Source organism: Paenibacillus sp. NPDC056579 (assembly GCF_042793215.1).
Classification (GTDB): Bacteria; Bacillota; Bacilli; order Paenibacillales; family NBRC-103111; genus Paenibacillus_S.
In genome coordinates, this window is record NZ_JBHTVD010000007.1 from 55,922 (window position 1) to 113,592 (window position 57,671).

Genomic DNA, 57,671 nt, shown 5'->3' on the forward strand with positions numbered 1-57,671 from the left:
CCCCCAATCCCACTCTTTTAGCATCACCGCCATAGGGATCCAGAAAAGCAAAAATAACAAAACACTCAAAAGCTCGCATGTCATAGCGATCGATTCGATTCCTTTCACCACAGCATAGGCGCAAACGATCAGGATCATGATATGAAACACCGGGACAGGCGTCCGCGGCATCAGATTAATATGCATGAAATCGCTCATGTTGCGGGTAACCCAGGATGCAATCTGGATAAATAACAGTATGTACAGCAAGGATACCAGGCCGCCGGCCCATTTCCCCAATACTTGAACGGCTATTTGGACAATGCTTAATCCGGGAAATTTGCTCGACAAGTAGAGCCAGAATCCAGCCAATACTACACCGTACAGAGTAGCCCATACGAATACAAGCCATCCGTATTGCTTGGCATCCGCTATGAGTCCCCCGGGCAATAAGATATACGAAGTTCCAATCACAAATATCATGGAGAGATTAAATAGTTGCCAAGCGCTCAATTTAGCGTGTTCCATCGGACAGACTCCTCTATTCCAGAAGATATGGTGTGCTCATGTTACCGGTCGTTTTCATTGTAGAGTGGACATGAAAGGTGACTTCGGTTTGGCGCCAATTTGCTTCTCTTCCCCCGTTATCCTGGATGCCAAGCAGGTCCCAGCCTTTATCTTTACCGAGCTGTTCCAGTTGTTTGGCTCTGCCTTCCAAGAAACGGTTAAACGCTTCTTCCATTTCATGGGAATTATGCAGAGTCAGCTTGCTTTGCTGCTGATTGTTTATAATCCGCAAGTCGGCACGGATGTTTATGGTGAGTTGGGATTTGTCCGCGTTCCAGGTGCGCTTTACATCGATGCGCTGCGCTTCGACATCGACAAAGCTTCCGTTGACGGTGATCGTATCCGTAAGCCGGTGGTAATTTTTATTCAAGATATAAAATAAAACTTTTGATTTCTCGTCGATCCGACCAACCATACGGGAATGAATAAACACGGCTCCTTCATGGAAGCTCATTCCGCCTTGGGTTGCATTGATTTTTTCCACTTCATTGGACGTCGAGGACGGTTTCGTTCCGTTGTAATGAATAATGGGGATGATGGTCGGCGTATGATGATTCATTTCCTTGTCCAGGTCCTTAAACCGGATGGGATAGACACTATTTTTAAAATTGCGCTCATAATGATTCGTTAACGAACGGATAAACCGTCCCGGAACTCTATCCAAAGTGGTGAAGCTGTTCATTATGATGTTCAGCGGGCTGTCCGATACATATACCGTGATATTCGCCCGGCGTTCGGGATTGAGCTCGATATAGTTGAGGAGGTCCATTATCCCTTGCCGTGCGTAACGCTCGGAAATGATGTAGCTTTGCAAATGGGCTGTAAAAAATATACGAGGCATAGACATGCCTGTTTTCACGGTGAACCTTCCATGGCTAAAATCTTTGAAGTTATAGGTGTATACGGCGGCTTTCGCCGAGGAGCCTGTCCGGGTGGACAGGCCCGTCGGGTTCATGACCTGGTAATACGCCAAGAGTTCGCCTGTTTTCGGATCTTTGTCGACTCCGGCCAAGCTTACGATCGCAAGGGAGTTGATGTCTTTCATATCCCAGCAGCCGGTACATAAGACCAGCAGCATTAGACTAAGGAGTACAGCTTTCATGTTGTTGCACCTTCTTATTTGTTATGAAGTCGCCTGTTCGAATATCGTTTCATCATATAACGAGGTACCCGAACCAAAGTATCCTGCCATCGGCTAAGATTCAACGGAGCGACTGGAGTAAGATATTTCACCCCGAACGAACGAAGGGAAGCAAGATGAACCAAGACAAGAAACACGCCGCACATTAAACCGAACAATCCCATTAATCCGGATAAAATCATAAAACCATACTGGACAATTCTCTGGGCTATGCCGAAGCCGTAAATTGGGGAGACAAAGTTGGAAATGGCCGTAAGGGAAACGACAATAACCATAGCGGCGGATACGAGACCCGCTTCAACGGCTGCCTCGCCCAATACAAGCGCTCCTACGATCGAGATGGACTGCCCTGCAATACGCGGCATACGAAGTCCCGCCTCCCGCAATATCTCGAAGGTAACGATCATAATGCCGGCTTCAATGAAAGCGGGAAAAGGCACCTCCTCGCGCTGGGCAGCCAAGCTGATCAACAGTGAATTAGGGAGCAGCTCCGGATGGTAGCTTACAACGGAAATATACAGCGACGGGACAAAGATGGATAAGATAAAGGCTAAGAGACGCAGCCATCGCGACAAGGTGGCGATATCCGCCCGCTGGTAATAATCCTCCGGTGAATTGAAAAATTGAAAAAAAGTAACGGGCCCGAGCAATGCAATCGGGGTGCCGTCCGTCAAAACGACAACCTGCCCCTCTAAAAGCTGGGCTACAACGGAATCCGGCCGCTCGGTTGCAATCAGCTGGGGAAATGGCGAAACCGCAGTATCCTGAATCCATTCTTCAATATAAGAGCTCTCCAGAATGCTGTCCGCATGGATGGCATTAAGACGCTTCCGGAACTCATCCACTACTTGAGGCGGAGCTATGTTAGCGACATAGGTCAGATACACCTTCGTTTTGGTCTCCGTTCCGATAATCAGCTCCTCAAATATCAAACGCTCGCTCTTTAATCTTTTGCGGATAAGAGCGACATTCCGCGAAACGTCCTCGACAAAGCCTTCCCGCGGACCGCGGATGGAAGCTTCTGTCGTTGGTTCGGACACGCTGCGATGCTCCCCGTTGGTCAACTCATAGCTGAGAATCGGCGTATCAAACGAAGAAAGGAGCAGGCAATGCCCTTCAAGCAGAAGGCGAACGCCGTCTGAAGCATCATCGAGCTCGCTTAACGGAGCATGAGGGATCATGGTCTTAAGCAAGCTCATAGGGTCTTCGGGTGATTCCTTATACTGGCTTAGCTGTACAATCGGCGTGATGATGAACTCATTGATTTGCTCCGCTGACACGACAGAGGCCAGATAAATGCAATATACACTCCGGGCCGGATTCAGCGGGAATTCCCGGCACACAAAGTCCGGCGATAGTCCGAGCCGTTCCCCGATTTCATCAATGACAGGTATGCCAGTGCCGTTGAAAGCCATAGCCGCCACCCCCTCTCCATCGAAAAGTTAATTCATATTATTTTCCATTCCGGAAATAGTATGTATTCGGCAGCGTTTTTTAAGGAAAATAAAAAAGACCGCTTGACAATTCTCTGCAAATGTATTATCTTAAATTTAAGATATTTAATATTAAGAAATGAGCAAGCATAAAAAAAGGATGTGAACGAAATGGGAAGCTCCAAGGAAGAGTCGTTGAATTTGTATATCGCCCTTTCCAGAGCGAGCCAATGGGTGAATGCGCATGCCGATAGAGACATTCGAAGACACGGCTTGAACCGGACCGAATTCGGCGTCCTAGAGCTGTTATACCACAAAGGTTCGCAGCCTATTCAACAAATCGGCGGCAAAGTGCTCATGAGCAGCGGCAACATCACTTACGTGGTCGATAAGCTAGAGCAGAAGCAGCTGGTTTGCCGTAAAGCATCGACGGAGGATAGAAGGCTCGTTTTTGCGGAGATTACGGATCATGGCAAGAAATTTATCGAGGACGTATTTCCGAAGCACGCTGAGGTGATTGAGCAAGCCGTCGGCGGTCTTACTCCCGAGGAGAAGAAAGCGGCGAGCGACCTGCTCAAGAAGCTGGGCAAATTCGCACAGGAAACCTTCAAGTAGCACTGGTGTGAGGAGGTCTCCTTTTGTCCAATATCTTAAATTTAAGATTCTCAAATTTCGATTATATTGCAAAGGGGTATTCGTATGAACGATCTGTCGACGCTTGTCAAAGCACGCCGCTCCGCTAATAAATTTATTCCCGGGGTGGAGATACTGGATAAGGAATTGGAGGAAATGTTCCAGCTCGTCAAATTCGCTCCTTCCGCCTTCAACCTGCAGCATACGCACTATGTAGTCGTCAAGGATCCGGCCGTTAAGCAAGCGATGTATGAGGCTTCGGGCAAGCAGTACAAGGTACAGAGCGCTTCCGCCGTCATCATCGTCCTGGGCCATAAGGATGCCTACAAGGATGTGGGCAAAATAAACGAAGGACTGATGAATCTGGGCATTATCAGCAAGCAGGAATTCGATGCGACCGTCGATTCGGTGCTTGGCTTCTATGAAGGACGCGGCGAAGCGTTCATGCAGGACGAAGCGATAAGAAACGCCAGCTTGTCGGCGATGCTGTTCATGCTGATTGCGAAGGAGAAGGGCTGGGATACATGCCCGATGATCGGATTCGATCCCGACGCTGTTCGCTCGGCGCTCCATGTGCCGGACCGTTACGTTCCCGCAATGATGATTGCCATAGGCAAAGAAGATACCGGCAGTCAACGGCCGCGCGGCTATCGCAAGCCGACCGGCGAGTTTGTAAGCTACAATTCGTTTTGATAATAACCTTTTACCATAAAACCAATTAAAAATAAGGGAGATGGATTAACATGTTACAACAAACAGCAGGCATTCACCATATTACAGCTTTTGTAAGAAACGCGCAGGAAACCGTTGATTTCTACAGCGGCATCCTTGGACTCCGGTTAGTGAAAAAAACGATCAACTTCGACGCTCCGGAAGTGTACCATCTGTATTTCGGTAACGAGATCGGCGGCCCGGGAACAATTATTACGTTCTTCCCGTTCGCAGGCTCGCGCAAAGGCCGCATTGGCGGCGGTCAGGTCGGCATTACCACTTACGTCGTACCTGTAGGCACACTGGATTTCTGGGAAGCGCGGTTGACCCAATTCGGCGTTTCGGTCATGAAAGCATCCCGTTTCGGGGAAGAGTATCTGCAATTTGCCGATAAAGACGGCTTGCGTCTGGAAATTGTCGAGCGTGAGGAAGGTCCGCAAAGCCAATGGACGTTCGGCGGCGTTCCTGCTGACAAAGCGATCAAAGGCTTCGGCGGCGCGGTTCTCTACAGCACGGCGCCGGAAAGCACGATGAAATTGCTGGTGCAGGTCATGGGGCTGCAAAAAGTAGGTCAAGAAGGCGCGTACGCGCGCTTCAGAGCAACGGGCGATCTCGGCAACCTGATCGACGTCCGGGTTGATCCGATGCCTTACGGTGCAGGCGGAGCGGGTACGGTGCACCATATCGCATGGCGCGCCAAAGACGATGCGGATCACGCGGAATGGAGACGCCATGTGGAGCAGAACGGCTTGCATCCGACGCCGATCGTCGACCGTCAATATTTCAACGCCATCTACTTCCGCGAGGAAGGCGGCATACTGTTCGAGATCGCAACGGATCCTCCAGGATTTGCGCGTGACGAAGAAGCGGAGCATTTGGGAGAGAAATTGATGCTTCCGGCTTGGTACGAAGAGAACCGTCAGGCCATCGAGCGCAACCTGGAGCCGATTGAAGTCAGAGTGTTGGAGGGGGACCAAGCATGAAACATATATTCCAGCAAGGTACGGATGTGAATGCGCCGGTATTGGTGCTCTTTCACGGAACCGGAGGCACGGAGCGCGATCTCCTGCCTCTGGCAAGGCAAATATCGCCATCATCGTCGCTGCTAAGCGTAAGGGGCAATGTACTGGAAAACGGGATGCCGCGGTTTTTCCGCCGCTTGGCGGAAGGAGTATTCGACGAGGAAGACTTGATCTTCCGCACGAAGGAGCTGAGCGACTTCCTTGATCAGGCGGCGGTAGAGTATGGCTTCGACCGCGGCAATCTGGTCGCTGTCGGCTATTCCAACGGCGCCAATATCGCCGGCAGTCTGTTGTTCCATTACAAGGATTCGCTGAAGGGTGCGATTCTCCATCATCCGATGGTGCCGCGGCGCGGGATCGGGCTGCCGGATTTGACCGGCGTCCCGTGCTTCATCGGCGCAGGGATGAACGATCCGATCTGCTCGCCGGAGGAGACCGAAGAGCTGAAGGCGCTGCTGGCCGGCGCCGGAGCCGACGTGACCGTGCACTGGGAGCGGTTCGGCCATCAATTAACCCGAAGCGAAGTCGAAGCGGCGGCCGATTGGTTCCGCGATACGTTCCAATAATAACCCCCGAAGCGGGCGGAAAGGAGGCGGACCGGTGATATCGATCGATCCGGCTGTAAACAGCGAGAGGGATAATTACAAGCTGCTGATAGGGAGCATTATCCCTAGACCTATCGCACTGGTAACAACCTTGTCGGCAAGCGGAGTATTGAATGCGGCGCCTTTCAGCTATTTTAATATCGTAGCCGCTAATCCTCCCATGGTGTCCATTTCGGTGCAGAGGAAGCAAGGTGTGCCGAAGGATACCGCCAGGAATGCAGCAGCAACGGGAAGCTTCGTCGTCCACATCGCCGACGAATCGTATATTGAAAAGCTCAATCAAACGGCAGCCGGCTTGGCGCCCGATGTGAGCGAGGTCGAGTTTGCCGGGCTTACTGCGGTGCCGAGCGAGCAAGTGAGTGTACCGGGGCTCGCCGAAGCCCGAATCCGGATGGAATGCGTGCTGGAGCACGCCCTGCCGATCGGTGGAGCGGAAGGCTCCCCGGCAGCCGACCTGCTGATCGGGCGAGTGGTCCGCTTCCATTTCGACGAGTCGTTGTATGACGGCGGACATATCGACCCGCAGGCGCTTCAGCCGGTCAGCCGGCTCGCCGGAAGCAATTATTCACGGCTCGGCGATATATTCGCTATGGCTCGGCCGGATTAATACAGGCTGACGTCGGATACAGTTGATCCGGCGTCAGCTTTTTTTTTGAAAAATCATATTGACAGAAGCTGCAAAATGGAATAATCTTTGATTGACTCAGTTAGTCAATGAACAACGACAACCAATCTTGGCAAATGACATGATTTCCTTCAACTAAGAAATCTAGCACAAGCTTTATACAATCGAATGGCTATATTTTTTTACTTTAAAATTGACTGATTAAGTCAATCAAAAAAATGGAGGCGATGGATCATGGTAATATCCAAAGAAGAAAGAAACGTGCGCAAAGAGGGAAAGGCCATTATTATGGGAGGCAGTATGGCGGGCTTGCTGACGGCCCGGGTGCTGTCGGACCTGTTTGAAGACGTTGTGATCGTAGACAGGGACGAATTTCCCGATGAGCCGGTGAACCGGGCGGGTACGCCTCACGCGAATCATCCGCACCGGCTGCTGCAGCGCGGGAAGGTCATATTCGAGGAGCTGTTTCCCGGCTATACCGACGAGTTGCATCGCAACGGCGCATTTGCACGTGAAGGCAAAACGGTGCACTTCACGAACCAATACGGCACTCTCGAAATGCCCGAAACGGAGAAAGATATGGGCTTCAGCCGTGCCTTATTCGAGTGGGTCATCAGGCAGCGTATCTCGGCGCTTGCTAACGTAAGATTCCTTCCGCGGCACGAAGTGTCGGGGCTGCAATCCTCTGCAGACGGTACGTCCGTTACCGGCGTTTATGTACGGGAGCGCGGAAAGACAGGGGAGGCGGAAGCGCTGGTTGCAGATTTGGTCGTCGATGCGAGCGGGCGTTCCTCCAAAGTCGTGCCTTGGCTTCAATCATTAGGCTACGAGGTGCCGGAGGCGGAGCGGCTGAAGGTATCTCTCGGCTACAGTACCCGTCACTACAAGCTTTCTGCTCAACATGCGGACCGCTGGAGTGTCATTCTCGTAGACGCTGTCCCTGCGAAGAAGATCGGAACAGGAGCGCTCGGGACTATCGAGAACCAGATCGCGGAAGTATCGCTCTATTGCGCCGGCGGTGAAGCTTACCCGACTACGGATGCTGACCGGTACGAGGAGGAGGCCGCCCGGCTGTTAAGTCCGGTGCTTGCCGATGTGCTGAAGGAGCTCGAGCCTGTCGGCAATCCGAGAGGATATCGCGTACCGGAATGCTTCCGTCAGCATTTCGAGCAGATGAGCAGCTGGCCGTCCGGTTTGTTCGTGCTCGGGGACGCGTTTTGCAACTTCGATCCGATCTACGGACAGGGAATGACGATCGCCGCTATCGAAGCGCAGCTGCTGGGCAAGTGCTTGCAGGAGCAGCGCTGTAAGCCGAAGCGGAACTTTGAGCTGGACGTATTTGCGCAAATACAAAAAGCGATAGAACCCGCATGGTGGATGAGTCTCGTTGCGGATTTGCGCTGGTCCGGCGTAGAGTACAGCGGTCCTGCATCGAAGAAAGGGATTGCTTTTGCGCAGCAATATTTTGATCTGTATTTGGGCAATGCGGTCGGATCGGGCAACGGGCAGCTGCTGGAGAAATATTACGATGTAACGGGGATGATGATTTCGCTGCGGGAGATTATGAATCCCGAGACGATCGTCCAGGTGCTTGCCCTTGATGAAACGGGCGAGGCACAGCGGCTCTCCGCAGAGTTTTTCGGCGAAGAAGGGAAGGCGATGGAGAAGGAGCTAGAGCGATTGATACCGCTGCTTGCGATGTGATCGGGACAGCTGCTCTTGCCGGGAAAGTTTCTCGTTTCATTGATGGATCCGACAAATTCATGTATTGTGATATCAAGAAATGTGGAAGCTAGACTATGCTATAGCGGGGGAATGAAGACCATTGGCGCCTTTAAACGAACAACAACTGCATCAAATCCGCGACGAGCGCAAGGAGCAGATTATGGCCGCGGCGCTCAAGGTTTTCGCACGGCGGGGAATTATAGGAACGAAGATGAGCATGATCGCCGCGGAAGCGGGTATCAGCCACGGCTTGCTGTACCATTATTTTCAATCGAAAGACGAACTGTTCACCACCCTCGTTCGGTACGCCGTAACCGAAGCGTTCACGGAAATGAACGGTTTGGCCCAATTGCCGGGATCGCCTATTCAGAAAATAAGGGCGTTAACCGAAGCGATGCTGAATGAAGAAGGCCAGCCTTACTTCATGCTGATGCATCAGGCGCGGACGTCGGACGGCGTACCTGACGAAGCCAAGGTGCTTATAGAGCAATTTTCGATGAGCAGGTCGGTTGAAGCTTTGCTCCCGGTATTCGTGGAAGGGCAGCAGGCGGGAGAAATTGCCGCAGGAGATCCCGAGGAGCTCATCAGCACTTATTTATCGGTTGTATCCGGACTGATGGTGGTTCTAACTACTCAGGCAGATGTTGGCTACAGGATGCCCGGGGTAGATGTGCTGCTGCGGCTTGTGGCGGCACGTTGACGGATGCTTAGGCAGCGGTCTGCAGGAGGTTACGATTTCTTGCGGAACGCGCCGGGCGTCATTCCTTCTTCACGTTTGAACACTTTAATAAAATAGCTCGTATGCTCGTACCCGACCTTGCGGGCGACTTCGCCGATATCCAGCTCCTGATGACGCATCAGGAGCTCTTTGGCTTTGCGCAGCCGAATTTTGGTGACGTATTCGAAAGGGCGCGTTCCCAGCGTCAGCTGAAACAACGTGCATGTATGCTGCGGTGTGACGGAAAGCCGGGAGGCCAAGTCCTCCAAGGTAATAGGGCTATGGTAGCGGTCCTCGATATACCGGAGGGCAGGAGCCAGCTGCTCGAAAAATTGCTGCCGGGAGCGGATGTCAATCTGAGCGCCATAGCGGTACAGGTCGAGGATAAGCTGGTAAGTCAGCGACGAGCATTCCAGGCTCTTCATCGGATCGGTTGCTTCGGCGACGGACATGAGACGATAGATGTGCTGCAGGATCGGGTCCGGATTGGCGAACGTCAAGATGCGGCTGCCGATAAAGCCGAGAGAGCGCAGCATCTCCCCCGCATAGCTCCCGTTAAAGGAAAGCCAATTTACCTCCCACGGCTCCATGGTTGCGCAGTAGGCATGAGGCTCATCGGGAAATAGCAGCATCCCTTGCCCTTGTCCGATATATTGCTTCGTTCCGTTCAATTCGAGCACCCCTTGGCCCCGTGTACATTGGATCCACTGGTAGTTAGGGTACCCCTCGGGCCGTTCGATGGGGTACTGATTTCGCCATTTGCCGATACAATCCAGATAGACCGGAAGCTTCTGCTCGAAGTCGGTAATCGTCATGTAGATGTTGCCGTGTCGAATCATGTTAAGTTTTCTCCTTTTCCGTTAATAATTTGAATATAGTTATATAAATTGAAAATCATTCTATTGATGGCCTTTAAAATGCTCGCCTATAATATTCATATAGTATAATATTCCAATTTCAGATTACAGGGTGACCGCCCGGAAATCAAGGAGATTCCGATGAAAATCACGTTTTTGGGAACCGCCGCAGCGGAGGGCATTCCGTTTCCGTTCTGCGATTGCGCCACCTGTCAGCAGGCAAGAAGAGAGAAGGGACGGAACATCCGGAGAAGGCAATCGCTGCTGATCAACGACGATTTGCTGATCGATATCGGTCCGGATTTGTACGCCGCTTGTGCGGACCTAGGTATTTCGTTGACAGGGCTGCGGCATTTGCTTGTTACGCACAGCCACAAGGACCATTTTTACGAGCTGAACCTGCAGCTGCGCCACAGGATGTTCCGCTTGTCGACCGATTTGCCGCCGTTGACGGTGGTGGCGGGCGCATCGGTGCTCAGCATGTGGGATCTGACCGGTGGCAAAGACCAGGCCGCCGAGCTCAATCGGATTCCCTTTGCAGCAGGACGGCAGCTGGAGCTTGCCCCATACCATGTCCGTTCGATTGAGGCTTCCCACATTCCCTCGATAGGAGACGCGATGAATTACATCATTGATGACGGCAAGGTCAAGCTGCTTTATGCCTCCGATACCGGCATGTACGGTGAGCAGGCTTGGCGGCAGCTGGCCGGGGTGAAGCTGGATGCAGTGGTGATGGAGGCGACGCTCGGGACTCGCCAGCAGGCCAAGACGCATTTGAGCTTCAGGGACTTTGGCTTGATGCTAGAACGGATGCGGGAGCTGGATATCATTACGGAAGAGACGAAGGTCATTGCCACTCACTTTTCTCATCAGTGCGTTGATCCGCATGAGGAAATCGAGGCTTATTTCCAGGGCACCGGGGTCGTCTGCGCTTACGACGGCTTGAGCCTGGAGCTGTAGAGGACGGATAACCTCCACAGCAGCGCAGGAAGGGAGGGGATAAAGGTTGCGAAGAACCAAGCTGCTGGCAACCGCATCCGCAGCGCTTCTGCTCACCGTCTGGCTGACATCGGGCTGCGGCAGCGTTCCGGCTACCACACCCGGCGGTACAGCATCAACACCTTCTGATCATGCGGAGGGACAGGATGCTTCCGGCCGGCTGGAGCCGATGATGACGCCGAAACGGTATGAAGGGCTGCTTACCGTGAGGTATTTGAACCTTAAGCACGAGAAGCCTGAAGGAGACTGTATCGTCATCCAGTCGCCGGACGGCAAAACAATGATTATCGACGCCGGCATCCCGGAGGTCGGCCCGCAGGTTGTAGACGCATTAACGAAGCTGGGGATTCAGAAGATTGACATTGCAGTCAATACCCATCCTCACACCGATCACATCGGAGGATTTGATAGCGTTTTCAAAAAGGTTCCCGTCGATCGGTTCTACATGGTTGACGCGAAGGCGTCGATATGGGCTTCCTATCGGAATGCAATGTCGCAAGTGCAGCTCAAGAACATCAAAACGGAATTTTTGCAAGAGGGTGATACCTTTGTGCTTGGTCCGCAGGTGCATGTTCAAATATTGAATCCGCGTAAGGGCGAGCTGCCGGGAGCAATCAAGACCTTTGAGCTGGATGAAGTGAACAACGCGTCCATGGTGCTCAAGCTGACTTACAAGGACACGAGCTTTCTGTTCACCGGAGACATCCACAGGGAGCGGGAGATGGAGCTGATCGAACGGTACGGCGATAAGCTGAAGGCGGATTTCATGGATGCCCCGCACCACGGCATTTCCACTTCCTCGTCGCAGTCCTGGCTGAGCGCGGTGTCGCCCCGTATAGCCGTCATCAGCTACGACCACTTTAACACCTTCAAACAGCTGCTGAATTATCAAAAAAACAACATCCAAACGTATGTAACGGGCTTTCATGGTCAAGTGCTGCTCACATCCGACGGAAAGAAGCTGAATGTCTTTACCGAAAAGGACTACCCGGATTTCAAGAAATGATCACGTTAGCATGGCCTTACCCCATTTTTTGAGCGAGGAGTTCATATCATGTATCCTATTCGAAAAGGAATGACCGTAAGTCTCTCGATCTTATTGACCGCAGCCCTTGCAGCAGGATGTTCATCAAGCCAAAGCACAGGGACAGAACCGACTGCAGAGACCAAGCCGCCGCAGCAGCAGGAAAAGTTCGAGCCCGTCACGCTGAAAATGTACCAGGCGCAAGCCTACTGGACGGAAGCCGATTTCAAGAAGCTGTTCCAGGAGCCGGTACAGAAGAAATACCCTCATATTACTTTGGAGTTTGTGCCGAATACATCTATTGAAAAGGCGCTCGCCGCCGGGGAAGATATTGATCTCATTTCCGTATGGAACGGGCTTATGCCTCAGTATGACGATATGGGCTTGTTCGAGGACATTACCCCTCTGGCCAAGAAAATGAATATGGATTTGGGACGATTCGATCAAGGTGCGCTCGACAGTGTCAAGGCGGCTACCAAGAGCGGGCTTCTGTACGGGCTCCCCAACTGGGTGCAAATTTACGTCACCTACTATAACAAGGACATCTTTGACCGGTTCGGCGTTCCTTATCCGAAGGACGGAATGACATGGGACGAAATCATTGAGCTGGCGAAAAAGGTGACGCGAGAAGACGGAGGAACCCAGTACCTTGGGCTCGATCCGGATTATTTGACCCGCATGCTGACACCTCTATCCTTGGGTATCGTAGACGGCCGGACCGATACGACCGATGTGAATAGCGAGCCGTATAAGCTCGTGTACGAAACCGGCAAGAAAATTTACGATATCCGGGGCAATACGCCGAAGGAAGGCATTATGAAAGGGAGCGTCACGGACCGGTTTGCGAAAGACAAAAACGTCGCGATGTTGACGACAATTAACTTGTTCGATAAATTGACGGCGGACCCGTCGCTCAATTGGGATGTCGCCCAGTATCCGAGCTACTCGAGCCGGCCGAATCTGTATGGAGCCTACGATATTAACGTGACGGCCATCAGCAAATCGAGCAAGCACAAGGATGACGCCATGCGCGCGATGGAGGTTATTTTCTCCGACGAAGTACAGCTAATGAGCTCGAGGGCCGGCAAGCTGCCTCTGATGAAGGACCCTAAGTTCAACGCCGAATTCCTGAAAGGAAACGAGGCTTTCAAGGACAAGAAGATCCAGAGTATTTTCAAAAGCAAACCGGCTCCCGCCTCGCCGCCATATTCCAATTTTTATACGAAATCGAGAGGCATTGTCGTAGACAAGTTCAAAGAATACGTCGAGGGCAAGAAAGACGTGAACACCGCCTTGCGCGAAGCGGAAGAGGCGATAACGCAATACATCAAGTCGGAGAAGCCTTGATTTACTAAGGCGGACTCATGCTATGAAAATAGACTATCATACGCATCACGAGCGCTGCGGACACGCAAAAGGCTCTCTAAGAGATATGATCGAGGCTGCCGTCGCTCTCGGTCTGGATCAGATCGGACTGGCGGACCACAGTCCGTTCTTCCACCGGGAAGAGGACCGGCCCGTACCGGATATGACGATGGCGAAGTCCGAATTTCCGCGCTATGTTGCGGAGATGGCCCAGCTTCGCGAGGAATATAAGGGACGCATCGACGTCCGTCTCGGGGTGGAGTCCGATTATATTCCGGGCTGGGCGGAGGCTTACGGGCGGATCTACGCGGATTATCCGCTCGATTATATCATCGGCTCCGTCCATTATGTAGACGGAATCCATGTGTTCAGCCGCAGAAGGTGGCAGCAGGGGAATACCGATCCGGAGGAGACGTATGCAGGATACCTCCGTCTCCTGCACGAGGCGGTCCGCAGCAGGCAATACGATATTATGGGTCATATCGACGCTGTCAAAGGAGTGTGCCCTCACCCGGTACGTGTCCTGTGGGAGGAGACTGTCGGCATCATTGCAGAGTCGGATGCAGCCGTCGAGATCAATACATCAGGGCTGCGCAAGCCTTGCCAAGCCTGGTTTCCGTCCTTGGAGCTGATCGAGCTGCTTATATGGCGGAACGTGCCTCTTACGTTCGGCTCGGACGCTCATGATCCGGAGCAGCTGGCGTACGACTGGGAGCATGTAGTTACGGCTTTGCGCGAGCTCGGGGTAAGGGAGCTTGCTGCGTTCCGGAGGCGCCGGCGAACGATGGTTCCTTTGCCTTCGAGGATGATATAGATCTGAGTAAAAGGCTGCCTGATGGCGCGGTTGTATTGTAGGGAATAGCGGATTCTCTGTCCGATAGACTGATATGCGTTACCAAGTCTATAGGCAGCCTGATATAAACCCGGCCGCTTAAGTGGAGTTCACGCCCCGTTTCGGCTATGATAGATACGAGACTGCTTGTTCGTCGGAGATACGTACACCGTCTCACCAGAGCTTTAGGCGAACGAATTCCATACACTAACGGAGGTCACTTAAGTGAGCAAACGCTATCGGATTACAAGAGAATTTCAACAAATTGAAGATTCCGCAAAACATATATCTTTGGAAGAATGCAAACAGTATTTCGCGTCCGAACCGGAATTTACCTACACATCCGTATTTACGGTGACGGGCTCCACCACCATGTCGATTGAGGGAGATTTCTTCATGTGGAGCTATGGCGATGCGAAGATTCCATTCCGTCATTATGAGGGAGACCTATACGTATCCGGCAGCAATGAAGCCGTAATCCCCAAGATGGTAGAGGTCGCGAGCGCTCTGGTCGCCGATATAGTAGAAGGATAACGTCTGCCTGCAGGCACCATCTGACAAAAAATCGTCTTCTGCCGCAAGGCAAAAGACGATTTTTTTTTGCTGCAGCCCCTAAGTGCTGCCTATTAGAAGGCACAAGCTCACTCTTATCTCAGGAAATACCACCAGTAAGCCATTTCCAAAGTTTCTCCCATCCCGCTTGGCACATACCCGTAATACATAGCGTCCGCCTCGCCGGAGGTTCCGAGTCCAGAGACTCCCAGTGCCACTACTGCTGTTACTGCCAATGCCATCGCTGCAAAACGAAATTTTTTCATTGTGTTCTCCACCTTTTCTTAGAAAATGTATTCCTTTGCTACCTCCATATCTTACCAATCCGGTTATCCTATGTTGTAGAGGAGGGCGCTCCTTCTTTTCCGTGAATTTTCGTCAGGAATAGTCGGGAAGAGAAAGGGAAATGCCAGGAATGCAATAAGGACTATTGAATGCTCAGCTGTTTTGACATACAATAAAGTAAATATTTGGTATGTGTTACTGGCGTAAACGTGGATCACCACGAGGGAGCACATGTTCATATCGCCGTACGCCTGGGCAAAGTATTTGGTTTGCGATCTCATGATCGTAATCAAATGCTTTTTTATTTTCCATTCATGAAGGGACAGGTGATATTGAAATGAAGATGGCTTACATTTTGTTCGACAAGATGACGGCGCTCGATTTGGTCGGTTTTTATGAAGCGGTAACTTGGCTCGGCATTTTAAAGGCACAAGAAAATGTGTCCTGGCATTTCTGTTCCAACAAAGAGCAAATCACGGATGATCGCGGGTTGACGATACAAATCAAGCATGTGTGCCCGGATTTATCCGACTATGATCTGATCTTTATACCTGGGGGCATGTCCACAAGGCAGCTCAGATTCGATACCGAATTCATTTCATGGATTCAGACGGCACGAGATGCGGAATACAAAGTGTTTGTATGCACGGGAGCTTTAATTTTGGGGGCGGCAGGCTTTTTGACCGGGAAACGAGCGACAACGAATCCATCCGCATACGACCTGCTGGAGCCCTACTGCTCTGAAGTGGTTCAGGAGCGCTTCGTACGGGATGGCAATGTGTTTACAGGCGGAGGCGTATCGGCTTCCATCGATCTCGGTCTCTATTTCGTAGAATCGCTTACCAATGAGAATGTAGTTCGTCAAGTTCAAGAAGCGATGCATTATCCCTACTATTCTCCGTTCACAAACAAACAAGGCAGCTGATGTGCCAATGTACTGGATATACAAGGACTAATTACGATTCGAGCAAAAACGGGGCGCACTCCAGCAGGGGGCGTCTTTTCTTGTACTATGCACCTGTTGTACCCCATTCGATTTCCAGTAAAAGTGAATATTAGACACATAAGAAGTAAACATTTTTCATAGCTAATTCCTAATGTTTACCAATATAATGAAGTCGGAACGGGAGCTTAGAGGCAAAAATGAGAAAAAAATCGCGACGGCATACTATCGGCCCATTAATGCAGCTATTTTATGAAAGCGCTCTAATTAAAAGTTGTTGCCCTTATAGCATCCGATTAGCTGCGATATCCGGACCTGATTCGGGAGGAGGCTCTTCACAGCGAAATGAAAAACGGCGATAAAGCCGGGGCTAAAGACAGATTCATACATTTTGTTCCCTCGGCTTTTTCATAAATCTATTACGAAAGAGAGATGGTATTAGTGTTAAAAAAGCATCGAACGGTGGTGGCAGCGATGATTGTGGCCTTTCAATTCTCGCAATTAAACGGACTTAGCTCCTATGCTTTGGCTGAGATGGGAGCAGTAACCGACTCGGGTGGCGCAGCATCCTCTGCAACTATCGGATCTCAGAACATTGCCGCAGCTGCTGCTGTCCAGCACCCGTATTTCCCGCCAAGCGCGACCGAGCTGCAAACGGCTATAGCCAACGCCGATAAGCTGCTTGCCCAGTATACGGACGAGCAGTGGCTTAGGCTGGTGCCGCAGCAATCCCCGCGCACCGTCTTGAACGATCCCTTCGACGGCAGCGACGGATGGGTATGGAGCCCGGCGAATCCGGACCAGATCCAGACGAAGAAAGGGCTGGTCTTTCCGAACAACAGCCAATACCCCTATCAGTATGAATCCGTGAAGGTAATGAGCGGGAAAACCGTCAGCGTTCCTTATGTGTTGTACAACGGCAAAAAGTATCTGATTCAGGCGCGCATCGACTACGAGAAAACCCAATTCATGTCCGACAATTTACCGGTGTTGGCAAACGCTTACTTGGCAACCGGGGACGAGAAATATGCCCGGAGAGCGGCGATAGCATTGGATGCGTGGGCGACGGCCGTTCCGGATTTTTACATGACCAAAAAGAATGGGGCTTCGTTCATCAGCGCGGACGATGTAGACGACTATTACAATACGGATATTCAAAGGGTCAGCGACCATAACGGTATTGCTCACGAAATGCATACCGGGGAAATCTACGCCTTTGACCGAATATTTAATAGCGCTGCATTGCAAGAGCTGTCTCAGAGCAAAGGCTACGATGTCCGGGAGCATATTACGAACGACTTCTTCCTCAATGTAGTCAATTGGCTGACGACTTATCAGTCTATGAAAGTTCATACTTCCACCAATCTGTCGGGCGCTGTTGAAGCAATCTCCAGAGTAGCCACGGTGCTTCACCGTCCGGAGCTGCTCGAGTGGCTGGGCAAATATATGGATATTACGGTAGGAGACAACTTCAAGCGGGACGGTATGTTTCCTGAATCGTTCTCTTATCATGCGGGCTATGCCAATTCCAACTATACGATTTCCCAGCTGATCAAAACGTATTTCCAAATTCATTCGCCGGAAACGGAAGCAGAGCAGAAGCTGAAGGAGAAGATCGACAGGCAGTCGGCTTTCCTCGCCAGTGCCAAGGAAGCGCAGAAGAAGGTAGCGTTCCCTGACGGGGATCTGCCTCCGTTCGACGATACGACCAAGGGCGGAGCTTCGAAACGTAACAGTACAACGTCCCAGCTGCTGCCGGCTTACGGCCATTTGATGCTAGGGGATGGTGACGGTCGTTTGCAGACGCAGTACAATCTCCATTTCAACGATTATGCGAACCATGTTCATCCGAATGTGCTCTCCTCCACGTTATTCGGCTTCGGGAAGGAGCTGCTCGGAGGCATCCGCTATTCCCGGAATGCGGCGCGCGATTTCACAAGTGAAACGCTTGCGACCAACAACGTGGTGGTGAATAAGAAAAATCAATTCCGCAGCACCAAGCAAGGCGCCGGAAACCCGGGCCACCTGTTTACGAACGGCAACCTTTCTCTTTACGAGCCAGGGATAGACGGCATTGCAGCATCGGAAGTATACAGCAATTGGGCATACCCGGGCACCACACAAAGATACCAGCGTTTGAACGTCATGAACACCATTGACGCCGAGCATCCATACGTGATCGACTTGTTCAAAGTAACCGGCGGCAGCACTCATGAATATTTCCTGCACGGCTCGACCCAGTTCGACGAAACGGCCGAAGCGAGCTTCCCGCTGCAAAAAATCGATAAGCCGTATCCGCTGCTGCCGGATAACGTAACATGGACGGACCCGGTCAAAGAAGGGGATTCCCGGAATTGGTACGGCATGTTCAGAGATATGAGCACGGGACAGTCTCCGGGCAATTGGGATGTGACTTTCCGTGACGCGGAGGATGGCGGACTTGGAACGCGTATCTTCATGGTAGACGACGGAAGCAACCAAGTGTATTTGGGCAAAAGCCCGCATTCGTTCCGCGACAAAGTATATGACAACATTTATGAATTTTGGCGTCCGTCGCTGATTGTGAAGCGAGAGGCTCCCGGTGAAAGTAACCTGGACAGCTTGTTTATCAGTGTCATGGAGCCGTTGAACGGTGATTCGGCGATTGCCAGCGTCAGCAGAGTTCCTCTGCAGCAGGCAAATCCGGAGCATGTGGCGCTTTCCGTCAAGTTCAAGAACGGCCGGGAAGATGTCGTGCTGGTGAATATGAACAACGAGGCGATTACCGGAAGTACGGCGGCGGATCAGCCTTTTGCTACCGCTGACGGGAAATACTCGCTGAACGGAAGAATCGGCGTTCATTATGATCGTCACGGCTTCACGAAGCCTTATTTGATTAACGGAAGCGGCTTCCAATCCGGCGGCGAATCGCTGACCATCGGCACATCTTCCTATACCGGAACGATTACGGGGGCGGTTCGTCGCGCCGATGGATCGGATGTGGACGCGCTCATTACCGACGCGAACTTGCCGGAAGGCAGCGCGTTGAAAGGAAAGTGGATGTCGCTGCAATTCGGCGCCTATAAAGTAATCCCCGACAGCAACGGCGCGTATCCGAACGGGGTCAGCGAACAGAACGGCTTCCGCGAAATGTTCCAAATCGAACGTGTCGAGAAGCGCAATGGACTCACCTACATCATTACTTCGGAGGACCATACCCTCTCCATCGGCGATAACACATCGGAGGCATTGCGGCCGCAGCGCACCTTTGAAGGAAAGCCGGCCATGCGGATCGATTTCAGCGCGACTACAAGTGCAGTGCCGCCTGTCTTCGTATCTCCCAAGCTGGAAGGGATTCAAGTAGACGGCAAAGCGGTTTCGGGATTTGACCCAGCCGTATACAGCTATAAAGCCTCCCTGCCGGAAGGGACGGCAACCATTCCTGTCGTCACTGCCACCGGCTCGAACTTGATTGAGGTTACCCAAGCACAGGAGCCTTTCGGTACAGCGTACATTACCGTGAAGGATCCTCAGGATCCGACACTGGAGAACCGGTACAGCGTTCGGTTCACCCCGATACCTGTCTATGGCGACATTCCGAATGGATTGGTTCCATTCCAGATCACGGGTGTTACGGCAAGCCCGGGCTACAATTCCGGCTTTCCGCCGCCGAACGCGATTGATGGCAATCTGGCTACTCGCTACGCCGCCAAAGGAGAGCATTGGATCCAATTCGATCTTGGAGAAAGCAAATGGGTCGACAGCTTCATTGGCGCTTTCTTGAACGGGGACAAAAACAAGTATTTCTTTGATCTGGAGCTGTCCGAGAACGGTACCGACTGGAAGAAGGTATACGCCGGAAGCAGCAACGGCAAAACCGCCGGTCTGGAGCTGTTCTCATTCGAAAAGACGAAAGCGCGTTACGTTAAATTCAACGGGCATGGCAATACAGCGGATACGTGGAACAACATAAATGAAGTATATATTGGCGGCTACGCTGCTGCCACGAAGCTGGACCTCTCGGTTTCGAATGCAGTCTACAGCTATAGCGACTCCGTTCAGCTGCGCACGATCCTGACGAGTGTGTATGGCCTTCCGCTGCCGGGGCAGACGATCCAATTCTCCTTGAACGATACCAGCATCGGCGAAGCCGTAACGGGTCCTTCAGGAGAAGCGGTACTGAATTATCGTGTGAACGCAGGCGTACCATCCGGGAATTCCGCGGAGTATGGCTTGAAGGCGCAATATGCAGGATCCTCCGACCAAATATGGCAGCCGAGCGCAGCCCAAAGTAAGCTGACCGTTCAGAAGGAGGAAGCGAGTCTCGTATTTGTCGGCTCCCTGAATTCGGATCGATCGAATGTCACGATTTCTGCACTTGTTAAACAGCAGGATGACGGGGAGCCCGGGGCGCTGAATGATCTGCCGGTAACCTTTGATCTGAAACGAATTTTGGCGGACGGAACCTATGAGCCTGTACGTTCTGCGACGGTTTCGACAAGCGTATACGGTCAAGCAGATCTTCCGGCGGCATTGCCAGCCGGTTTGTACGAAGTGAAAGCATCGCTAGGGTCCAACCCGTACTATAAGGACATTGCGGGAGCGGCAACGGCGATAATGACAGTGAATGCGGCGACTTACGGTTCGCTTCAAGTAAATGGTCATACGGATGTTCCCGATCCATCGGGTATTTTCGGAGACAGAACGAAGCAAATCCATATGGAAGGCAGCTGGGAACGCAGAGGAGACAATGTAAGCGGGACCTTGCGGATTCATGCCGAGCCGCAGGGGCTGCGCCTGACGATGAACGGTGCGGATTGGCTGGCAACAACGGCATCCGGCGGCTATGTTCAAGGCAAGGCAGTGGATGACAAGGGGGCAGCGTACACCGTACGCCTGATGCTGGAAACTTCCCGTGTGAAACGAGGTCACTCCTCCGATATCACCATCGTTATCTGGAGAGGGAACTCAGCAGCAGGAACGCCCGCTGCCGAGATCTATTCGGCAGACTTCAAGGGCAGCATAAATATTCGGTAATCTTTGATGTATCTCATGGCCGATTGCTCAGCTGCCTCTGTGCTAGCGGATGCGATCGGCCTTACCTTATATTAAGGGGGCATATTCAATGAAAACATGGTTAAGAAAAAAGATCGCGATCGTTCCATTCTTCTTGTCCGTCACTTTACTGGCGGCCTGCTCAGGAGGAGGAGGAACGCCACTTCAGGAGGGGACGGCAAACAAAGAAGCTGAAAAGAAAGAGCCCATTGAGCTTGTATTCGCTTCACATATCGGATTAGGCCAGGAACGATTCGACAAGGAAATCGGCAATCCGATTCGTGAGAAATTTCCTCATATTACCCCGAAATATATTGAAAGAGGGCAAGGAACGAACTTGCCCGATCTGGTCGCAGCGGGAACCGTCGTGGACATTACGTGGTATTCCACGACTTCTTTTTCCAATACCATCCAAGCTCTTGGCCTCGACTACGATATGACCGAGCTGGCCAAAAAGTATAACTACGATATGAACCGGTTTTATCCGCAGCTATTGGATACGCTCAAATACTTCACCGACGGGAAGGGCATCTACGGCATACCGAAGGAAATGAGCCAGTCCGTCATGTATTATAACAAAGATATATTCGATAAATTCGGCGTTCCGTATCCGAAGGACGGCATGACCTGGGACGACGCCTACGATCTGGCCAAGCTCATGACGCGGTCTATGGACGGCGTCGATTATCGGGGGCTTAGCTCCGCGCATACCATGATCGGTTTGAATCAAATGTCCCTTTCGCCGTTTGATCCCAAACAAGACAAGGCTAACGTCAATACCGACGGCTGGAAAACGATCATGTCCACGATGGAGAGAATCTATAAAATTCCCGGAAATAACAGACCAACGAATACGAGATCCGCTACGCCGGAGATTGAACAGTTCGAGAAACAGAAAAATGTCGCTATGACTACACTCGGCTGGGGACGCCAAATCAATTTTCCGCCGGATTTGAATTGGGATATCGTCAGTCTGCCTACCTTTAAAGAAAAACCGAAAACGGGCGTACAAGCTTTTCCAATTTATTGGAGCGTCACCTCCAACAGCAAATATAAGGATCAGGCCTTCGAGGTGATCATGTACCTAATGAGCGATGAAAGAATGATGGAAGCGTCGAAACGGGGAGAAGAGGTTCCGGTCAACAAGCCTGAGATAAAAAAAGCTTTCGGTACCGATGCTCCGGCCTTGAAAGGGAAAAACCTGCAGGCTTTGTTCGTCAACAACGTTGCGCCGATGGAGCCTATGAGAGCACCGGGATTAAACAGCGGTCTTCGTCAAGATGCTCTTAACCTTGTGAACGAGAGCTTCACGGACATGCTGCTTAATAATGTGGACGTGAATACCGCGCTGCGCACGGCCGAAGAAAAAATCAATCAAAAGTTCGAAGAAGCTAAAAAGAAATAATGATGTTAATGAAACTGAAACTGGGTTTAAGCTGAACATATAGAATCAAAACGAGGCTGTCGATTGAGGATCGGCGGCTTTGTTTTGTATTGGCAAGCTTCCATTTCCATTATTATGAAGTTTGCGAATGTCCGAATGGTCCCGATTTGCGATTTGGCTTCCTATGGTTTTACCGATACGTTCAAAGAAATTATCGAGAGCGGGTTTCCGGGAGCGGGGAGCTACATGGGGCATAAGCGAAATATCGGCCTGTAGTATGGAATTGTATTGGAGCTGTGTCTGTATATTGGGGCCTTCATATAGTATCTAGCAGCTTATGGAATAAAGGGATTTTGCTGCATGTTGACGAAAATAATAGGATCCTGCCGATCATTATGATCGGGAAAAATTAACTATTTTTATTTTAGATCATGTCGATTTCATCAATAGCTGTTCGTTGTCTATACAGAGGCCCAATCAGACGAACGAGTCTCACAATCCATTTTCAGGAGGGATCATGATGCGATTCATGATGATAGTCAAAGCTACGACAGATTCCGAGGCGGGCGTTATGCCCAGCCAAGAGCTGCTAGAAGCAATGATGCGATATAACGAGGAGCTGGCAAAAGCAGGCGTTCTGCTCGCTGCCGACGGGCTGCATGCAAGCTCGAACGCCATTCGGATATCGTATCCGGAGCCTGGCGGCAAACCGAAAATTACCGACGGCCCATTCACAGAGGCGAAAGAGATTATTGCAGGGTATACGCTCATCGAGGTCAAATCCCGTGAAGAAGCGATCGAATGGGCGATGCGGATGCCGGATCCTCACGGCAACGGTCAGGGACAAATCGAGCTTCGGCAAGTGATCGACGCCCATGAGTTGACCCAAAATCCGGAGACATTGACCGTTCTTCTGAATCAGCAGGAGAGGCTTAAACAGTCGTGATCCCTTCCGTAGCCCAGCGTATCGATGCCATCTGGCGTATCGAATCGGCCAAGCTGATCGCCGGTCTGGCGCGGATGGTCCGTGACGTCGGTCTGGCGGAGGACCTGGCCCAGGATGCGCTCGTTATCGCATTGGAGAAGTGGCCGGAATCGGGCATCCCGGACAATCCCGGAGCGTGGCTGATGACGACGGCGAAACGCCGCGCCATCGATCTGCTTCGCAGGAACAAGCTGCGCGACAAGAAGTATGAGGAGTTTGGCCGCGGCAGCGCACTGTACACCGAGGATGATCTGGAATCGGCGATGGACGGAACGATTCAAGACGATCTGCTTCGGCTCATCTTCACGACCTGCCATCCCATTCTTTCCCGGGAGGCGCGAGTGGCGCTGACATTGCGTCTGCTCGGAGGGCTTACGACCGATGAAATCGCGCATGCTTTTCTGGTATCTGAAGCAACCGTCGCCCAGCGGATCGTCCGGGCGAAGCGGACGCTTAGCTCAGCGCAGATTGCTTTTGAGGCTCCGGAAGGCGAACAGTTCAGGGAGCGGCTGTCAGAAGTGCTCGAGGTCATTTATCTTATGTTCAATGAGGGATATGCGGCGACTTCCGGCGCTAACTGGATACGACCTTTGCTATGCCAGGAAGCGCTCCGGCTTGGACGCATCCTGGCGGAAACAGCGCCGGACGAGCCGGAAATTCACGGCTTGGTTGCGCTGATGGAGATTCAATCGTCACGTTTCAGGACAAGGGTTAACGCTACAGGCGAACCGATTCTTTTGATGGATCAAAATCGCGCGCTATGGGATCAGCTCCTGATACGCCGGGGACTGGCTGCACTGGAGCGTGCGAAGAGTCTCGGACGTCCGCTCGGCCCCTATGCTCTTCAGGCGGCAATTACCGCCTGCCATGCTCAAGCCCGCAGCGCTTCGGAGACCGATTGGGCGCGAATCGCCGCTTTATATGAGGCCTTATCGCGAGTGATGCCGTCGCCTATCGTTGAGTTAAATCGCGCAGTAGCTATCTCGATGGCGTTCGGCCCTGCGTTCGGACTTCAGCTCGTAGACCAGCTGACAGCCGAGCCAACGCTTAAGGATTACCACCTGTTGCCAAGTGTGCGCGGCGATCTGCTGCTCAAATTGAATCGACTCGACGAAGCTCGCGAGGAGTTTGAACGCGCAGCGTCTCTGACGCGAAACGAGCGGGAAAGGGAGCTTTTGCTGAAGCGCGCTGAGGAATGCAGGCTAAGGGAATAGATTGAAAACGTCAATGAACTTCGGTTCGTTGGCGTTTTTTTGTTTTTAGATGATCGGCCTGTCGATTGTTCCGCATCCCATTCGTCGTTTAAGTAGAGAGAGGCAGTGGAGCGCGTGCCTGCTCTTATAAAAAACAAGGGAGGGAGCAACGATGCGTTTTATGCTGCTTGTGAAAGCCAGCAAGCACTCCGAAGCGGGAGTGAAGCCCGGACGGGAGCTGATCGATGCGATGGAGGTTTACCTAGAGTCGATGTCGCGAGCCGGGGTGCTGCTTGCCGCCGACACGCTGCTGCCGAGCTCAAGCGGGGTACGAATTTCGTATCCGAAGCCTGGCGGCGGAGGCAAGTTGAAGGTGACGATCGGACCTTTTGAGGTGGAGCAAGGACTTGTGACAGCCTTCACTTTGATAGAAGTGAAGACGATGGAGGAAGCGATGGAGTGGGCGATGCGGATGCCGGATCCGCACGGCTACGGGGAAGGCGAAATTGAGCTTCGCCCGCTTGTTGAGGCTAGGGATGGAGAGGTTGCAGCCGAACCGATTACACGTTTGATGGAAACCGAAAACCAAGATCAGACCGCGAGGCTAAATAATTTTAAAAATATTTTTGGAGACTTGTCTATTTTGTCATAGCCCATTCGTTGTGTTAATAAGAGGCCGGAATGAGAGGATATTACGAATCAAGTAACCGCTCGATGTTCCAGGCAAAAAAACAAATTTTGAGAGGATGTTGAACATGGGAGCACAGCTGAACCCTTATCTAATGTCGGAGGATGCAAGAACGCAGGCGGATTTTTACATAAAGGCACTGGGAGGAGAAGTCGTCTCTGTGATGACATTCGGTCAACTGCCTGGCACGCCTGAGGCGATCAAAGATAAAGTGATGCACATGATGCTGGTTGTAGCCGGTGCAAACACCCTGTTTCTGAGCGATTCTTCCGAGCCGGTATCCGGCAGCAGAAGCATTGCGCTTGCACTTACTTACGATAACGAGTCGGAAGCAAGGACAGCCTATACGAATCTCGGAGAGGGCGGAGCCTTCAAGTACCCGTTCGATCTCCAGCCATGGGGAGCTTATTACGGCGAAGTCGTAGACCAATTCGGCGTTACTTGGCAAGTCGTTACAAGAGTCTAGAGTCTAGCAACAACAGAGACGATGATTATCCGATACTATTCAACTAAAAAACGAAGAGGAGCATGAAACATGAATCAGAATCAGGATGTTATGGATTTTATAGCAGCGGTAAAAGAGCCTTGGCAGGCGGAGCAGTGCGTTCAGCTTCGCGAAATCGTACATCAGTCGATACCGGAAGTACAGGAGCGCCTTCAGTATAAGAAGCCGCACTTTTTGAGAAACGGCAAATACGCCGCCGTCATTTCAACGTCGAAAGATGCTGTCAGCTTTACAATATTTAATGCCGCCGAGCTTGAGCTTCCGGAAGGGATGTTCGACGGTCCCCCGGAACGAAAGACGATCAAGCTGCGCCAAGGACAGGCGGTCGATGCGGGTTTACTGTCTTCTTTGGTAAGTCAGGCAGCTGCGGCTCTTTAGGGCGACGTTTTATAACCCTCTGCATTTTAGTGCAGAGGGTTATTTGTGTTTGTAAGCATATTAATTGCTCAGATGGGTGTGAGAAAGAGGAGAAATTAGACCAAAATGCCTGCAAAGTACACCGACATTTACGACATGGTGCTCACTTGCCAATTTCACTCACAACAATGTTAATGTTATTGTATAAGTAGAATGTACCTATTACTTCTCTGATAGTTTGAATGACTTCTTTATTATTGTCATCATAAATCTCAATGTCTATGTTGGAACCGCCAACTCCTGAACCCCCACCTGTAACTTCTCCTCTGCCATTAATCGTATTTTCAATCGCATCCTCGATAGCTTAGTCTTTCTATCATTACATTATGTAATCCTGCCAGTTAGTTGAGCAAGTACGGTGAAGGACCGACGTAGAGTGGTTTTTTTTGATGACTCCTCTTGATATTTCAACTCAAGATGCTCCCACAGAACGTCTTGACAAAAATTCAACCTGTAAGTCACAATGGAAGAAAGTGATGATGTCTAGAGGAGTAGATGTTCCGATGTTAGCTAAGCAGCAAATGATCAAGCAGACATTAGAGTCTATGATGGAGAACGGACAGCTGCGCATAGGCGAGCGATTGCCGTCAGAATTGCAGATGGCGAAGGAGTTCGGCGTCAGCCGCGAAACGTTTCGTTCGGCCGTCCGCATGCTGGAGAAAGAGGGGAAATTGCTGGTCAAGCACGGCGTAGGGACCTTCGTCATTCAGCCGCTTCCGCAAATTCCAAGCTCGCTTGAGAAGCTGGCGAGTATTGGCACCATCATCCGAACAGCCCAATTGGACGAGGGAGAGAGCCGCGTATCGCTCATGACGGAGGGCTGCTCTCCGGAGGCCGCCCAGGCACTGGGCATCCGGCCGGGCGAGCCTGTTGTAATATTGGAGCGCGTGCGCACGGCGTCCGGCGAGCCGGTGGCCTTCTCGATCAATGTAATTCCGCGCAGCATAGCGGGTGATGCGTTTGATAAGGGCGAGTTTCAGGGCTCGCTGCTCGACTTTTTCGAGAGGCGCCTGGACCGCAAAATCGTCACGGCGGATTCGGAAATTTGCGTGCCGCTTCATATCGATCGGAACTGCCAGCGCCTGCTGCTTCACCCTCAAACCACGGTGCTGCTGCTGAAGCAGGCGCATTATGATAATGCCAACAAACCCGTGCTGTATTCGCTTGATTATTTGCGCAACGATGTGTTCACCTTCCGCATACGGCGCAGTATGTAGCCTTATATCATCCTATAGTACCGTTCCTGACAACCCCGGTCTGCCGAGCAGATCGGGGTTGCTCCATTTACAATAACTTTAACTCTATTTGATGATCCTCTAATAATCGTCGGTTAATATAATGAACAAGAGGTCTATACCTCTTAGCATATTGAAAGGAGTATTATATGAGTTGGAATCTTAGACTCTTTTCGTACAAGGCATGGATAGAATGGCTGATCCTGCTGGTCTTCGCCTTTTTCTTCATGGGTCCGCTAGTCAACCTGCTCATCCTCGCTTTCTCCGGCAAATGGCAATTTCCCGCCGTGCTGCCGCAGGAATGGTCGCTATCCTGGTGGGATTACGTGCTGTCGCAAAATGAGGTCATCGAATCGATCTCGCTCTCGTTCGGCATTGCCGCCGTTGTGACTCTTCTATCCGTCATAGTCTGCCTGCCGGCAGCTTATGCGTTTGCCCGAATCCAGTTTCGTCTGAGCAAGCTGTTTTTGTTCTCATTTTTATTAACGCATGCTTTTCCGAAAATGGGTTTGTATGTATCCATCGCGGTGCTCTTTTTCAAGCTGAACCTGATGAATACGTTCCTCGGCGTCGTGCTCATTCATATGGTGAACACGCTGATGTACATGACGTGGGTGCCGGCGGCCGCCTTCAAGAGCGTCCACCATTCCCAGGAGGAATCGGCAAGGGATGCGGGTGCCGGGCCGTTCCGGGTGTTCTGGTACATCACGCTGCCGATGGCGCTTCCCGGCATTGTCGTAGCCTCAATCTTCACGTTCCTGTCCTCCCTGGACGAGGCGCAAGGGACCTTTATGGTAGGCATTCCGGATTTCCGTACGATGCCTCTCATCATGTATACCATCGTACAAAACTACCCGACGACGGCTGGCGGCGTCTTCTCGATTATTTTGACCCTGCCGACGATCCTGCTGCTGCTGGCCGCCCGCCGCTTCATCAATGCAGATGTGCTGTCGAGCGGTTTTACCATCAAATAGGGGGCTTCCTAAGCCATGACGAACCAACAACCTCAACCTCAATTGTCGATCCAAAATGTTCAGAAGGTGTTCAAAACCGGAGACGGTGTAAAAGGCGTAAATCTGGAGGTCAAAAAGGGGGAGCTAGTTACGCTGTTGGGTCCCTCCGGCTGCGGCAAGACCACGGTGCTCCGCTCGATAGGCGGCTTCCTTGAGCCCGACAGCGGCGATATTCTCATCGAAGGCCGAAGCGTGCTCAACGTGCCTCCGGAAAAAAGACCGACGGCGATGGTCTTCCAAAGCTACAACCTCTGGCCGCACATGACTGTGTTCGATAACCTTGCTTTCGGCCTGAAAATTCGAAAACGCAAGAAAGAGGAAATCCGTGCCGCGGTCGAAAAGGCTCTGCAGCTCGTCCGCCTTCCCGGTACGGAGAACAAGATGCCGGGACAGCTGTCCGGCGGACAGCAGCAGCGGGTCGCCGTTGCCCGCGCGCTCCTTCTTGAGCCGGCCGTGCTGCTGCTTGACGAGCCGTTCTCGGCGCTTGACGCGAAGCTGCGGCTGGAGATGCGCGAGGAGCTGCGGGAAATCCAGGCGAGCACGGGGCTCACGATGGTATTCGTAACGCACGATCAGGAGGAGGCACTGTCCATCTCTGACCGCATCGTCGTCATGAATGCCGGTCGCATCGAGCAAATTGACACGCCGCAGCGGATTTACGACCATCCCGAGACGCTGTTCGTTGCCCAGTTCATCGGCAGGATGAATTTCCTGAAGGGTCAGGGGACCGGCGCCTCTGTGGATATCCAAGGCAGACGCTTCCCGATAGCACGTGCGTTGAACGGGGACGTCACTGCAGCGGTTCGTCCGGAGGATGTGTTCATTGTCGAGAATACCGGATCTGCAGAAGCTGCCGGTCAAGGCGGTTCGGATGTGTTCCCTGCAACCGTCCGCCAAGTAATGATCCTCGGCCATTATGCCGAAGTGACGGCGGATACCGCAGCCGGGCCGATCAAGCTGTTCGTGCCTCGCGAGCGGGCGGCATCGCTGTATCACGGGCAATTGATTCCTATAGGTTTTACGCGGGTAACCGCTTATGCAGGATAAAAAAATCAACCATTACCTAAGGAGGCACAAAAACATGAAACGATGGATGAAAAGATGGCTGAAAGGCAAGTCTCTGGTACTCGCCACTACGGCAATGGCTGTCGCCCTGAGCGGCTGCGGCAAAGTGGATCAACCGGCATCGGGCGCTAGCGCTTCGGGCTCCACGCCGGCGAACAATGCCAAGCCGGTCGAGCTGAACTTTTATTTCTCCGGCTCGGCGAACGTGAAGGAAATGTGGGAGACGCTCGCGCCGCAATTCGAGAAGGCGAATCCGGGCATTAAGGTGAAGCTTGTTCATTTGCCGGACGGCCAAGCGGAAGGCGCAGCGATCGATAAGGTGCTGGGCGCGAAGAAAGCCGGGCAGAAGAGCATCGACATCGACGTGTTCGAGACGGGCCTCAGCAACTTGACCAAAGGGGAAAAGGACGGCGTATGGCAGAAGCTGGACCAAACTCTTATCCCTAACGTGAGCAAGGTGGATGCCGCCTACATGAACGACGTGCATCAGCTTGCCGTACCGTATCGCGCTTCCTCCGTCGTACTGGCGTACAACAGCAAGAACGTGCCGACGCCTCCGAAGACGGCGGACGAGCTGTATGATTGGATCCGCAAGCATCCGGGCAAATTCGCTTACAACGATCCGGCTACAGGCGGCTCCGGCTCCTCGTTCGTGCAGACAGCTATTTATAACTTCCTGCCCCCCGAGGCGATTCATAACGAAGACCCTGCCATCATGAAGCAGTGGGATAAAGGCTTTGCCCTGCTCAAGGAGCTCGGACCTTACATGTACCAAAAAGGGGTATATCCTAAGAAAAACCAAGGCACTCTCGACATCCTCGCCAGCGGCGAAGTCGATATCATTCCTGCATGGTCGGACATGGGGCTTGAGCAGCTCAGCAAAAAAATGCTGCCTGATACTATCAAGCTGACTCAGATTCAGCCTGCTTTCACGGGCGGTCCTTCCTACATTGCGATTCCTGCGATGTCCGAGAAAAAGGAAGCGGCGCAAAAGTTCATCAACTACGCTCTGACTCCTGAAGCTCAAACGGTTGTCGTGAATAAAATGTATGGTTATCCTGGTATCAAATGGTCCGAGATGCCGGAGGATCTGCAGAAGAAATTCGAAAGCGTAGCGAAGGGCTACCGTACGTTTACGATCGGTTCGTTGGGTGACGAGATCAACAAGCGCTGGCAGCGGGAAGTAGCCGGAGGCAACTAATACGGATATGAAAAATAAACCGCAAAATATTCTGGGAATAGCGATGGTTATTCCCTCTTTTCTCATTTTGCTGCTCGTAGTCGTCATCCCGATCGTGCTGGCGGTGCTGGAGAGCTTCCGGGACGATCATACCGGAGCGTTCACGTTAAGCCACTATACATTTTTGTTTACCGACAAATTCATGCTGCGCAACATCGGCTTTACGCTTAATTTGACGGTGGTCTCCATGCTCGTCGTTATTTTTGTCAGCTATATGCTTGCGATGTATTTGAGATTCAATCAAGGCAAAGTAGCCGATTGGATTCGGCGGCTTTATTTTATCCCTATGTTCATTCCGTCTGTCATCGGTACTTACGGCATCATCTCCATGTACAGCAACCACGGGTGGCTGGCGAGGTTTGTCATGCTGGCGGGCGGGGACTATTTCCCCCAAATTATATACAGCTACAGCGGCATTTTTCTGGCCAACTTATGGTTTAATATCCCGTTCACGACGATGATGCTCAGCTCTGCGCTGGCCTGTATACCAAATTCGGTCGTGGAGAGCGCCAAGGATGCAGGCGCCGGACGGCTGCAAATTCTTGTCCGGTTTATTGTCCCGCTGTCGTACAAAACGATGCTGGTTGCGATGACCTTCGTCTTTATGGGTATCATCGGCAGCTTCACGGCGCCGTTCCTTATCGGCCCGAATGCGCCGCAGGTGCTCGGCGTTGCGATGGAGCAGATGTTCGGCGTCTACAAGGAAATCGGCCGGACCAGCGCTACGGCGGTGTTTATGTTCCTGCTCTGCTCGTTTATGGGGTACTTTTATATTCGCAGTATGATTCAAGAGGAGCGACAATAGATGAAACGACAGGTTATGCGCTTTGAGCCCGGGGCTCCAGCGATTATCGATGCCGGGCAGGAGGTAAAGCTTCATTTCGATATGGATGAAGCGGGGATCGCAGAGTTTATGCTGACGGCGGCTTGCGATGGAGACTGGCTGGTCGAAGGCCGGGAATCCGTGATGCTGCAAGTGCTGCTGAACGGCGAATACAATCAGGATATGATTTTGTTCTATGGCGACCGGTGGCTCGAATATCCGCGGCTGCTCGGTTATTTGGAGGCAGGCTCTTACGAGGTGGAGCTGCGGTTTCACGGGCTGTCGTCGCCCGGAACTCGGCAAGCCAAAGTGAAGGAGGCAGCTGTCCATTGGGTGGAACGGGACTCCGAGCTCGGGCTGGTTTACCGGTATGCTCCGCTGCTGTACGGCAGAGAGTTGGGACATCCGGTGGAAAGCCGTTATACGGATACGCCGCTGCTTGTGTTTTACACGTTGGAGCGGAACGAGGCCGGGACGGTTCTGGAATATCAGGTGCTTTACAGCCATGAAGATGAAGGAACGCCGGCTCCTATGCTGATGGCCAAGTGGGGGAGGCTCACCGACATCGAGTGGACGCTGCGGGTTGTACTTGGACGGGACGGCGAATGGATCGGAGCGACGTATCAGGGTCTGCATCATGTGACGACCGAGTTCAAGGGGCTAACTATGCTGGGAGGCCACCCTGTGCTGCAATCGGCCAGTGCGCACGGCATGGTAACGGATGTTCCGACTTCGGGCTATAGACTGCTATTGACACCGGTATACCGTTGGAATCCGGCTGCCGAGCCGCGCGAGCGCGCGATGGACGCGTTCCCGTTTACGTACCGGATGATGGCCTGGGAGTATCAGCGGCACCGGTACTTGTCGCAGCTGCCTGCCGTCGGAACGGGCGCGGAGCCGTGGCAGGTTATGGATGTGCGGGATTACTTGTACGTTCAGACGTCCAAGTGGGCTCATGAGCCGGCGCTGCAGAAGGCTACAAGCATAGATGTGCGCGTGAAGCTCAAAGGAAGCGACGCAATCTATTCAAGCTCGTTCGGAGACTGGCAGCTAGCAGGGTTCCGGGCTGTATATAATGGGCCTTACGAATGGTTCTCGACAACGGTGAAGCTGCCTTCGGGCACGGTCATTAGCGATATAGAAGAGATTGCGGCGGTGTGGCTGGAGGGCGGCGACCGGATCGTTACGGTTCGCGGGCTGAAGGCTTTTATGCTGAATGACGATTATTTGCCGGGCGTGGCGATAGAGACGTCAAAAGAGCTTACTATGTCGGCGGATGAGCCGATCGGACGGCTGTGGAGCGAAGCATGAGAGCCTTGGTGGAAGTTCAAGGACGTCTGACACCCGTTGCTTCTAAAAGCCAAATCGTTTATACCTTTGTGGCGGAGCCTGGATTTGACGGATTATCGATCCGATTCAGCTATTCACCGAAGCTGCTGGAAGACCGAAGCCGCGCGCTGGAGCTCATTCAACAGGCGGCGCCTCGGTATATGGAAGATCCGCAGCTCGGCCACTATTTGCAGCGCTGGGAGCAGGCGCTTCCGCTGCAAAATTTGCTTACGCTGTCGCTGGACGATCCCAGCGGCTTTCGCGGCGCGGCGCACCGGCACTCGCCGGAACAGGAGCACCGCATCGGCGTGGCGGAGTCAACGCCCGGATTTTTGCCGGGGCCGGTATCCGCAGGCTTATGGCGGATTACGATAAGCGTGCATGCGGTTGTCACCGATGTGTGCGAGTACGAGCTTCAAGTGTCGGGGTGGACGAGGGAGGATGGACATGGACATTCGTAGATCAGGAGCTGTCACGTCCGAGCGTTGGCTTGCTTGCGAGCTCCATACGCATACGCTCCACAGCGACGGCCGCCAGACACTGCACAAGCTCGCTATGAGCGCAGCCGCGCTGGAGCTGGACTGGATCGCGCTGACCGACCATAACACGACGTCCGGCCTGCCGGGCAAGGAAGAGATCGAGCAGGCGACAGGGATCTCCATCCTGAACGGGCTGGAGTGGACGACTTTTTACGGTCATATGCTTGTGCTCGGCTTTGAGGAGCAAGGCTATGCAGATTGGCGGATGCTGGGACCTGGGGATTTGGCTCTGGGATTACGCGAGGTAAAATCACTCGGAGCCTTGGCGGGTCTTGCCCATCCCTACAGAGTAGGAAGTCCGATGTGCACGGGCTGTTATTGGGAGTACGAAATTTCCGATTGGAGCGAAATCGATTTTATCGAGGTTTGGTCCGGGACGTTTCCGGCCGTGCGAACGAGCAATCAGCGGGCGTTCGCGCTGTGGACGGACGTGCTGAACCGGGGCTATCGCGTTGCGGCGACCTGCGGACGCGATTGGCACGACTCGGATCCCGGCGCTGTGGAGCCGGAGCCGGTGGCGGTCACTTATGCCGGGAACGACAACCCGGCTAATGCCATCGCGCAAGGCGCGGTCGCCGTAACGATGGGACCGCTGCTCACCATGACGGCAGCCGCTGCGGAAGGCACCGTTGCAGGTATTGGCGGCGTGCTGCCGCTGACGGAACAAAGCCGATCGATCGAGGTATCCATTCGATTGGATTACGAGTGCCGCGCGTCCAAGTGGACGCTGCCGGAGCAGACGCTGGAGGTTCGGCTGGTCGGCAACACGGGAGTCTTCCGAACGGTTGCGATGCCTTTTGGAGCGAGTCATGCCATGGTCTCCATCGATACGGATGGTTTAACATGGATGCGTGCCGAGCTGCACGGCGTCATGAACGAGTGCTATACGATGATAGCTTTTACTAACGCGATCTACTGTGAACTGGGATGATTTCCGGCGGAGAGCGGGATAGCACCATAATACCAAAAGAGCAGCCACCGCAGATTCTCTGCGGCAACTGCTCTTTTTCCCTTACCCGCCGACGAGCGTCGAGCCCGTCTCCAGGAAGGTCTTCATGCCGGAAAGGACGATCGGCACACCGTTTTCGAGAATTTTGGCGGTTTGTTCCGCCTGTTCGATTTCGTCATGCACGACGGTAACCAGAGAGACGCTCGGGAACTCGGCATGCGGCTCAATCTCCCACGTTAGACGGGACGGAGAATCGCTCTCCGTGTTGGGAAAGGAGACGAACCTCCAGCTCATGGCCAGCTTCCAAGGCGAATCGAGCTCGAGGAGGATGCCTTCCGCTTTTTTTACACCTTCATTGTCCCACAGCTCAAAAGGAGAGCCGATTTCCCAAGTCGAGCGGATCGAGCAGTTGAACCAAAACTTGGAGGTTTTGGCCGGATCGGTTAATGCTTGCCACACTTGCTCGGGTGTCGCTTTAATGGCGATACGGTTGACATGACGCGGTTTTATTTCCATATGCGTTTCACGCTCCAATTCGTTTTTGAGTGAGGTTAATCCGATAGCCCACGGTTCGGCGTACTTGCTTACCCATCGGTCATAGATTTGACGAATGGGCACCGCATTCAAATAATGCAGCTTTTCCCGGCCGACCTTCCGGGTCGTTATAAGTCCGGCATCCTCTAGCTGGTTGAGATGCTTCATAACGCCGAATCTTGACATCTCCAAAGGGGCGCACAGCTCGTTCAGCGTTCGTCCGTCCGATGCGTGTAGCAAATCGAGCAAGGTGCGGCGGCTCGGATCGGCGAGAGCTTTAAATATTTCATTTTCCACTTGAACACCTCCTTGCCACAAAATATTTTGCTGGCGCTTGACATGTTACTTAATGGTAACGTATTATAAGTGTGACGATATAGTCACTTATTATCACAAACAGGTTTGTTTGTCAGCCGGCGGCACGCAGACCCGTTAATCCATAATGAAGGGTGAGGATTTACTATGAAAATCACGATGATAGCGGGAAGTAACCGTGAAGAAGCTACAAGTACTTATCTCTTGCAATACATTGGACGTCAGTTGGAAGCCCGCCACCAATGCTCCGTTACATTGATTCAGCTGCGGGAGCTGCCGCTGCCGTTTTTTTCTCCGAATGTCTATGAGTCTGATGCTAATGCCCGATACTTAGTGCAGCAGGTTGCAGAAGCCGACGGCTTGATTCTGGCTAGTCCGGAATACCATGGCTCCGTATCAGGAATGTTGAAAAACGCTTTGGACTACATGAATGGAAGCCACGTATCCGGCAAGCCGGTGCTATCCGTCAGCTCTGCAGGCGGTCCGGTAGGGGTAAGCTCGCTATCGAATCTGCAAACGATTGTACGCAATTTGCACGGTGTAAATTGTCCGGAATGGATATCCATCGGATACGGATCGCATAGCTTTGACTCCAATGGTCAACCAACCGACGGTGGGGTGAGGGAGAGGGTCGAGCAAGCGGTCGGTGCATTTGTGGAGCTAACCCGATTGCTTACAGCCGGAGCAGCGGCGGCAGCATATGGACGGAATGCGTAGTACTATTTTTTTTCTCCAAAATGTGACCTTTAAGTAACGTATTTAGGGACATCGAGCTAGCGTCATGGAACGCATGGAATCCAAGCTAATAATCAATCACAAAGGAGATGTTGTGACAATGAATACAAGGGAACAGAACCATACCGAAGCGGTAACCGCATTTATCGAAGATGCTTCGAATCGGAGCGAGCTGGAACGTACGGATCAATTTTTTGCCCAACAAATGATGGAAGCTTTTTCCGACCGCCAATATGGTATCGATGAGATTTTTGCCGAAGGCGAGAAAGCAACGGCAAGAATAATTATTACGGGCACGCATACGGGGATGTTCGCAGGCCAGGCGCCGACCGGCAAATCCGTCAGCATCACCCAGTTCCGCGAATTCCGGTTCGCCGAAGGCGAAATAGTCGAGCATCGCGGCTGGTTCGATACGGGGACGCTGCTGCCCCAGCTTCAAGCTAAATGACGTGCAAGTCATTACCATACCGATAACGAACAAAGGAGCTGTGCGGAGATGAAGACAATGGAGCAGGCAAATATGGAGACGGTGACGGTGTTTATAGAAGCATTTTGGAACCGGCATGAGATGGAATGCACCGAGCATTTCTTGTCAGCGGATTATCAGGAGCGTTCTTACCAGTCCAAGGAAGGCTTGAAGCAATTTGCGGCAAAAATAGGCGAGGCGTTCCCGGATAAGCGCTACACGCTGGAAGACGTCCTAGCTCAAGGCGACAAGGTGCTTGTAAAGATGAACGTCAAAGGCACGCATCAAGGGATGTTTTTTGGCAAAGCGCCAACGGGGAATACGATCGATGTGACGCTGTACCGTCAGTACCGCGTTGTCGACGGGAAGATTACGGAGCACCGCGGCTGGATCGATATGGTGACGATGTGGAGCCAAATTGAGAGAACGTAAAAGAGAGCTATATTTCCATTGATTATATCCGAGTTAAATAGTATGATTTATTTAGTTGACCGGACCGCCGGAGACTTCCCTTGCATGCTTATTATGCGGGGGAGGTCTCTTTTTTTATGGACAAAAACGTTGAGTTTACGCTGTTTTTCGGAGCGATATCAAATTTTCAATACGAGAGCAGTATTGGTGAGCGTTGGTAGCGTTTAGGAGTTGTTGCTAGTTGCTGCGGACCGTGAATCCGTTATTTCACCCAAAATGGCTCTATTTGCTGAGTGATCGGACAACAGATCCTTTATTTTGCCTAAAACCGCAGTTTTTCCTGGTGAAATTGGCAAATAACGGATCCTCTGTCCGATCGCACTCCCAAAACAGCGTCATTTCAGGAAATAACGGATTTCCTGTCCGATGGGTGCCAATCTATGCAGCCTGAAGAATGCCTCAGGACACCCTGCTGCTGCTTCAATTCCAATGGAATCTCAACATGCTCGCTGCCGGGACACCGGCAGCTTGTTTGCATTGCCCTTTTTGCACGTGTGCTTGTCTCTGAGCTGTGCAGCAAGCTGTACGGCTCTATGCCGTCATGCCGAGTCTGTCAGCTTACGGAACCGTATCCGATCCACAAGCAAATAAACGATAGGGATGCATTCAGTGACAATAAGAAAAGTCATCTCGCCGTGATTCAACGCCTCGGACAGCTCCGGAGCAGTCCGTGCCATGAGCAAGCATAACGTAATCATGGCGGCTGTCATGGAGAAGGAGAATGGTTTATGGTCCTGCAGTCCGAAGGAGTGGGTGAGCGCAATAACGGACACGAACACGAACAAGCTGATTTTGATGAACAAGCTGGACAACCATACGGAAATGAGGATGGGATCCAAATTTTCCAGAAACGACCCGATCCGTACATAGCTGATTAACTCCAGCTCCGGAAAAAATAAATTCGCAGACAAATGAGGTCCGAATATTAACAGCGTTGGAATCATATGCGTCAAAATAATGAATATCGAAGTGGCTGCGGCCCATCCTATCGATCTCATCGTTTTACCGGGCTTGGCAAAGTAAGGGAGCAGGAACAAGATGAAATTCATCTGTCCGTAAAGGGCCGTCACGAGATAAGTGCCGCTCCATATTCCTTTCAGTTTAAAATGATTCGTCAGCGCAATCAGCATATCCGGATTCATTCCTTCACCGACGAACAGAGGGACGATTAGCACGCCGAAGATGCTTAAGAAAAAGATGCCTTGAGCTGCCCGGAAAATAGTGGTTATGCCGGAACGTACGGCGTAAGCCACACAGATGCCGAAGACGGAGGCGACGGCCCAAGCCGGCGTGTTGGATAAATAAACGTCGCTGATGAAATCCTGAAGCTCTCTCATTACGAACGCTGCCGAGAACAAGAAAGAGAAAATCATCAGAGCCACGAGCGGGTAATGGAGCCATTTTCCGATAATGGTATGGCCGTAATGACCGAAAAATCGAGTGGGCCGCCTGATCGCCAGTCTATAGGAAATATAGGTAAGGAAAACGCCTCCTGCAGCGCCTGCAATCAGAGACAACCACGCCGCATAGCCCCCTTTCTCGATCAACGTACCCATCAAAAATCCGATCATGGTCGTAAACAGGTATTGAGTAAACAGCATGTAGATTTGCAGCTGGGTTACGCGTCCCGACTGGTTAATCATTTATTCGCACCTTCCCCCGTGATTAGGGTTTCAATGGGGCCAAAGACATATTGAATAACTCGCACCAACGCAAAATCTTCTTTGAAAAAATACAATACTTCCTCCCCGAGAAAGAGAATCAACGCGGTTCCTAACGCCAAAAGAAAAGTCCGGCGCTTTCGCTGCTTTCTTCTCAGATAAAACCACTCGAATCCGATAATGAAGACAAACACGACCCCGATCAGAATCACGCTCCAACCTCCGTTCTCGTGTTGTTCCGTATCCGCAGAGGATTTTTCTCCGTGCCTAAATGCTTAATAACAATTCGGGACTGAATGTTAAACTTGACCCTCTTGGCATAGATAGTACGCCATTGCGATTCAATCTCGGACCATTTGTGCGGGTAGTTCCAGTCGATATGATTGCCGAACTGAAATACATCCGCCCCTGCTCCTTGCGACTTCGTAATGGCTTTGGACATGCGGTCTTCGACAAGTCTAGCAAGGTCGTTCTCCAGAATAGCCCGCTGCTTCCCATCCTTGAAGTTAATATCGGACTCCGAGGAGATAAGATCGGCATCCGCCTTAGTGTAAATGTTCATTGTGATTTGATCGCCGGAAACTACCGGCTTGATCGTAGTGTGGTTATTTTTGACGATAAAGCTTACTTCCTTGCCGTCTTTGGTAGACGGAACGGTGATCTCCGAATCCTTGATCGTCTCCTGAATCCATAAAGCACCGCGCATTTCGTTCGTATTCAGCTCGGCTACCATTTTCCCTTGTTTGAATATGGCTGCTCCATCAGTGCCCATCCATTTCATAATGCTTTGTTTTTCGGTAGGTATCGTTTTCGTTTCAAAATGAAGCATTGGTATTAACATATCTCCCCCTACAAAGCTGGCCATAAGAGAATCCTTTACCGTCGTCTGGACGGTGAGATGCTGCTTGCTGTAAGCAACCAGGATATCGAAGGGAAATCGCTCGAAAACAATCGGTACCGCGGCTATCGCCTGAGCCTTTTCCGGCGCTACGAACACGGCTGCATTAATGTGAAACCGCGGTTCCCGCGCGACAAATTCGAGAATAGGCTGGATTCCTTCCTTGGCCAGAGCGCTCCCGATGATGATGACCGTTGTCTGGCCGAATGTTATTTTGCGGGACAAATCCGATTGAATAAAACGATAAGCCTCACCGATATCGCGTCCCTTTTTGGACACGTAAGTAAAAGGGTTTTGTCCTTGTCCGCCGGAGCCTCCGGCTTGTCCGGGAATGAGACGGTTAGGTAAGGGGAACGCGAGCGTTACTTCCATTCCGGATTCGGCTTTGTCGATCATGATCATTTTTACAAAGGCACGGTCATTCAGCTCAATGGAATTCCAGCAGCCGCTAAGCACTAATAACAAGAGCAGACCGATGGACAAACGAAGGAAATGTATGGAACATGTAGTCTTAATCCTCGCTCTCCTCCTCTGAATACGACCATTTACGCCCCGTTTTGCGCTGCCTCATCTCGTTCTTTGTGCTGGATGGCTTCGGCCGTTTATTCATGAGCCACCAAGGCGCTCGAACCAAAGTATCCTTCAAATCGCTCGGCACAAAAGGAGTGATGGGGGACAAATAGGCTACCCCGAACGATCGCAAATTAATGAGATGAATGTAAAGGAACAGCAAGCTGCAGGCGATGCCGAACAGGCCGAACAGACCCGCCAAAATCATGATCGGAAAGCGCAGAAGCCGGAAGGACAAGCCTAGGTCGTAGTGCGGGCTAATGAAAGAGGCAATGCCGGTCAACGAGACGATAATGACCATCGCCGCCGACACAATTCCCGCCTCCACTGCCGCCGTGCCGATGATGAGTGCCCCGATGATCGATACCGCTTGGCCGATGGACTTCGGAATGCGGATTGCTGCTTCCCGCAGCGCCTCAAAAGAGATTTCCATGATGAAGGCCTCGATGAGCGCGGGAAAAGGAACAATCTCCCTGGAGGACATAACCGTTAACAGCAGCTTCGAAGGAATAATCTCCGGATGAAAGGTTGTTATGGCAACATAGGTCGACGGCAGCAGCAAAGATACGAATAGAAACACATAGCGAATCCATCGGATCCATGTGGAAGCGACAAACCGCTGGTAATAATCCTCGGAGGATTGCAGCAGCATCATGAGCGTGACGGGGGCAATGAGCGCTATCGGCGACCCGTCGACGATAATCGCCACACGTCCTTCGAGCAGTGCAGCAGCCATAATATCAGGCCGTTCCGTATATTGCAGCTGCGGGAAAGGGGAGAAGGGGGTATCGTCCAAATATTCCTCAACGACGCTGCTGCCCAATACACCGTCAATCTCGATCTTCGATAACCGGTATTTCACTTCTTCAAGAAGCTCGGGCTTGCACAGCCCGTCAATGTAGGCAATGACGACTCGGGTCTTGGACAAAGCTCCGACCCGCATGTTCTCCGTTTTGAATTTCGAAGTCTTCAACCGCCTGCGGATTAACGTTAAATTAGTACTTAAGTCTTCGATAAAGGCTTCGCGCGGTCCCCGGATCCCGGGCTCGTTAGGGGGTTCATCTATGGCCCGTTTTTCATGCTTTGCCAAAGGGAACTCAATAATCGTGTGCTCGCCGTCAACAAGAAGAATCACTTTGCTGTCCAAGACCGATGCGATTCCATCCGACAGCGTAGACAACCAGCGAAAATCCGAAATGGACAGCTGTTTCCGGTCAAATAGCTGCATGCGAAATTCATCGGCATCCGCCGCATCCATGCGGAAAAGAACCTTCAGCACGTCTTCTTGCAGGACTTTCAAATCGACCATGCCGCGCAAATACACAATGGCGCAAGGGATCATCGGTCCGGCGACAAAGGTGTGATAAGCCACATCGGAATTGTCGGTCAGCTGCATACGTATCCAGGCCAAACGCTCCTCCAAGGGGCGGTCGACGTCCTCGAACGGTTCTTGATGCTCATCGTTGCCGGTTTTGTTGTTTGCTGGGGGCTGGGGCTGGTCGTTCCGGTTGAGGAATGGGAATTTCGGCATGGGTAACCTCATGTTAGTGTATGATATTATACACTTTTTCCCATGTTGGAATGTTTTAAACGGGAAGCATGTCATTAGTTATTAAGGTGGGTTCGTACCGGGGGAAAGACTGGCCCTGCAAGCCGGACTGTCAGATTAGTGGAGATAAAAGGATAGAAATGAGCGCTCCATAACTGTAAGAAGTAAAAGGAGCGCCAATAAATCAATTCCCGGCAGACCAGTGCGCGGGGCGAGTAAGCGATCGTGGCAGCTTCGTATGGGCATCGCCCTTCGCTGCGTTAATCTGGAATTGCGTTAGAAAAATACAATCGGTAAGATCAGCACCCCTCAGATCGGCATCCCGGAGGTCGGCTCCGATAAGGTCGGCTGCCTTGAGATCGGCGCCTCTTAAGTCGGCGGCGATAAGGTAGGCTCCTCTTAAGTTGGCGCCTCTAAGATCGGCACCCTTCAGCTTGGCGCCGATGAGGTCGGCTCCCCGGCCGTAGGTCTTCTTGCGGCCTGAGGATCCCTTGTGAGATCGAAGCGCCTCGCCGCGCGCAAGCTCGCTGGCTTTAAGGAGCAGAACGTTGACCTCCGCCCGGTGGGCGTGAACGTCCAATTCCAGGATAGAGCCGGGATCGAGACAGGCAAGGCGTTCCGTCTCTTCGAACGCCTGCCGGAGCTCATCGCGGATCGGGGCAGCGGCTTGCAGCGTCAGCGCCTCGGTCAAATACGAGAGGAGCTCATGAAGCTGACGCATGATCGGGAACACCTCGAACATGGCTTTTGCCGTTTCGGGCGCTTGGCGCCAGTCCTGTCCGCCAAAGGTACCCTGGGAAACGTGCTGGCCAGCGCCGAAGCACTCATAAACCGTGCAGCCCCGATAGCCCTGCTGCCTGAGGCTCGAGTGAATGCCGCAGCGGAAATCCGGCTGCAGGTTCGAACAGGGCTGCCCGGAGTCTTTATCCTGCGCGAAGTCGACCGACGCAGCGTAAGGGAGCGCGACACAGCACAAGCCGAAGCAGCGATCACACTCCGAGTGCAGATTAAGGCCGCTGCCGCCGGGGGATGATTCCGTAAACTTGAGAGGGTCGGACATAACAATTCTCCTTTTTTGCTTTATGTGTTTGCCTATTAACCTTGTTCTATTGTAAGCCATAGCGGTGGCGGGATCACCGGCTTTTTCTATTAAAACGATTTATTGCCTCATTCTACTTATCGTAATACGGGAGACGCGTCCCGTCAAAGAGAAAGAGTGCCAACCCCGGATGGAGTTCGCACTCTTTTTACGATATAGCCGTGATGAGCTTACTTCTCGGATTCGATCCGGGCAAGCTCTTTACGTACGATGGGCGCGACTTTCGTACCCAGCAGCTCGATGGCGCGCAGTACTTCGCGGTGCGGCATCGTGCCTACATTGACATGCAGGAAGAACCGGGTGACTCCCAGGTTTTTGCGCAGTAAAAGGATTTTCTCCGCAACGTACTCAGGATCGCCGACATACAGCGCACCCCGAAGGCTGCGGGCAGCATCAAACGTGGCGCGGCTGTAATTCTGCCCCCATCCCCGCTCACGCCCGATGACGTTCATTTGGGCCTGCGTAGGCGCGAAGAATAAATCGGCTGCTTGCTCCGTCGTCTCTCCGACGAATCCATGAGAATGGGTTGCTATCTGCAGCTTGGCAGGGTCGTGTCCGGCCTGAACAGCAGCCTTTTTATACAGCTCGACCAGCGGAGCGAAGCTCTCGGGCATGCCTCCGATAATGGCAAAGGCTACCGGAAGACCTAGCATCCCTGCGCGGACGGCGGATTCCGGGCTTCCTCCAGTTGCAATCCAGACCGGCAGCGGATTTTGCACGGAACGAGGATAGACGCCCAGATCACGGATAGCGGGGCGATGACCGCCGCGCCAGGTTACCTTCTCCGATTCTCTGATGGCCAGCAGAAGCTCCAGCTTTTCTTCGAACAACTCATTGTAATCGTCCAGGCTGTATCCGAACAGCGGGAACGACTCGATGAACGATCCCCGCCCTGCCATAATTTCGGCGCGGCCGTTGGAAATGCCGTCCAGGGTGGAGAAGGCCTGATATACCCGTACCGGGTCGTCCGAGGACAGCACGGTAACGGCGCTCGTGAGCCTGATCCGCTTGGTCATTGCGGCGGCAGCCGCCAATACAACAGCGGGTGAGCTTGCCGCGTAGTCGGCCCGATGATGCTCGCCGACCCCATAGACGTCCAGCCCGACCTGATCGGCCAGTACGATCTCCTCGACCGCGTTGCGCAGCCGTTCGGCATGACTTATAGTCTTCCCGGTTACCGGGTCCGGTGTAGCTTCCAAAAACGTGCTTATTCCTATTTCCATGAAATTTGCTTGATCGGACATAGGTTTGTCGCCTCCTTCTTGATTTATAATTTACTCATTTTTTTATAGTATATCAAATTTAGTAAGTTATTGAAAGGTTTTGTTCTTACTTGGTAAATCGGTTAACCCTAACAAAGGAAATGAGTGTAAGGTGTTGAAATAATGGTCGGGGGTAAAAATTGGAATTCGATCCGGAGGTTCAAATGAAGCTTTTACTTATGCAGCCCAAGCTTGAGAAAACCATTGTTCAACTGGAGAATGAGCTAAGAGACCATCCGTCGGTTGACGGCGTGATCTTTCCGGAAGGCTATTTGAATGAAAATGTGCAGCAAGCATGCAGCTTGGCGAAGAAGTACAGCAAGATACTCATTGGAGGCTATAGAAGGCTGAATGAGAGTCCGAAGGACAGAGCCATTCTTATTAACCGTTCCGGCGATATCGTGTTGGATCGGATCAAATACAGCCAGACAGCCTTTATATCGATTGAGGGTCTGAAGATAGGTCACATTTTATGCGATGAGCTGGTCAGGCAAGGAGTGGCTGGTCAAGATACCTGCGGCATCGACCTCATTGTCCATCCCATCGGAGTAGGAATGTTCAGCGAGGAACAGTTCGACGAATGGATTCATGAAGCCCGCAAGATCGCTGTTGCTTACAACACTATGATTATCGGTACGAGTCACGCCGACGGCTCTTTCAGAGGCAGCGACGTATCCATACCTATTGCTTACTGCTTTGATGCCAACGGAGAGGCAGTCTTCGTTTCCAAGAACGATGTGCGAACCCGGGTGTTGGATGTTCTAACAAAAACCGTTACTTTTTCATGACTCATGAAAGTGGGATCCAACATTAATTCTTCCCATAACCTACGTGTCATAGTATTTGCCGTCAGACAAGAGCTTGTTTTGTTTCAAAACTCTTTCAAAAGGACTGAAAAACACCGTGTGAAAACACAAAGACAGCCGCTCATCTCGAGGAATGAGCGGCTGTCATGTTTTTTACAAGATTAGTATTACGCTTTCTACATTTCAAGCAAGCTGAGCCGTTGGCCGGACAACGAGTTCATTTACATCGACTTCGGCCGGCTGCTCCATGGCATACATTATAGCGCGGGCTATGGCGGACGCCGGGATAGCATCACGCCGATACTCTTTCATCAGCAGCCTCGCCTCGTCGTCCGTTATGCTCTCAGCGAGCTCGGATTCCGTGACACCCGGTGAAACGAGTGTCACGCGGATGTCGCGTCCGACTTCCTGCCGCAAGCCTTCGGTAATCGCCCGAACGGCGTATTTGGTAGCGCAGTATACCGCCGCAGTCGGAGAAACCGCATAAGCACCAATGGAAGCCACGTTGATAAAGTGGCCGAAGCCTTGCTTTTGCATGACGGGAAGCCCGGCAGCAATGCCGTGGAGAACGCCGCGGATATTGACGTCGATCATGCGGTTCCATTCATCGATCTTCAAGGCCTCCAAGAGCGAGAGCGGCATCACGCCGGCATTGTTCAATATGACATCGACGCGTCCGAACCGGCTCAGTGCCAATTCGATAATCGACTGCACCTGGTCCATTTCGGTCACGTCCAGCCGTTGATGCACTGCAGAGCCTCCTTCTGCATGTATGGCGGATGCCAGTGCTTCCAGTCTCTCCAATCGCCTGGCGCCAATAACGACATGGGCGCCATGGCTGGCGAGTAAGCGTGCTGTCGCTTCTCCTATCCCGCTGCTTGCCCCTGTAATGACAACAACTTTACCTTTTATAGCCGACATTATGCATCTCTCCTTTTATCATTCCTATTAGACTTCCGTATACTTAATTGTTATTTCCGCTGCTCTTCCCGATAGAGCACCATACCCGCGTGGTAAAGTACCGATTCCCGAAAATCGCCGTCGGCGGTAAACCCTGTATCGTCAACATATTCGATATGATCGCCTACAATGGTATAGCTCCCTTGATAGGCGCTCTTGCGGCTGCCGCGGGCTTCGTCATATCTACCATTAGGCAGCAGCTCGTGCCGGATATATCCATCCTTTGTCACCCACATGCCGACGTAGGGATGCGGATTGGTGTTGCCGTTGTTCATTATCATCTTCTCCTTCCGATTGGGAATCCTGGCTGACCTGCTTCTTACAAACTCATTATGGCTCCAATTGAAAGAAGGGCGGTAGCCGGATGATACGCTGCAATTGCCTAATCCTCCAAAAGATTATAGAGTTAGGATCATGAGCTGGATGAACGGGGGGAGAAATGATGGATGAATGGTCCGTTAAACGATCACAAGAATTGGTGCGCATAATCGAGCATTTCACAAAACATGACGGTACGCATGAGACGCAGATTCCCGCCTTGCGTTTTATTCGCACGTCCCGGTTATCCGAACCGGTCTATTCCGTCTATGAGCCGTCCTTGTGTATCGTGGCACAGGGCTCGAAGGTTGTCATATTGGGACAAGAGAGCTACCGGTATGATCCGAGCAGCTATTTAACAGCGTCCGTGCATTTGCCCATAACAGGACAAGTCATAGAGGCTGCACAGGCTGCTCCGTATTTGAGCCTACAATTACAATTTGATATGAACCAGATCCTCGATGTTATTCAAGCCTCCGAACCTGTATTAGCATCCCAACGCGACCCCGGACGAGGCCTGGTGGTAAGCCGGATGAGCGATACGCTGCTCGATGCCGTGCTGCGGCTTGTCAAGCTGCTGGAGGCGCCCCAGGATATTCCTGTGCTTGCGCCGTATGCCATCCGCGAGATCATTTACCGGGTTCTCCAAAATGAATCAAACGCTGCGCTTAAGCAGTTTGCTTTAATCGGCAGCCATGCTCAGAGGATAGCAAAGGTAGTTGAGCGGATGAACCGCGACTTCGCTTTCCCCTTACGGGTGGATGAATTGGCAGCGGAGGCTCGTATGAGTACCTCGTCCTTTTATGATTATTTCAAGGAAGTAACCGGGATGAGCCCGATACAATACCAAAAACAGATCAGACTGCAGGAGGCACGCCGGCTGCTCCTTACCGATACGATAGAAGCTGGCGAGGCGGCCTTTCGGGTGGGCTACGAGAGTCCCTCGCATTTCAGCCGTGAATATGCCCGTATGTTTGGTTTGCCCCCGATTAGAGACATCCAGCGCTTACGTGAAACGCTTACCTTAAAAGGATAATATTTACAAGCGAACAAATGTACGGTATGATAAGTGGAGAATTATTCATAATATTCCAATTTGGTGGGCTTTATTTGGGTGAAATTAGTGGAGGTGTGGTAGCTTCATGTCCGAAACAGTCAAAGCAAGATTTGAAAATTCCCTGACAGTCCTGCTCGTTTCCGATTTGGAACAATCCAAGAAATATTACGAGGAAGCTTTGGGGTGTGAGGTGAATGAGCACTGGGCCATTCGAGATCATTTCGGTTTAGGCTTCAAATTAATTCAGGCTCAAAGTATGGATGATGTCAGGCCAAATAAGGGAACTTGGAATACATACGCATATGTGAGAAACCATGACGAGTTGGATGCTTTATTCGTTGAACTAAAAACCAACGGTGCGATTATCGACTCCGAACCTAAGGTTACCGAGTACGATTGGGGGTCTTGGAAGGATTTTTCCATTCGAGACTTAGATGGCTATGTGACTGGCTTCGGTTCTGGAAATAAAACCGGATAACAAAGAGAGAGCGGAATAAAGAATCAAAGGCACCCGATCGTTGTGACCGGATGCCCTGACTATTAAGAATACTTATCATTTCGACTGACCTCACCACAAATCAGCTGTTCAACTGCGCTTCAATACTACGCGAGAGCAAGTCCATTTCGTCGCTCGGCTCGAATCTTTCCACAACTTGTCCTTCTTTATTTATCAGGAATTTGGTGAAATTCCATTTGATCGAGTTCCCTGAGAGCCACTCCGGATTTTTCTCGGTGATCATCATTTTTAGCAGCTTGGCATTGATGTTGGTTTCATCGAAGCCTTTGAATGGGGCTGCTTGTTTTAAGTAATCGAATAAAGGGTGTGCATGAAGGCCGTTGACTTCGATCTTCGAGAAGATCGGAAATTTTACGCCATAATTGATTTGACAGAAGGCTTCCGCTTCCTGATTGGTGCCGGGCTCCTGTTCGCCGAATTGATTGCACGGAAACCCGATAAACTCTACGCCGGATGAGCTGTATTGATCGTAAAGTCGCTGCAGGTCGGCAAATTGCGGAGTATATGTACATTTGCTTGCTGTGTTGATGATCACAACGGGCTTTCCTTCGAATTCATATAATGGAATCCGGTTTCCATTCGATTTGCGCACTGTAAAATCATAAATAGTTGTCATGATGCCACCTCTTTTTATTTGCATTGAAAATAGTATAGACGGTTTGGTCTCAACCGTAAATGGAATACCGCCAAACTATTCCAGCAGCTAGAATCGGGGGTGGAAGCATGAGGAAAATGCTGCTAACCTCGGCCGGATTTACAACACCGCATATAACAGAAGCCTTCCTTCGCCTGTTGGATCAAAGCCCGCTGAAATCGGCTGCCGTAATAATTACCACTGCTGCTGTCCAGTTAAGGTCCCAGGCACGGCCGAATGTCAAAGCTAAACAAGCTTTGGAGAAAGATTTTTTGGACATTGAATTCGAGGATGCTGAACGGTTACGAGAGTATGACGTGATATGCTTGGGCGGCGGAAATCCTTTTTACCTGCTGCATCATCTTAGAGTAAGCGGATCGGACAGAATCATTGAAGAGCTCGGCAGCCAAGGCAAGGTACTTATGGGAATCAGCGCGGGTACGCTTGCTTTAGGACCGGATATTCACATTGTCGCTCACTTTACCCCTTATATGAATCAGGTTGGTTTAACCGATCTCACTGCGCTTCACTTGAATAATGAGATTGTCTTCCCTCATTACGGCAGAGAAGATAAGTTCCCGCATGAGAAGAGCATCGAAGAGAGAATACAAGAGTTTGAAGCCAAGCAACAGTGTGAAGTCCGGCGAATCACCGATGTTGAGGCTATCTGTATCCATGGCGGGGTTACCTGCTTTATACCAAAGGACTGATGAGTCCAGCACGATTGCTAGAAAACAAGGTTCATATTCCTGAGAGAATGAGGTTGATGAAGAGATGGTGGAACAAATCATTGAAATTATCGATAAACGGGAACCAAAACAAAAGCTGCTGGTGAAAAATAGTAATATTTCAGAATCGGAATTTATCGACTGCAGAGCTGAACGTGTTACATTCCATGATATTTCCCTTCCTTATGTAAAAGTTACTTATGCCGATCTTAAGCACTGTTACTTTAACGATATGAACATGGTTAACGGGAAAATAAGCGACGCCAATTTAACGAATCTGGAAATTGACGGGGCTAATATTAGCGGAATCGCGATTCGTAATGCAGGGGCGGAACAGCCGGTTACTCTCCAAAATTTAAATATTCCTAACAGCGCCATTGTAGATTGTAATCTATCCAATGTAGATCTTATAAATTGCAATATTAAGGGACTAAAAATTAATGGCATCTCGATAGAAGAGCTCTTATTGAAAGCCGGGACTAACGAATAGGAAAAGCTATGGTACGGAAGGAGCATGCTCTGCAGGCGGCTCCTTTTTGATTCGCGGCCAGTAAGATAGAGAGGTGAGCGGTCTTGAGAAGCGAGCAAGAGATGTTTGATTTAATTATAGGGACGGCTCAAGAGGATGAACGAATACGGGCTGTCTATATGAACGGCTCCAGAACCAATCCCCATGCCCCAAAGGATATGTTCCAGGATTATGATATTGTGTATGTCGTGACGGAAACGGCCTCTTTTATTAAAGATGAAGCGTGGATCCATCGATTTGGGGAGTTGCTAATGCTTCAGGAGCCGGATAAAAATGATTGGCTTACAGGTAAGACCATGAATTTTGACCGGTCTTACGGGTATTTGATGCTTTTTACCGACGGAAATCGGATCGACCTGCATATTGAAACGAAGGAATGTATGCTAGATGGCTATACCAAGGATAAGCTTACCGTTCCATTATTGGATAAGGACGGCTATCTGCCGGTTATATCCGATCCGACCGATATCGATTACCACGTCCGAAAGCCGGAGGAAGGGCAGTTTTTGAGCTGCTGCAACAATTTTTGGTGGTGCCAGCAAAACGTTGCAAAAGGAATTTGGCGGGACGAATTGCCTTATGCCAAGCAAATGTTTGAAGGCGTAATCAGGAAAAACCTTGATGAAATGGTTTCATGGCGGATTGGGACCCGACATGATTTTCAGGTTTCCTCAGGAAAGATGGGGAAATATTTCAAAGCGTATCTTCCTCAAGGTTATTGGGAGATGTATGAACAAACCTATAGCGATGCCGGTTATGAACATCTGTGGGATGCAATATTCGTGTCCTGTACCTTGTTTCGGACCTTGGCGCAAGAGGTGGCCGAATGTTTGGGCTACACTTATCCGATGGATGACGATACGAACATGACGGGGTATCTAAAGCAGGTAAGGAGCTTGCCACGGGATGCGAAGGGGATTTATGAGTAAAATATAAAGGATTTCGACATTCCTCGCGAGCAGCCTATGCTACAATTGAAATATTTACCGTCGAAAAGTCGCTCCAGATTGTGATGGATGGAAGAATGGGCAGTGAGCATACTCATTTTTCGAGAGGAGCCGTTGAGAATGAAATTGAACTTTTTGCTGCAAGTGGTAGTAAATGAGTCGAAGATCCGCGGACATCGCGGATTTTTGTGTTTATGGGTTAACTAAAGAGCCCTCCTTCCTCAATATTATGGAGTAAAGTATCAATATACATGATTTCCACCTTCCATTTTATAACAGATTATCGCATGATGGCTGTAGAGGCAATAATTATGGGGGGAATCCTATGGAGAATTCTAAGAGTATCATTCAGGACAGCTGGAATGAGTGGTCCGACACATGGTATGTAAAATACAGAACGGATGAGGCGATTTCCAAAATTAGAAACCGGCCGGAATCGGTTTTTCATCCAGTGACATATGAGTTGATTAGAAAGGCGCTTCCGGATTTGCAGGGAAAACGCATTTGCGTTCCATCCAGCGGCGACAACCATGCTGTCTTTGCGTTTCATTTGATGGGCGCCCAAGTAACCTCGGTTGACATATCGGAGAGACAAATGGAGAACGCCTCTGCAATTGCCCGCAAACAAAGATGGGAAATTGAATTTGTATGCGACGACACGATGAAACTGAGCAAAGTGAAAAGCAGCGACTATGATTTCGTATATACATCGAATGGCGTCCATGTATGGATAAATGATTTGGAAGCGATGTATACCCAAATCCACAGGATTTTGAAGAGCAGCGGCTCGTATATTATGTTTGACATTCATCCCTTTATGCGTCCTTTCGGGATGAGAACTGCGGGAAATTTGAAGGTGATCAAGCCATATGACGCTACAGGGCCTTTCGGAGATATCCCTACTTACAAATGGCGTATGCAGGACATATTGAACGCTGCCCTCTCATCCGGGTTAACCATCCGGCATATGGAAGAAATGTATGCAGAGAACGGTTCGTTTTGGGTGGATGAATCAAGCGATGTCGCTGATACCAGGTCCAAGGAGGAGCTGGATGCGTTGTGCGATTGGAACATCAATCCCTTGGCTGCCATTCCGCAATGGCTCTCGTTCCATGCCGTGAAAAAGTAAGGAATACGGGAGCGAGCGCCTGCTGCTAACCCAGAGCAAAGCTGTCCGTCGGAAGGAACAACTTGAAGGAAGCCGCCGATAGTTCACCTCTCAACCATACCCTTGCGGCCCTCTTCTGAATGCGGAAGGGGCACGTTGTAATAGCTGGAGAATTGTCTGGAAAAATAATGGATAGACGTATAGCCTAACTCCTCAGCAATAGCAGTCTCGGATAAGGTGCTGCTTAATAGAAGAGAGTAGGCTTTTTGCATTTTTAGCAAGGGAAAGGTAGGATTCCTTTCAATCTGATCGATAATGTGGCGGATCCGGAGGTCAACCGGGTGCGGATGCTGTTTTAACTGATGAAACTGCAATATCCAGGCGAAGAGAAGGCTGCGCTCTATATGCTTGCGATAAGCCGATTCCCGGTTATGGGAGCGGACGATTTGACCGAATAGCTCGATCAGATCCGGGCATGAAACAGATCGGTTACCGTGAACAGCGAATCGAGCTAGGGACACGCCTGAATTTTTACATAATATCCCACGGAAAATGAAGGGGTAACGGAAATTGCGTCGTCTATATACTTAGCAATCTTATTGAAGGAGTATAAAAATGAACTCATTGACGCGCTTTTCCATGAAAAACATAGCGGCCGTTCTCATCCTGATCCTGCTGTTATTCGGCGGGGGAACCTATGCGGCTACCATTCTGAAGGCGGAATTGTTCCCTGAAATTTCCATTCCATACGTCGCAATCCAGACTCAGTACCAAGCTCCTCCCAAAGATATTTTGGAGCAAATCACCAAGCCGTTGGAAAAAGCGGTCGCGGGTCTCGGCGGGATCAAGAGCTTGCAATCGAATTCCAGCGATAATTTCTCGTCGATTGAAATTCAGCTGGAGCACGGGCAGGACACGGATAAAGCCAAAACCGACGTCGAGGCGCTGATCGCCAACGTCAAGCTTCCGCAAGGTGCCGAAAGACCGAAGGTAATGACATTCGGCATGGCAGCCATTCCGGAATATACGCTCGCGGTATACGGAAAAGACAACATGAACCAGCAGCAGCTCGACAGACTGTACAAGGATGTCTTCGAGCCCGGCTTCAGGACGATCAAGGGTGTGGACCACATCGATTCCATCGGGAACCAGGAGTCGGTACTGACGCTCAAGATCGACGGCAACGCGATCAACAGCTATCAGCTTATGCCGGCGGAGGTGGCCCAAGCCATTCAATCGGCTTTGCGTACGAGTCCTGTCGGTGCTGTCGATATGGACGGCAGCAACCAAATGGTTCGCGTGAAGAGTGACATTAACAGCATTTATACCCTGGAGAATATCAAGATCAATACGGCAGGCGGACAAACGCTGCTGCTCAATCAGGTAGCCAAGGTCGAAGCGATTACGGAGTCCAAATTCCTTTCCCGGCTGAACGGGCAGCCGGCTATCGGCGTCATATTGTACAAAACGAGCGGGACGAATTCGGTGGAATTCGCCGATAAAGCGGATGCCTTAATAGCCCAGTGGGAGAAGGCATATCCGAACGTCGCGTTCAAATCGATCGAAAAGAACGCCGATGTCGTAAAAGAATCGATCAGCGGAATGGTTAAGGAAGGAGCGCTTGGGGCGATTTTGGCCTCCATCATGATTCTCGTGTTTCTCAGAAACGTGCGCATGACCATAATCGTGCTCGTCTCCATTCCGTTGTCCATTCTCGTTACGCTGCTGATTATGGCTCCCTTGGACATTACCCTCAACATTATGACCTTGGGCGGAATGGCGATTGCCGTGGGCCGCGTCGTCGACGACAGCATCGTCGTTATCGAGAATATATACAGCGAGCTGGTCAAAACCCAGGAGCGTGGGGAATCGGTGATTCTGAAGGCTACCTCTCAGGTGGCCTCCGCAATTACGTCCTCGACGCTGACGACCGTCGGTGTATTTGCTCCGATTGCCTTCGTCGGGGGCGAGCTCGGCGATTTGTTCCGGCCCTTCGCCATCACGCTGTCGGCGGCGCTGCTGTCGTCGCTCATCGTCGCCGTAACCGTCATCCCGATGCTGGCCAAACTGCTGGTGCTGCGCTCGGGCAAAATCAAGCATCACGACGAGCACCAGGTCGGCCGTGTATCTGCAAGCTACATGAAGGCGCTGCAATGGTCGCTGAACAACCGGAAGAAGAGCATGCTGCTTGCTTTTTTGACCTTTGTTCTGGCGATTGCCGGCACCGTTCCTTTCCTCGCCTTCGAATTCATGCCGAGCAGCAACTCGGATAAGCAAATCTCGCTATCGGCCACCTTACCTCGGGATACTTCTTTCGAGACGACGGATCAAACCGTTAAGGCTATCGAAGCGATGATGCGGGAAACAAAGAACGGTGCAGGAGCTCCGGCGTTCGACTACATCCAGTCGCTGATCGGGGTGGGAGGAGGCAGCGAGCGGGTTGCTTACCGGTTCCGTTTTAACGCTTCCGCAACCGATGGGACGGACGCCAAGGCGCTCGTTAATGATATGAAGGCGAAGTTTACCGAAATGCTGCCGAAAGGGACCGAGGTAAGAGGCAGCGTAGTCAGCCTCGGCGGAGGCGGTGGAGGAAGCGGCGTAGACTTCTCCTACATGCTGAGAGGCGACGACGTGGACTCGCTCATCAAGGCGGCCGAAGCGGTGAAAGCGAAGATGAAGGAAATACCCGAATTGCTCGATGTGGAAGACAGCCTGAGCGAGACGAAGAAGGAAGTGGAGATTGCGGTCGACCAGAACAAGGCACGGATGTACGGCTTGTCCTCCGGCCAAATTATCGAGTCGATGTACGCCTGGCTGGCCGAGCAAAAAATCGGCGATTTGAAGTTCGATAACGTGACGTTCTCAACTAAGATCATGCTCGATACCAGCTTCAAAAATTCCGTCGACAAGATCGGAAGCTTCTTGATCCATACGCCGACGGGCAGCGTCATTAAGCTGAATGAAGTAGCGAAGGTGCGTCAGGTGGAAGGCCCGGCCTCGATTCCGCGAGATAATCAGGAGCAATTCGTACGGATTACGGCCAAAATTGATTCCAAGGATAAGGGCGGCGTCAGCGCCAAAGTGGCGCAGCTGCTGGAAACGATAGAGCTGCCGGACGGGGTTCATACGGAAGTGAAGGGCGCCGCGGAAGATATTGACAAGGAATTCCGCAACATGTTCTTTGCCATGGCTGTCTCGGTCTTTATTGTGTATTTGATTATGGTGCTTGCCTTTGGCAATGCGAGCGCGCCGTTCGCGATCTTGTTCTCGCTGCCGCTTGCCGCTATCGGAGGGCTGCTGGGGCTGCTTGTGACCGGCGAGTCGCTCAACCTGACCTCGTTGATCGGATTCCTGATGCTGATCGGCGTCGTAGTGACCAACGCGATCGTTCTAATCGACCGGGTGCAGCAGCTCCGGGAGGCGGGCCATTCGGTCAGGGACGCCTTGCTGGAGGCAGGCCAGACACGGCTTCGTCCGATCATCATGACGGCGGGGGCGACGGTCATCGCGCTGATGCCGCTTGCTCTCGGACTGTCAAAAGGAACGATCATCTCCAAAGGGCTGGCGGTCGTTGTTATCGGCGGCTTGACCACCTCAACGCTGCTTACGCTGCTGGTCGTTCCGATCGTGTATGAGATGATCGAGAATATGAAGCTGAGAACCGGACGTATGCTTTCGCGTAAAGCAAAGGACGTCACAACATCCTCATAAACGATATAGAACCTCTTGCCGGTAACGGAAGGGGTTCTATTTTTGTTGTCTGCTTCCTATTAGGGAAGTTAATATTCTCCATACTCAAGGGAGATATCCTCCATACTCTTTCACGATGACAAAAGTTAATATGAGGACATGGAGCGGCAGTGGCAGCTAACCTAACTTGTAATCGTCTACATTTTTAATCCATTGGCTATGCAAGCCGGATAACGGAGGAACGTATGATTAACAAAAGAAAGCATGTATTGGTGTCCGCATTAATTCTTAGTACTTTGATGGCAGGGTGCAGCTCGAAGCAAGCATCCGCACCGGCTGATGCCGAGCAAACTCCCAAACCGTTTACGGAGCCGGTTACCTTGACGATGTTTCAGCAGTTTACCGAACCGGAAATTATTATAAACAAGCATATTTTAGAAGCGGTTAAAAAGAAATTTCCGAACGTGACGCTGGAAATTATCAAGAGCGGGAAGGGGACTACCGTCGAGGATTTGCTGGCTTCCGGCCAATTCCCGGACATGATTTACTCCAGTAACCCTTCGATCAGCAATTCTTATGTCAAGCTGGGTCTTGTAGAAGACTTAACGAGTTATGTTAAAAAGTACAACGTAGACCTGAGCAAATACAACAGCTCCTTGATCGACGCGATTAAACTGCAAGCTCCAAACGGTGAATTGTATGCGCTTCCGCATTATGACAACAGCATGAATGTCACTTACTACAACAAAGATATTTTCGATAAATTCGGTGTTCCTTATCCTAAGGACGGCATGGTGTGGGAGGAGTATCTTGAATTGCACCGCAAGCTGACCCGTGTAGCGGACGGGGTTCAGTACCAGGGGATGGATCCGCAGACGTTCCGTCACGGACATCCGGGCTACAGCTTCATTGCTCCGGGAACGACTGACGTACCCGATCTGCTGAATGATAAATGGATAGCGCATTTCAAGCTGGCCGCAGCTTTCTACAAGGTGCCGGGAGCGGAGTGGAAAGAGGGAAAGAAAAGCTGGAACGACCAGTTTTTCAAAGACCGGACGACAGCCATGTTCGCTTACCGCGATTATATAAGCTACTTCGAGGACTTGGAGAAGAACGGAACTCCGATGAACTGGGATATGGCATCGTTTCCGAGCCATAAAGACAGTCCGGGCATCGGAAGCGGAACGGATTCCCACAATTTCTCCATCTCCACTACGAGCAAGCATAAGGAGGAGGCTTTTCAGGTTATCGCCTATTTGCTGTCCAAAGAAGCGCAGATGGAGATGGTCAAGGACGGCAAGCTATCTCCGTTGACGGACCAGGACTTGAAGGATAACTTCGGGAAAAACCTAGCCATCCTGAAGGGCAAAAACATTCAGGCGATATTCAAAACAAAGCCTTCGCAGCCTGAGACATTAAATCCACTTACAACGCATGTAACGACTCAAGTAAACAAGGCTTTCAAGGAGTTCGAGAAGGGCAACGACGACGTCGTCACCTTGCTGCGGCAGGCGAATGAAGAGGCAACGAAGGCGATCGAAGCCGAGAAAAAGAAGTAAGGATGCAGCTAATGCAGCCTTAACTATGTCAAAGAAGACCCATGTCCGCCCGGGTTTTATTTTCTGTCCATTGGTCAATTTTACTTTCTGTCTTTTTGGTGATAAGATTTTGTGTATGCCATTATCTAGTTAATGAAACGACAGCGGAGGTTCGCGCATGACTAATATTGCCAAAAATTTGACCGATCTGATAGGAAATACCCCTCTGCTGGAGCTTGCCAAATATAATGAGCTCCATAGCCTCGAGGCGACTTTGATTGCCAAGCTCGAGTATTTCAACCCTGCCGGCTCCGTGAAGGACCGGATCGGATATGCAATGATTAAAGATGCGGAAGACCGCGGCCTCATCACCAAGGGCGCCACTATCATCGAGCCGACCAGCGGCAATACCGGGATCGGGCTCGCCTTCTCCGCCGTAGCGCTAGGCTACAAGCTGATCATCACGCTGCCGGAATCGTACAGCATCGAGCGCAGGAAGATTTTGCAGGCGCTTGGAGCGGAGCTGGTGCTCACACCGGCGACGGAAGGGATGTCCGGCGCGATGCGCAAGGCGGAGGAGCTCGCCGCAGAAATTCCGAACTCCTTTATCCCGCAGCAATTCGACAATCCGTCCAACCCGCAAATCCATCGCGTGACGACCGCCGAAGAAATATGGCGCGATACGGACGGGAGCGTGGATATTTTCGTCAGCGGCGTCGGAACCGGCGGGACGATTACCGGCGTCGGAGAAATCTTGAAGCAGCGCAAGCCGTCCGTACAAATCATAGCGGTCGAGCCGTCTGATTCTCCGGTGCTGTCCGGAGGCAAACGGGGGCCTCACCAGATTCAGGGGCTTGGCGCCGG

At 51.5% G+C, this 57,671-nt stretch carries 57 protein-coding genes and 1 riboswitch (2 of these 58 running past the window's edge); of the genes, 42 read left to right on the forward strand and 15 right to left on the reverse strand.

Features of this window, described 5'->3' with window-relative positions:
- The 3 genes in view from ACFQ88_RS25180 to ACFQ88_RS25190 are tightly spaced (at most 14 nt apart) and all read right to left on the reverse strand, a layout consistent with a single transcriptional unit that may run on beyond the window.
- Nucleotides 1–507, reverse strand: the 5' end (the start) of a protein-coding gene (locus ACFQ88_RS25180) for a GerAB/ArcD/ProY family transporter (protein ID WP_379458149.1). It extends 597 nt beyond the left edge of the window; only the first 507 of its 1,104 coding nucleotides appear in the window; its start codon is at nucleotides 505–507; its stop codon lies beyond the left edge, outside the window.
- A gap of 13 nt (nucleotides 508–520) precedes the next feature.
- Entirely contained in the window at nucleotides 521–1,648 is a 1,128-nt protein-coding gene (locus ACFQ88_RS25185; RefSeq protein ID WP_379458151.1) for a Ger(x)C family spore germination protein, read from the reverse strand.
- Nucleotides 1,649–1,662: 14 nt separating this feature from the next.
- Nucleotides 1,663–3,102: a spore germination protein gene (locus ACFQ88_RS25190; protein ID WP_239629171.1), complete on the reverse strand. Its 1,440-nt coding sequence runs from the start codon at nucleotides 3,100–3,102 to the stop codon at nucleotides 1,663–1,665.
- A 189-nt stretch (nucleotides 3,103–3,291) separates the two neighbouring features.
- Here ACFQ88_RS25190 and ACFQ88_RS25195 point away from each other — a divergent pair, with 189 nt between their 5' ends.
- The 7 genes from ACFQ88_RS25195 (at nucleotide 3,292) to ACFQ88_RS25225 (ending at nucleotide 9,141) form a co-directional block, all read left to right on the forward strand.
- Nucleotides 3,292–3,735, forward strand: coding sequence for a MarR family winged helix-turn-helix transcriptional regulator (locus ACFQ88_RS25195; RefSeq protein WP_239629168.1), 444 nt, complete (start codon nucleotides 3,292–3,294; stop codon nucleotides 3,733–3,735).
- An 84-nt stretch (nucleotides 3,736–3,819) separates the two neighbouring features.
- On the forward strand, nucleotides 3,820–4,446 hold the full coding sequence (locus ACFQ88_RS25200; protein ID WP_379458154.1) for a nitroreductase family protein: 627 nt from the start codon (nucleotides 3,820–3,822) through the stop codon (nucleotides 4,444–4,446).
- Between the two features lie 50 nt (nucleotides 4,447–4,496).
- The gene (locus tag ACFQ88_RS25205) at nucleotides 4,497–5,447 is read left to right on the forward strand and encodes a ring-cleaving dioxygenase (protein WP_379458156.1); all 951 of its coding nucleotides are present in this window, start codon (nucleotides 4,497–4,499) and stop codon (nucleotides 5,445–5,447) included.
- The gene (locus ACFQ88_RS25210) at nucleotides 5,444–6,052 is read left to right on the forward strand and encodes an alpha/beta hydrolase (protein ID WP_239629161.1); all 609 of its coding nucleotides are present in this window, start codon (nucleotides 5,444–5,446) and stop codon (nucleotides 6,050–6,052) included. Before ACFQ88_RS25205 ends, ACFQ88_RS25210 begins: the two co-directional genes overlap by 4 nt.
- A 34-nt stretch (nucleotides 6,053–6,086) precedes the next feature.
- Nucleotides 6,087–6,698, forward strand: coding sequence for a flavin reductase family protein (locus ACFQ88_RS25215; RefSeq protein ID WP_379458158.1), 612 nt, complete (start codon nucleotides 6,087–6,089; stop codon nucleotides 6,696–6,698).
- 252 nt (nucleotides 6,699–6,950) lie between these two features.
- Entirely contained in the window at nucleotides 6,951–8,420 is a 1,470-nt protein-coding gene (locus ACFQ88_RS25220; protein WP_379458160.1) for an NAD(P)/FAD-dependent oxidoreductase, read from the forward strand.
- Between the two features lie 121 nt (nucleotides 8,421–8,541).
- A complete protein-coding gene (locus ACFQ88_RS25225; protein ID WP_239629153.1) occupies nucleotides 8,542–9,141 on the forward strand; it encodes a TetR/AcrR family transcriptional regulator in 600 nt (199 codons plus the stop codon).
- A 29-nt stretch (nucleotides 9,142–9,170) separates the two neighbouring features.
- Here ACFQ88_RS25225 and ACFQ88_RS25230 read toward each other — a convergent pair whose 3' ends face one another.
- Nucleotides 9,171–9,998 carry an AraC family transcriptional regulator gene (locus ACFQ88_RS25230; RefSeq protein WP_239629151.1) on the reverse strand — a complete coding sequence of 276 codons (828 nt, stop codon included), beginning with the start codon at nucleotides 9,996–9,998 and terminating at the stop codon, nucleotides 9,171–9,173.
- Nucleotides 9,999–10,157: 159 nt separating this feature from the next.
- On the opposite strand from ACFQ88_RS25230, the gene ACFQ88_RS25235 reads away from it, so the two are divergent.
- From ACFQ88_RS25235 to ACFQ88_RS25255, 5 genes are all read left to right on the forward strand, one after another.
- A complete protein-coding gene (locus ACFQ88_RS25235; protein WP_379458163.1) occupies nucleotides 10,158–10,976 on the forward strand; it encodes an MBL fold metallo-hydrolase in 819 nt (272 codons plus the stop codon).
- A gap of 46 nt (nucleotides 10,977–11,022) precedes the next feature.
- A complete protein-coding gene (locus ACFQ88_RS25240) occupies nucleotides 11,023–12,021 on the forward strand; it encodes a ComEC/Rec2 family competence protein (protein WP_379458165.1) in 999 nt (332 codons plus the stop codon).
- 48 nt (nucleotides 12,022–12,069) lie between these two features.
- Nucleotides 12,070–13,386 carry an ABC transporter substrate-binding protein gene (locus ACFQ88_RS25245; RefSeq protein WP_239629148.1) on the forward strand — a complete coding sequence of 439 codons (1,317 nt, stop codon included), beginning with the start codon at nucleotides 12,070–12,072 and terminating at the stop codon, nucleotides 13,384–13,386.
- Nucleotides 13,387–13,408: 22 nt separating this feature from the next.
- Nucleotides 13,409–14,218, forward strand: coding sequence for a histidinol-phosphatase (locus ACFQ88_RS25250; RefSeq protein ID WP_379458168.1), 810 nt, complete (start codon nucleotides 13,409–13,411; stop codon nucleotides 14,216–14,218).
- A 243-nt stretch (nucleotides 14,219–14,461) separates the two neighbouring features.
- Nucleotides 14,462–14,770 (forward strand): hypothetical protein, encoded by a 309-nt coding sequence (locus ACFQ88_RS25255; protein WP_379458170.1) that lies wholly within the window; start codon nucleotides 14,462–14,464, stop codon nucleotides 14,768–14,770.
- 113 nt (nucleotides 14,771–14,883) lie between these two features.
- Here the strand turns inward: ACFQ88_RS25255 and ACFQ88_RS25260 are convergent, their stop codons facing one another.
- Nucleotides 14,884–15,054, reverse strand: a complete 171-nt coding sequence (locus ACFQ88_RS25260; protein ID WP_239629145.1) for a hypothetical protein — start codon at nucleotides 15,052–15,054, stop codon at nucleotides 14,884–14,886.
- Between the two features lie 203 nt (nucleotides 15,055–15,257).
- Nucleotides 15,258–15,337: riboswitch (ZMP/ZTP riboswitch) on the forward strand.
- A 73-nt stretch (nucleotides 15,338–15,410) separates the two neighbouring features.
- Between ACFQ88_RS25260 and ACFQ88_RS25265 the strand changes: the two genes are divergently transcribed.
- The 17 genes from ACFQ88_RS25265 to ACFQ88_RS25345 all read left to right on the forward strand — a co-directional run bounded on the left by ACFQ88_RS25265 (nucleotide 15,411) and on the right by ACFQ88_RS25345 (nucleotide 34,397).
- On the forward strand, nucleotides 15,411–15,998 hold the full coding sequence (locus tag ACFQ88_RS25265) for a DJ-1/PfpI family protein (RefSeq protein ID WP_379458179.1): 588 nt from the start codon (nucleotides 15,411–15,413) through the stop codon (nucleotides 15,996–15,998).
- Nucleotides 15,999–16,457: 459 nt separating this feature from the next.
- Nucleotides 16,458–21,032 carry a discoidin domain-containing protein gene (locus ACFQ88_RS25270; RefSeq protein WP_379458181.1) on the forward strand — a complete coding sequence of 1,525 codons (4,575 nt, stop codon included), beginning with the start codon at nucleotides 16,458–16,460 and terminating at the stop codon, nucleotides 21,030–21,032.
- 88 nt (nucleotides 21,033–21,120) lie between these two features.
- The gene (locus tag ACFQ88_RS25275) at nucleotides 21,121–22,455 is read left to right on the forward strand and encodes an ABC transporter substrate-binding protein (RefSeq protein WP_379458183.1); all 1,335 of its coding nucleotides are present in this window, start codon (nucleotides 21,121–21,123) and stop codon (nucleotides 22,453–22,455) included.
- A gap of 84 nt (nucleotides 22,456–22,539) precedes the next feature.
- The gene (locus tag ACFQ88_RS25280) at nucleotides 22,540–22,710 is read left to right on the forward strand and encodes a hypothetical protein (RefSeq protein WP_379458186.1); all 171 of its coding nucleotides are present in this window, start codon (nucleotides 22,540–22,542) and stop codon (nucleotides 22,708–22,710) included.
- Nucleotides 22,711–22,954: 244 nt separating this feature from the next.
- Complete coding sequence (locus tag ACFQ88_RS25285; RefSeq protein WP_239635552.1) at nucleotides 22,955–23,380, forward strand: YciI family protein; 426 nt, start codon at nucleotides 22,955–22,957, stop codon at nucleotides 23,378–23,380.
- The gene (locus tag ACFQ88_RS25290; protein WP_379458226.1) at nucleotides 23,377–24,633 is read left to right on the forward strand and encodes an RNA polymerase sigma factor; all 1,257 of its coding nucleotides are present in this window, start codon (nucleotides 23,377–23,379) and stop codon (nucleotides 24,631–24,633) included. The genes ACFQ88_RS25285 and ACFQ88_RS25290 overlap by 4 nt, the downstream gene beginning before the upstream one ends.
- A 151-nt stretch (nucleotides 24,634–24,784) precedes the next feature.
- On the forward strand, nucleotides 24,785–25,264 hold the full coding sequence (locus ACFQ88_RS25295) for a YciI family protein (protein WP_379458228.1): 480 nt from the start codon (nucleotides 24,785–24,787) through the stop codon (nucleotides 25,262–25,264).
- A 103-nt stretch (nucleotides 25,265–25,367) separates the two neighbouring features.
- Nucleotides 25,368–25,766, forward strand: coding sequence for a VOC family protein (locus tag ACFQ88_RS25300; RefSeq protein WP_379458230.1), 399 nt, complete (start codon nucleotides 25,368–25,370; stop codon nucleotides 25,764–25,766).
- Between the two features lie 69 nt (nucleotides 25,767–25,835).
- A complete protein-coding gene (locus ACFQ88_RS25305; protein ID WP_379458232.1) occupies nucleotides 25,836–26,183 on the forward strand; it encodes a DUF1801 domain-containing protein in 348 nt (115 codons plus the stop codon).
- A 542-nt stretch (nucleotides 26,184–26,725) separates the two neighbouring features.
- Nucleotides 26,726–27,439, forward strand: a complete 714-nt coding sequence (locus tag ACFQ88_RS25310) for a GntR family transcriptional regulator (RefSeq protein ID WP_379458234.1) — start codon at nucleotides 26,726–26,728, stop codon at nucleotides 27,437–27,439.
- Between the two features lie 167 nt (nucleotides 27,440–27,606).
- A complete protein-coding gene (locus tag ACFQ88_RS25315) occupies nucleotides 27,607–28,431 on the forward strand; it encodes an ABC transporter permease (RefSeq protein WP_379458236.1) in 825 nt (274 codons plus the stop codon).
- 15 nt (nucleotides 28,432–28,446) lie between these two features.
- Nucleotides 28,447–29,517: an ABC transporter ATP-binding protein gene (locus ACFQ88_RS25320; protein ID WP_379458238.1), complete on the forward strand. Its 1,071-nt coding sequence runs from the start codon at nucleotides 28,447–28,449 to the stop codon at nucleotides 29,515–29,517.
- Between the two features lie 34 nt (nucleotides 29,518–29,551).
- Nucleotides 29,552–30,736: an extracellular solute-binding protein gene (locus tag ACFQ88_RS25325; RefSeq protein ID WP_379458275.1), complete on the forward strand. Its 1,185-nt coding sequence runs from the start codon at nucleotides 29,552–29,554 to the stop codon at nucleotides 30,734–30,736.
- A gap of 7 nt (nucleotides 30,737–30,743) precedes the next feature.
- Complete coding sequence (locus ACFQ88_RS25330; protein WP_379458277.1) at nucleotides 30,744–31,580, forward strand: ABC transporter permease; 837 nt, start codon at nucleotides 30,744–30,746, stop codon at nucleotides 31,578–31,580.
- Entirely contained in the window at nucleotides 31,581–32,909 is a 1,329-nt protein-coding gene (locus ACFQ88_RS25335) for a hypothetical protein (RefSeq protein WP_379458279.1), read from the forward strand.
- Nucleotides 32,906–33,388: a hypothetical protein gene (locus tag ACFQ88_RS25340; protein WP_379458281.1), complete on the forward strand. Its 483-nt coding sequence runs from the start codon at nucleotides 32,906–32,908 to the stop codon at nucleotides 33,386–33,388. The genes ACFQ88_RS25335 and ACFQ88_RS25340 overlap by 4 nt, the downstream gene beginning before the upstream one ends.
- Entirely contained in the window at nucleotides 33,375–34,397 is a 1,023-nt protein-coding gene (locus ACFQ88_RS25345; protein WP_379458283.1) for a CehA/McbA family metallohydrolase, read from the forward strand. Before ACFQ88_RS25340 ends, ACFQ88_RS25345 begins: the two co-directional genes overlap by 14 nt.
- Before the next feature lie 81 nt (nucleotides 34,398–34,478).
- On the opposite strand, the gene ACFQ88_RS25350 is transcribed toward ACFQ88_RS25345, so the two are convergent.
- Nucleotides 34,479–35,246, reverse strand: coding sequence for an ArsR/SmtB family transcription factor (locus ACFQ88_RS25350; RefSeq protein ID WP_379458285.1), 768 nt, complete (start codon nucleotides 35,244–35,246; stop codon nucleotides 34,479–34,481).
- 165 nt (nucleotides 35,247–35,411) lie between these two features.
- On the opposite strand from ACFQ88_RS25350, the gene ACFQ88_RS25355 reads away from it, so the two are divergent.
- The 3 genes from ACFQ88_RS25355 (at nucleotide 35,412) to ACFQ88_RS25365 (ending at nucleotide 36,897) form a co-directional block, all read left to right on the forward strand.
- Complete coding sequence (locus ACFQ88_RS25355; protein WP_379458287.1) at nucleotides 35,412–35,981, forward strand: NADPH-dependent FMN reductase; 570 nt, start codon at nucleotides 35,412–35,414, stop codon at nucleotides 35,979–35,981.
- Between the two features lie 118 nt (nucleotides 35,982–36,099).
- Nucleotides 36,100–36,447 carry an ester cyclase gene (locus ACFQ88_RS25360; RefSeq protein WP_379458289.1) on the forward strand — a complete coding sequence of 116 codons (348 nt, stop codon included), beginning with the start codon at nucleotides 36,100–36,102 and terminating at the stop codon, nucleotides 36,445–36,447.
- A 48-nt stretch (nucleotides 36,448–36,495) separates the two neighbouring features.
- Complete coding sequence (locus ACFQ88_RS25365; protein ID WP_379458291.1) at nucleotides 36,496–36,897, forward strand: ester cyclase; 402 nt, start codon at nucleotides 36,496–36,498, stop codon at nucleotides 36,895–36,897.
- Nucleotides 36,898–37,475: 578 nt separating this feature from the next.
- Here ACFQ88_RS25365 and ACFQ88_RS25370 read toward each other — a convergent pair.
- From ACFQ88_RS25370 to ACFQ88_RS25395, 6 genes are all read right to left on the reverse strand, one after another.
- Nucleotides 37,476–38,579 carry a GerAB/ArcD/ProY family transporter gene (locus ACFQ88_RS25370; protein WP_379458293.1) on the reverse strand — a complete coding sequence of 368 codons (1,104 nt, stop codon included), beginning with the start codon at nucleotides 38,577–38,579 and terminating at the stop codon, nucleotides 37,476–37,478.
- Entirely contained in the window at nucleotides 38,576–38,809 is a 234-nt protein-coding gene (locus ACFQ88_RS25375) for a hypothetical protein (RefSeq protein ID WP_379458295.1), read from the reverse strand. The genes ACFQ88_RS25370 and ACFQ88_RS25375 overlap by 4 nt, the downstream gene beginning before the upstream one ends.
- On the reverse strand, nucleotides 38,806–39,978 hold the full coding sequence (locus ACFQ88_RS25380) for a Ger(x)C family spore germination protein (RefSeq protein ID WP_379458297.1): 1,173 nt from the start codon (nucleotides 39,976–39,978) through the stop codon (nucleotides 38,806–38,808). The genes ACFQ88_RS25375 and ACFQ88_RS25380 overlap by 4 nt, the downstream gene beginning before the upstream one ends.
- Before the next feature lie 28 nt (nucleotides 39,979–40,006).
- On the reverse strand, nucleotides 40,007–41,596 hold the full coding sequence (locus tag ACFQ88_RS25385) for a spore germination protein (RefSeq protein ID WP_379458299.1): 1,590 nt from the start codon (nucleotides 41,594–41,596) through the stop codon (nucleotides 40,007–40,009).
- 202 nt (nucleotides 41,597–41,798) lie between these two features.
- The gene (locus ACFQ88_RS25390) at nucleotides 41,799–42,674 is read right to left on the reverse strand and encodes a pentapeptide repeat-containing protein (RefSeq protein ID WP_379458301.1); all 876 of its coding nucleotides are present in this window, start codon (nucleotides 42,672–42,674) and stop codon (nucleotides 41,799–41,801) included.
- A gap of 209 nt (nucleotides 42,675–42,883) precedes the next feature.
- Nucleotides 42,884–43,936 (reverse strand): LLM class flavin-dependent oxidoreductase, encoded by a 1,053-nt coding sequence (locus ACFQ88_RS25395; protein ID WP_379458859.1) that lies wholly within the window; start codon nucleotides 43,934–43,936, stop codon nucleotides 42,884–42,886.
- Nucleotides 43,937–44,139: 203 nt separating this feature from the next.
- On the opposite strand from ACFQ88_RS25395, the gene ACFQ88_RS25400 reads away from it, so the two are divergent.
- Entirely contained in the window at nucleotides 44,140–44,763 is a 624-nt protein-coding gene (locus ACFQ88_RS25400; RefSeq protein WP_379458303.1) for a hypothetical protein, read from the forward strand.
- Between the two features lie 201 nt (nucleotides 44,764–44,964).
- Here ACFQ88_RS25400 and ACFQ88_RS25405 read toward each other — a convergent pair whose 3' ends face one another.
- The gene (locus ACFQ88_RS25405) at nucleotides 44,965–45,702 is read right to left on the reverse strand and encodes an SDR family oxidoreductase (RefSeq protein WP_379458305.1); all 738 of its coding nucleotides are present in this window, start codon (nucleotides 45,700–45,702) and stop codon (nucleotides 44,965–44,967) included.
- 50 nt (nucleotides 45,703–45,752) lie between these two features.
- Complete coding sequence (locus ACFQ88_RS25410) at nucleotides 45,753–46,016, reverse strand: Atu4866 domain-containing protein (protein WP_239629092.1); 264 nt, start codon at nucleotides 46,014–46,016, stop codon at nucleotides 45,753–45,755.
- A gap of 167 nt (nucleotides 46,017–46,183) precedes the next feature.
- Here ACFQ88_RS25410 and ACFQ88_RS25415 point away from each other — a divergent pair, with 167 nt between their 5' ends.
- On the forward strand, nucleotides 46,184–47,095 hold the full coding sequence (locus ACFQ88_RS25415) for an AraC family transcriptional regulator (protein WP_239635550.1): 912 nt from the start codon (nucleotides 46,184–46,186) through the stop codon (nucleotides 47,093–47,095).
- A gap of 106 nt (nucleotides 47,096–47,201) precedes the next feature.
- The gene (locus tag ACFQ88_RS25420) at nucleotides 47,202–47,594 is read left to right on the forward strand and encodes a VOC family protein (protein WP_379458308.1); all 393 of its coding nucleotides are present in this window, start codon (nucleotides 47,202–47,204) and stop codon (nucleotides 47,592–47,594) included.
- 100 nt (nucleotides 47,595–47,694) lie between these two features.
- Here ACFQ88_RS25420 and ACFQ88_RS25425 read toward each other — a convergent pair whose 3' ends face one another.
- Nucleotides 47,695–48,249 (reverse strand): glutathione peroxidase, encoded by a 555-nt coding sequence (locus ACFQ88_RS25425; RefSeq protein ID WP_239629089.1) that lies wholly within the window; start codon nucleotides 48,247–48,249, stop codon nucleotides 47,695–47,697.
- 107 nt (nucleotides 48,250–48,356) lie between these two features.
- Between ACFQ88_RS25425 and ACFQ88_RS25430 the strand changes: the two genes are divergently transcribed.
- The 7 genes from ACFQ88_RS25430 to cysK form a co-directional block, all read left to right on the forward strand.
- Nucleotides 48,357–48,977 (forward strand): Type 1 glutamine amidotransferase-like domain-containing protein, encoded by a 621-nt coding sequence (locus ACFQ88_RS25430; RefSeq protein ID WP_379458310.1) that lies wholly within the window; start codon nucleotides 48,357–48,359, stop codon nucleotides 48,975–48,977.
- A 64-nt stretch (nucleotides 48,978–49,041) separates the two neighbouring features.
- Nucleotides 49,042–49,485 (forward strand): pentapeptide repeat-containing protein, encoded by a 444-nt coding sequence (locus ACFQ88_RS25435; RefSeq protein ID WP_379458312.1) that lies wholly within the window; start codon nucleotides 49,042–49,044, stop codon nucleotides 49,483–49,485.
- 83 nt (nucleotides 49,486–49,568) lie between these two features.
- Nucleotides 49,569–50,453 (forward strand): aminoglycoside 6-adenylyltransferase, encoded by an 885-nt coding sequence (locus tag ACFQ88_RS25440; protein WP_379458314.1) that lies wholly within the window; start codon nucleotides 49,569–49,571, stop codon nucleotides 50,451–50,453.
- Between the two features lie 343 nt (nucleotides 50,454–50,796).
- Nucleotides 50,797–51,600 (forward strand): class I SAM-dependent methyltransferase, encoded by an 804-nt coding sequence (locus ACFQ88_RS25445; RefSeq protein WP_379458316.1) that lies wholly within the window; start codon nucleotides 50,797–50,799, stop codon nucleotides 51,598–51,600.
- Between the two features lie 594 nt (nucleotides 51,601–52,194).
- A complete protein-coding gene (locus ACFQ88_RS25450) occupies nucleotides 52,195–55,290 on the forward strand; it encodes an efflux RND transporter permease subunit (RefSeq protein WP_379458318.1) in 3,096 nt (1,031 codons plus the stop codon).
- A 224-nt stretch (nucleotides 55,291–55,514) separates the two neighbouring features.
- Nucleotides 55,515–56,828, forward strand: a complete 1,314-nt coding sequence (locus ACFQ88_RS25455; protein ID WP_379458320.1) for an ABC transporter substrate-binding protein — start codon at nucleotides 55,515–55,517, stop codon at nucleotides 56,826–56,828.
- Between the two features lie 157 nt (nucleotides 56,829–56,985).
- Nucleotides 56,986–57,671 carry the 5' portion of a cysteine synthase A gene (gene cysK / locus ACFQ88_RS25460; protein ID WP_379458322.1) on the forward strand. The gene runs 244 nt beyond the window's last position, so only the first 686 of its 930 coding nucleotides appear in the window; its start codon is at nucleotides 56,986–56,988; its stop codon lies off the right edge, out of view.

Coding starts and splice junctions, on each gene's coding strand:
- ACFQ88_RS25400 (WP_379458303.1), top strand. CDS start 44,140: ATGAAGCTTTTACTTATGCAGCCCAAGCTTGAGAAAACCATTGTTCAA.
- ACFQ88_RS25325 (WP_379458275.1), top strand. CDS start 29,552: ATGAAACGATGGATGAAAAGATGGCTGAAAGGCAAGTCTCTGGTACTC.
- ACFQ88_RS25420 (WP_379458308.1), top strand. CDS start 47,202: ATGTCCGAAACAGTCAAAGCAAGATTTGAAAATTCCCTGACAGTCCTG.
- ACFQ88_RS25445 (WP_379458316.1), top strand. CDS start 50,797: ATGGAGAATTCTAAGAGTATCATTCAGGACAGCTGGAATGAGTGGTCC.
- ACFQ88_RS25455 (WP_379458320.1), top strand. CDS start 55,515: ATGATTAACAAAAGAAAGCATGTATTGGTGTCCGCATTAATTCTTAGT.
- ACFQ88_RS25330 (WP_379458277.1), top strand. CDS start 30,744: ATGAAAAATAAACCGCAAAATATTCTGGGAATAGCGATGGTTATTCCC.
- ACFQ88_RS25360 (WP_379458289.1), top strand. CDS start 36,100: ATGAATACAAGGGAACAGAACCATACCGAAGCGGTAACCGCATTTATC.
- ACFQ88_RS25235 (WP_379458163.1), top strand. CDS start 10,158: ATGAAAATCACGTTTTTGGGAACCGCCGCAGCGGAGGGCATTCCGTTT.
- ACFQ88_RS25245 (WP_239629148.1), top strand. CDS start 12,070: ATGTATCCTATTCGAAAAGGAATGACCGTAAGTCTCTCGATCTTATTG.
- ACFQ88_RS25315 (WP_379458236.1), top strand. CDS start 27,607: ATGAGTTGGAATCTTAGACTCTTTTCGTACAAGGCATGGATAGAATGG.
- ACFQ88_RS25190 (WP_239629171.1), bottom strand. CDS start 3,102: ATGGCTTTCAACGGCACTGGCATACCTGTCATTGATGAAATCGGGGAA.
- ACFQ88_RS25195 (WP_239629168.1), top strand. CDS start 3,292: ATGGGAAGCTCCAAGGAAGAGTCGTTGAATTTGTATATCGCCCTTTCC.
- ACFQ88_RS25385 (WP_379458299.1), bottom strand. CDS start 41,596: ATGCCGAAATTCCCATTCCTCAACCGGAACGACCAGCCCCAGCCCCCA.
- ACFQ88_RS25220 (WP_379458160.1), top strand. CDS start 6,951: ATGGTAATATCCAAAGAAGAAAGAAACGTGCGCAAAGAGGGAAAGGCC.
- ACFQ88_RS25210 (WP_239629161.1), top strand. CDS start 5,444: ATGAAACATATATTCCAGCAAGGTACGGATGTGAATGCGCCGGTATTG.
- ACFQ88_RS25300 (WP_379458230.1), top strand. CDS start 25,368: ATGGGAGCACAGCTGAACCCTTATCTAATGTCGGAGGATGCAAGAACG.
- ACFQ88_RS25260 (WP_239629145.1), bottom strand. CDS start 15,054: ATGAAAAAATTTCGTTTTGCAGCGATGGCATTGGCAGTAACAGCAGTA.
- ACFQ88_RS25410 (WP_239629092.1), bottom strand. CDS start 46,016: ATGAACAACGGCAACACCAATCCGCATCCCTACGTCGGCATGTGGGTG.
- ACFQ88_RS25335 (WP_379458279.1), top strand. CDS start 31,581: ATGAAACGACAGGTTATGCGCTTTGAGCCCGGGGCTCCAGCGATTATC.
- ACFQ88_RS25390 (WP_379458301.1), bottom strand. CDS start 42,674: ATGTCCGACCCTCTCAAGTTTACGGAATCATCCCCCGGCGGCAGCGGC.
- ACFQ88_RS25450 (WP_379458318.1), top strand. CDS start 52,195: ATGAACTCATTGACGCGCTTTTCCATGAAAAACATAGCGGCCGTTCTC.
- ACFQ88_RS25185 (WP_379458151.1), bottom strand. CDS start 1,648: ATGAAAGCTGTACTCCTTAGTCTAATGCTGCTGGTCTTATGTACCGGC.
- ACFQ88_RS25415 (WP_239635550.1), top strand. CDS start 46,184: ATGGATGAATGGTCCGTTAAACGATCACAAGAATTGGTGCGCATAATC.
- ACFQ88_RS25430 (WP_379458310.1), top strand. CDS start 48,357: ATGAGGAAAATGCTGCTAACCTCGGCCGGATTTACAACACCGCATATA.
- ACFQ88_RS25285 (WP_239635552.1), top strand. CDS start 22,955: ATGCGATTCATGATGATAGTCAAAGCTACGACAGATTCCGAGGCGGGC.
- ACFQ88_RS25275 (WP_379458183.1), top strand. CDS start 21,121: ATGAAAACATGGTTAAGAAAAAAGATCGCGATCGTTCCATTCTTCTTG.
- ACFQ88_RS25405 (WP_379458305.1), bottom strand. CDS start 45,702: ATGTCGGCTATAAAAGGTAAAGTTGTTGTCATTACAGGGGCAAGCAGC.
- ACFQ88_RS25370 (WP_379458293.1), bottom strand. CDS start 38,579: ATGATTAACCAGTCGGGACGCGTAACCCAGCTGCAAATCTACATGCTG.
- ACFQ88_RS25340 (WP_379458281.1), top strand. CDS start 32,906: ATGAGAGCCTTGGTGGAAGTTCAAGGACGTCTGACACCCGTTGCTTCT.
- ACFQ88_RS25205 (WP_379458156.1), top strand. CDS start 4,497: ATGTTACAACAAACAGCAGGCATTCACCATATTACAGCTTTTGTAAGA.
- ACFQ88_RS25355 (WP_379458287.1), top strand. CDS start 35,412: ATGAAAATCACGATGATAGCGGGAAGTAACCGTGAAGAAGCTACAAGT.
- ACFQ88_RS25310 (WP_379458234.1), top strand. CDS start 26,726: ATGTTAGCTAAGCAGCAAATGATCAAGCAGACATTAGAGTCTATGATG.
- ACFQ88_RS25395 (WP_379458859.1), bottom strand. CDS start 43,936: ATGGAAATAGGAATAAGCACGTTTTTGGAAGCTACACCGGACCCGGTA.
- ACFQ88_RS25295 (WP_379458228.1), top strand. CDS start 24,785: ATGCGTTTTATGCTGCTTGTGAAAGCCAGCAAGCACTCCGAAGCGGGA.
- ACFQ88_RS25365 (WP_379458291.1), top strand. CDS start 36,496: ATGAAGACAATGGAGCAGGCAAATATGGAGACGGTGACGGTGTTTATA.
- ACFQ88_RS25435 (WP_379458312.1), top strand. CDS start 49,042: ATGGTGGAACAAATCATTGAAATTATCGATAAACGGGAACCAAAACAA.
- ACFQ88_RS25230 (WP_239629151.1), bottom strand. CDS start 9,998: ATGATTCGACACGGCAACATCTACATGACGATTACCGACTTCGAGCAG.
- ACFQ88_RS25305 (WP_379458232.1), top strand. CDS start 25,836: ATGAATCAGAATCAGGATGTTATGGATTTTATAGCAGCGGTAAAAGAG.
- ACFQ88_RS25320 (WP_379458238.1), top strand. CDS start 28,447: ATGACGAACCAACAACCTCAACCTCAATTGTCGATCCAAAATGTTCAG.
- ACFQ88_RS25200 (WP_379458154.1), top strand. CDS start 3,820: ATGAACGATCTGTCGACGCTTGTCAAAGCACGCCGCTCCGCTAATAAA.
- ACFQ88_RS25250 (WP_379458168.1), top strand. CDS start 13,409: ATGAAAATAGACTATCATACGCATCACGAGCGCTGCGGACACGCAAAA.
- ACFQ88_RS25265 (WP_379458179.1), top strand. CDS start 15,411: ATGAAGATGGCTTACATTTTGTTCGACAAGATGACGGCGCTCGATTTG.
- ACFQ88_RS25345 (WP_379458283.1), top strand. CDS start 33,375: ATGGACATTCGTAGATCAGGAGCTGTCACGTCCGAGCGTTGGCTTGCT.
- ACFQ88_RS25425 (WP_239629089.1), bottom strand. CDS start 48,249: ATGACAACTATTTATGATTTTACAGTGCGCAAATCGAATGGAAACCGG.